The sequence below is a fragment of the Pseudomonas frederiksbergensis genome (assembly GCF_003732275.1).
GTDB lineage: Bacteria > Pseudomonadota > Gammaproteobacteria > Pseudomonadales > Pseudomonadaceae > Aquipseudomonas > Aquipseudomonas frederiksbergensis_H.
Genome location: NZ_MOBM01000008.1, coordinates 1 through 54,339 on the forward strand (window position 1 = coordinate 1; position 54,339 = coordinate 54,339).

The following is a 54,339-nucleotide window of genomic DNA, read 5'->3' on the forward strand; positions in this document are numbered from 1 at the left end:
GTGCTGATCAAAATGAAACGCCAACGCTACGTCTGGGTGACCATGCTGCCAGCAGTGTGGCTGCTGATTTGTACCACCACCGCAGGCTTCATCAAGCTGTTCGACGCCAACCCGGCAATCGGCTTCCTGTCGCTGGCGAAGAAGTACAGCGATGCGTTGGCCAGCGGGCAGATTCTGGCCCCGGCCAAGAGCATCGAGCAGATGCAGCATGTAATCTATAACGCCTACACCAACGCAACGCTGACCGCGCTGTTCCTGTTCGTGGTGTTCAGCATCCTGTTCTATGCGCTCAAGGTCGGCATTGCCGCCTGGGGTACCAAAGAACGTACGGATAAAGAATCGCCGTTCCAGGCTCAGCCGGATGCGTAATCGAGGATTGCACCATGTTCAATGACCTGAGTCGCCTCGGTAAATACCTCGGTCAGGCCGCGCGCCTGATGGTCGGCATGCCCGACTACGACAACTACGTCGAGCATATGCAAACCAAACACCCGGACAAACCGGTGATGAGCTACGAGATGTTCTTTCGCGAACGTCAGGAAGCCCGTTACGGTGGCAAGGGTGGGCCGAAGTGCTGTTGATGCAACAACCTGGCTGATGCAATCCCTGTGGGAGCGGGCTTGCTCGCGAAAGCGGTGTGTCATTCAACATTAATGTCGACTGACACGACCTCTTCGCGAGCAAGCCCGCTCCCACATTTGTTTTGTGTTGTTTCTTAACTTTGTGAAACAGGAGAACCCGTTTGTCCTCTCCCATTCCAGTAACGATCCTCAGCGGCTTTCTCGGCGCGGGAAAAACCACGCTGCTGCGCTATCTGCTCAAAGCCGAGCATGGCCTGAAAATCGCCGTGATCGAAAACGAATTCAGTGACGCCGGTATCGACACCCAACTGTTGGGCGACGAGCCGGTGCAAGTGATGACACTGTCCAACGGCTGCGTCTGTTGCACCATCCACACCGATTTGACCAAAGCGCTGTACCTGCTGCTCGAACGCCTGGACAGCGGCGAGATCGCCTTCGATCGTCTGGTCATCGAATGCACCGGGCTGGCCGATCCGGCTCCGGTGGCGCAAACCTTTTTCATCGACGAAGAACTGCGTGAGCGCTACATCCTCGACGGCATCATCACCCTGGTGGATGCGGCCCATGCCGACCTGCACCTGACCCAGACCATCGCCCAGGCACAGATCGGCTTTGCCGACCGCTTGCTGGTGAGCAAACGCGATCTGGTGGACGAGCCGACCTTCACCACCCTCAGCGAGCGTCTGACCCGCATCAACCGTCGCGCGCCGATACGCTTGGTCGAGCACGGCAAGATCGACCTGGCAGAACTGCTCGACGTGCGCGGCTTCAACCTCAATGCCGATCTCGGCGGTGGAGTGAGTTTGCGTCCTGTGAGCAAGGCTCCGTCCATCGACCGTATCTCCAGCCTGGTGTTGCGCACCGACAAGCCGCTGGATATCGACAAGCTCAGTGAGTTCATGAACGAACTGCTGGAAGACCATGGCAAGCAATTGCTGCGATACAAAGGTGTTTTGAACATCCTTGGCGAACCGCGGCGCATGGTGTTTCAGGGGGTCTTGAAGTTGTACGGATTCGACTGGGATACGGAGTGGGCGGACGATGAAGCACGCGAAAGCGTGATTGTGTTCATTGCCGATGATTTACCGGAAGAGAAGATTCGCGAAGGGTTTGCGCGAGTCGCGGCGAAGTAAGCCCCAACATTATCAGCGGGCCTGATGCCGCCATCGCGAGCAGGCTCGCTCCCACAGGGGGATGCATTTCAAATGTGGGAGCGAGCCTGCTCGCGATGGTGATCTAACCGGCAACACGATTCTGGCTGACTACCGATCCAGAGTGCAACAGCGCTTCCTCAAGATGATCCAGATGCCGGTTCATCAACATTTCGGCCCTCACAACATCCTCACGCTCCACTGCATCGACAATCTCCGCGTGCTCCTGCCACGCGCAATCACCGCCTACCTGCGCATCACACTGCGCAATCGCCAGCGAAGTCTGCGGCACCAGAGTGCCAAGAAAATGCGCCAACGGTGCGTTCCCCGCCATTTCGGCCAGTTGCAGATGAAATTCCCCTGACAATCGAATGGCCGGACCACGCGCCGTGCATTGGCGTTCGCTGTCGATCAAGGCGCGCAGGCGTTTCAGGTCCTTTGGGCGAGGTTGCTGGCAGGCCAGTCGAGCCAGTGTGATTTCGGTCAGTCGTCGGGCATGCAGCGTCTGCCGAGTCTGCTCGGCATCGGGCGCGGCGACTCGGGGGCGATGGTTGGTGCGAAGGATAATGATCTGCTGATGGGACAACTGCGTCAGCACGCCACGAATGTCACTGCGTCGAGCGCTGAACATCTGCGCCAGGCTGTCTTCAGTAAAACGGCTGGCTGCATGGAGACGCTGTTCGAGAATGGCGTCGAAGATCCGTGAATAGAGATCATTGGCTGGCGGTTTCCCGGTGTCCGTTCGGGGGAAGGGCAGGGCAGTGAATATCTGTGGTGAGGCGAAGCTGTTCATGGCCTGTCTCCAGTTCGAAGAGGGGTTTAACTGCCGAGGTGGTCGTCCGGAATATTCAATTCGATGCCCATCCGCTGGCCTTCCCGAAGAATGTGTCGACGCATTTCGGCGCTGGCCTGGGCGCTGTTCTTGCTGCGGATAGCTCGTACGACGGCTTCGTTTTCTTCAAGGCGTTCCGCCAGATGTTCCGGCGAATTGCGCAGTACGTCGGCGCTTTGCTTGAGGGCATTGCTGGTCTGCTGCACCACGCTCTGGAAAATCGGGTTCGAGGTCAGGGCGAACAGCTCCTCGTGGAACGCGATGTAGGCATTCACGCCAGCCTCGCTGTCGTTGGCCTCAAGGGCTTCGCGCATGTCCATCAGGGTCAGACGCAGTTGCCCGACTTCCTTGCTGCTGATGGATTGCGCCACCAGGCCGACGATGAACGGTTCGAGGGTGTAGCGCAGTTGCAGCACGTCTTCCAGACTGGCCCCGGCTACCGCGCTGTCGTGGCTTTGGCTGTCGCTGAGATTGGCCTCCAGCACCACCACGCCTTTGCCTGGCATGGAGCGCACCAGCCCGAGGGTTTCCAGCACGATGACCGCTTCACGCAGGCTCGGGCGGCTGATGCCCAGTTGTTCAGCCAGTTCACGCTGGCCCGGCAACATTTCGCCGGAACGCCACTGACCGCGGGCCAGAGCGGCCCGAAGTTTTTCTACGACTGAATTTACGACGGTTGATGTGGTGATCACTGTTCGCTCCATGAGCATCCATAACGATTGATGGCCGTGCGTGCCGGAGGGCAGGCACGGCGATTATTCAGAATTCCTGTTGATGCGCAGGGGCCACCGGTTTTCTCGGCTGAAAGGTATAACCCTGCTGGCCGGACAGCACCTTGTTTGCCCGTTGAATATCGATGTCTTTTTCCCAACGGGCGATGGCCACGGTGGCGACGCAGTTGCCGATCAGGTTGGTCAGCGCCCGGCCGATGCCCATGAACCAGTCCACTGCCAATACAAGCACCAGGCCGACTACCGGAATCGCCGGGATCGCCGTCAGGGTTGCCGCGAGAATCACCAGCGCCGAACCGGGAATCCCGTGGGCACCTTTGGAGGTGATCAACGACACCAGCAAAATTGTCAGCAGGTCTGTCATGGCCAGCGGTGTGCCGGTGGCATTGGCGATGAACACGATGGCCAGGGTCAGGTAGATCGAAAAACCATCAAGGTTGAACGAGTACCCGGTCGGAATCACCAGCCCGACTGTGGAGCTGCCGATGCCCAGGTGCTCAAGCTTGCGCATGATTTGTGGCAGCACGGCGTCGGAAGACGCGGTGCCCATGACGATCAGCAGTTCTTCGCGCAGGTACTTGAGCAATGGCCACATCCGCAGGCCTGAGAGGCGCATCACCAGGCCGAGAATCAGCGCCACGAATGCCGCGCAGGTCAGGTAAAACAGGCCGACCAGGCTACCCAAGTGCTGCAGCGAATCCAGGCCATATTTGCTGGTGGTGAAAGCGATGGCGCCGAACACGCCGATCGGCGCCAGACGCACGATCATGCCCATAATGCGGAAGATCACGTGGCTCAGCTCGTTGATCAGCCGGGAAATACCCGACGCCGCTTCGCCCACCAGGTTCAGCGCACTGCCGAACAGCACCGAAAACAGCAGGACTTGCAGAATGTTGTTTTCCGCGAAGGCGCCGATCACCGAAGTCGGGATCAGGTTCATCAGGAACTGGGAGGTGGTTTGCATGTGCTGACCGCGTTGGGCGATATCGCCCATGTGAGCGGCGGAGAGCTGGTCCAGATGAATGTTCGCGCCGCTGCCAATGCCGGTCGTGAAGGCAAACACCAGGCCGATCACCAAGGCGATGGTGGTCAGCACTTCGAAGTAGATCACCGATTTCAGGCCGATGCGTCCGACTTTCTTCAAGTCGCCGGCACCGCTGATGCCGCTGACCACTACGCAGAACACGATCAAGCCAATGAGCATCTTGATCAGTTTGATGAAACCGTCGCCGAGGGGTTTGAGTTGGGCGGAGTATTCGGGAAGGGTCAGCCCGCAGACGATGCCGAGCACCAGTCCGAGAACCACTTGGAGGAAGATTGAACGCGAGCACCATCTGAGCATGGGAGGAATCCTGGTCGGTGTCCTGGTTGCCGTGCGCGAGGCGCATCAGATTCAGGACTTAATTATTGTGGTCTTACCGGTATGTCCAGTGCAGGCGCAGTCTACGCTGGATTTTTTCAGGATTACAAGTGGAAATAGAAAAATTGGCATGACCGGTCTGACCGGTTGAGCTGATCCCGTTGAAAATCAAAAGATCGTAGCCTTCGGCAGCTCCTGCAGAAACCGGGTACACCCGTGATTTCGTAGCCTTTGTAGGAGCTGCCGAAGGCTGCGATCTTTTGATTTCTATGGCCTTTATTGCGGACGAAAAAAAACCGGCCATCACTGGCCGGTTTTTTCATTGCTGCGGTTTAGCGGGGCAATTAAGCGCCGTATACCGGCAGTTTCTTGCAGATGGCTTTGACTTTCTCACGAACGGCGTCGATCACCGCTTCGTTGGAAAGATCAGCCAGGATGTCGCAGATCCAGCCGGCCAGCTCTTTGCACTCAGCTTCCTTGAAGCCGCGAGTGGTCACAGCCGGAGTACCGAAACGCAGACCGGAGGTGACGAACGGGGAGCGTGGATCGTTCGGTACCGAGTTCTTGTTCACGGTGATGAACGCTTTGCCCAGTGCGGCGTCGGCGTCTTTACCGGAGATTTCCTGCTTGATCAGCGACAGCAGGAACAGGTGGTTCTGAGTACCGCCCGACACCACGTCGAAACCGCGCTCAATGAACACGCCGGCCATGGCCTGGGCGTTTTTCACCACTTGTTGCTGGTAGGTCTTGAACTCAGGCTGCAGCGCTTCCTTGAAGCAGATCGCCTTGGCAGCGATCACGTGCTCCAGCGGGCCACCTTGGGCGCCCGGGAATACCGCGGAGTTCAGCTTCTTCTCGATGTCGGCGTTGGCGCGAGCCAGGATCAGGCCGCCACGTGGACCGCGCAGGGTCTTGTGCGTGGTGGTGGTCACGACGTCAGCGAATGGAACCGGGTTCGGGTAGACGCCAGCGGCGACCAGACCGGCCACGTGAGCCATGTCGACGAACAGGTAAGCGCCAACTTTGTCAGCGATAGCGCGAAAGCGCGGGAAGTCGAGGATCTGCGAGTAGGCAGAGAAACCGGCCACGATCATTTTTGGCTTGTGCTCAACCGCCAGACGCTCGACTTCGTCGTAGTCGATCAGGCCGTTGGCGTCGATGCCGTACTGAACAGCGTTATAGAGCTTGCCGGAGGACGAAACGCTGGCACCGTGGGTCAGGTGACCGCCGTGGGCCAGGCTCATGCCCAGGATGGTGTCGCCCGCTTGCAGCAGGGCCAGGTAAACGGCGCTGTTGGCTTGGGAACCGGCGTGTGGCTGAACGTTGGCGTAATCGGCGCCGAACAGCTCTTTGGCCCGATCAATTGCAAGCTGCTCAACCACGTCGACGAACTCGCAACCACCGTAGTAGCGCTTGCCCGGGTAACCTTCGGCGTACTTGTTGGTCAGTACCGAGCCTTGAGCTTCCATCACCGCAGGGCTGGTGTAGTTTTCCGAAGCGATCAGCTCGATGTGTTCTTCCTGGCGCTGAGCTTCTTGCTCCATGGCGGCAAAAAGGTCGGCGTCGTACTTGGCAATAGTCAAATCACGGCTGAACATGGCGGTCCTCAAGGATCGGGGCAGAAAAGGGGGGCATTCTAACCCAATGGGTTTTAGATGGCATATGAAAGGACATCATGTCGCAGACAAGTGGTGTTCATGCGCAGGATTTTTGGTGTCTGGGCTGGCCTCATCGCGAGCAGGCTCGCTCCCACAGGGGAACGCATTCCAACTGTGGGAGCGAGCCTGCTCGCGATGGCGTCATCTGAGGCACCAAAAAACTCAGTCAAACATGAACAACGCATCATTGCTGAACTGCGCCTCAAACCGACTCGCCGGCATTGGCCGGCCAAACAGATACCCCTGGACCTCATCGCAACCATGCTCGCGCAGGAAGTCGAGCTGCTCGTGGGTTTCCACGCCTTCGGCGATCACCGCCAGATTGAGGCTGTGGGCCATGGCGATGATCGCCCGGGCAATTTGCGCATCCTGTTCACCCGAGGGCAGACCATCGACGAAGGTGCGGTCGATTTTCAGCACGTCGATCGGGAATTGCTTGAGGTAGTTGAGCGATGAATAGCCGGTGCCGAAGTCATCGACCGCAATGCTCAGGCCGAGGTTTTTCAACCCGGCGAGGATCTGCATCGCCTCGCTGACTTCGCGCATCAGGATACTTTCAGTCAACTCCAGCTCCAGGCACGCCGGCGGCAGGCCGGTTTCCTTGAGGATGGTGGCGATCCGCGTGCCGAGTTGCCCGTCGGAGAACTGCCGGGCCGAGATATTCACCGAGACCTTCGGCACCCGTACCTTGGCCTGATGCCAGATCTTGAGCTGACGGCAGGCTTCGCTGATGACCCAGTCGCCGACATCCACCACCAGACCGAGCTCTTCGAGCACCGGAATGAAATCCCCCGGCGGCACCAGGCCCCGTCGCGGGTGGCGCCAGCGCAGCAGGGCTTCGGCACCGGTCAGGCGTTTGCCGTCGCCGCTGAATTGCGGCTGGTAGTACAGCACGAATTCGTTTTGCTCCAGGGCATGGCGCAAGTCGCTTTCCAGCTCCAGACGCTCCAGGGCGCTGGCGTTCATGTCGGCCTGATAGAACTGGAAGTTGTTCTTGCCGCGCTCCTTGGCGTGGTACATCGCAGTGTCGGCGTTCTTCATCAGCTGACTGAGTTCGCTGCCGTCCTGAGGGCTAAGGGCAATGCCGATACTGGCGGTGACAAAGAACTCGCGGCCTTCCAGCACGAACGGTTTCACCAGGCTGGCGAGGATCTGTTCGGCCACATGAATCGCCCGGTTCAGCGCGATCTCCCGGTTGACCCGCGGTTGCAGCAGCAACGTGAACTCATCACCGCCCATGCGCGCCACGGTGTCGTCATCGTCGACACAACCGAGCAGGCGCGTGGCCATTTCCTTGAGCATGCGGTCGCCGGCGGCGTGGCCCAGGGAGTCGTTGATCGGCTTGAAACGGTCGAGGTCGAGGAACATCAGCACCACCCAGGACTTCTGCCGTTCAGCCGATTGCAGCGCGGTGTGCAGGCGATCCTGGAACAGCGTGCGGTTGGGCAGGTGGGTCAGGGCGTCGTAATAGGCGAGGCGGTGAATCCGTTGCTCACTGGCCTTGCGCTCGCTGATGTCGCTGAAGAAGCACACATAGCTGGCCAGATCGCCCTCATCGTCGAGGACCGCGGTAATACCGACCCAGGCCGGGTAGTGCTCGCCATTGCGTCGCTTGAGCCAGACTTCGCCTTCCCAGGTGCTGTGTTGATGCAATTGCTTGAGCACATAGCGCAGATGGGCTTCCTGCTGTTCGTCGACAGTGAGCATGTTCGGCAACTGGTCGAGGACCTGGGCCACCGCATATCCACTGACGCGACTGAAAGCCTCGTTGGCCTGGACGATGTAGCCGGCCGGGTCAGTGATCAGAATCGCCGAGGTCGAGTGCTCGAATACCGTGGCTGCCATGCGCAGGTCTTTCTCGGCCCGGCGTTGTTGGCTGATGTCGCGACCGACCCCGAGCACGCCTTCGAAGGCACCGTGTTCGTCCCAGACCAGCACCAGACGCAACTCGATGGGAATCTTGCGCCCGTCGGCCCGCAGGCAGTCGAACAGAAACAGCTGGGTCTGCACCTGACTGCGCAGCAGCGCCAGTTGTTCGGGTTTATCCAGCGCTTTGCTGACCCGGTCCATCAGGCTGTAAATGCCGGTCAGTTGTTGCGGGTTGGCGATGGTCGATTGCCAGCCATTCTGGAATATCCAGTCGGCGTCGAAGCCCAGCACGGCTTGCACCGAGGGGCTGACGTAATTGAGCGACATCTTGCTGTCGGTGGAGAAAATCACATCGCTGATGCTTTCGGCGAGCATCCGGTAACGCTGCTCGCTGTCGCGCAGGGACTCACTGGCTTCGATCTGCTCGGTGATGTCCTTGGCCACGCCGATGATGCGCGTGACCTGATCATGTTTGTCCCGCGCCAGGGCCTGTTCGCGAATGTCGAAACGCCGCCATTTGCCATCGCGATGGCGGAAGCGCAGCTGGCATTGCATCAGTTGAGTGTAACCCGCGTGACGTTGGGACTGGCGTGATCGGTGGTAGTAGTCGGCATCCTCGGGGTTCAACAGGATTTCCCAGAAATACTCGCCCATCTGGTGCAGTTCGGTGCGGTTGTAACCCAGCGTTTGCCCCAGGTGATGGTTGCTGAAGATCATCCGCTGGCTGATCACATCCTGCACATACAGATGATCCGGCACGGTGCGCACTACGTCGGACCAGAACCCTTCACGCTCCAGCAGCGACAGCTCGACAAGCTTGCGGCTGGTGATGTCGCTGATGCTCAAAATCACCGCTTTATAGTCGGTCTGATCTTCCGGCAGGCGCAGCACCAGCCAAAAATGCTGGTCGCGGCCATTGGCGTCCTGAAGCTTGATTTCCAGCTCAAGCTGTTTCTGCTGGTGGAGCACCGCTTCGAGCACTTGATTGCCGATGGCTGTGCAGTCCAGTGGGTAGCCGTCGATCAGCAGTTTCCAGGCTTGGTCACAGGAATTGACGTTGAGCAGTTGCAGGGCGACCTGGTTGACCTCGGTGATGCGCAGTTCCTGCAGCAGTTGCTGGCGTTGCTCTGGTGTCTCGAGCCAGGCCTTCAACTGTTCACTGCTGTTGAATTGAGCTTTGTCGAAGACACTTTTGAGCCCGGACAAGTCGAGCACGCACAGCGCAACACCGGTGCCTTCGAAAATGTCCTGATAGCGTCGGCGGCCCTCATGCAGTTGACGTTGACGGCGACGAATGTTCAGCAGAGCGATGAACGGCAACAAGGAGAGGGCCAGACCCAGCAAGCATTTGCCGATGAACGCCGGCAGCAGTTGTTCGATCACCCGTTGCCGGTCGAACAGCCCGCGCAGCTGCCAATCGCTGCTGCTCAGGGGAACTGTCAGCACACTGTTGGCCAGTTCGTCGGCTGTCAGCACGGCCGGTTTGGCCGAGGGCTGGGCATCATCGCGGCTGATGATTTGATGATTGATGCGGTTTTCCACCAGCCACTGGGGGCGGATTCCGATCTCGCCCTGTTTGGTCAGTGAGGAGAAAAACGTTGGTGTCAGGCGCAGGGCCCAATAGCCGCGGGTACTGCCGCTGGCCTGATGCAGGAGCAGGTACACCACCGAACCGTCGTCGGCATTGCTGAAGTAGTGGGCCTGGGCGCGGCTGCGCTGCACCAGTTCGCTCAGGTAATGGGCGTCCGGGTTGTCGGCGGCGCTGTCGCTGAGGATTTTCCCGGAGGGACTGAGCAGCGCCAGGCTGCGCAGGTCGGGCAGCGATTGTTGCAGTTTTCGCAGCAGCGCCTGCTGTTCGTCGGGGCTTTGCGGTTGTTCGATGATCGGTAGCAGATTAAGGGCGATCTGGGCATTGAGTGCCATGTTGAGGCTGACTTGCGCAGCCAGATCGGCGGAATAGTCGATGGTGTATTGGCGTTGGTTTTTCTGGGTTTCGCCAAGCTGATCCAGCAACTGCCAGAACAGCAGTGCGAGCAGCAACAGCACGAGGGTCGCCAGCGCGCCCTTCAAGGTTCCGCGCAGGGGCGAGCCGATCGCAGGATTGAGTGCGCTCACGGACGATGGCGGAGAGACATTAGACAAACTGTAATCCTGCGGTTTGGCTGGACTGGCCGACATGCACTATAAGCCGGACGCCCGAAGGGCGGCTAGCATGCCTTGAGTTGTGGCGAAGTGCCAGTCCCGCTCGGCTGGACTGCCTTCTATCAATAAGGTAGCTTTGCCGGTTACGCGGGAGCGTTCCAGCTCCTAGAGGTTTTTTTCAGCGCGCACGCTTTGATACCCATCAAACGAACGACGCGCATGGCCTGGCCGGGCATCGCCTGCGCTCCAATCATTCATCAGTCACTGACCCAAGGTTCTCCATGGCTCAATACGTCTTCACCATGCATCGGCTGGGCAAAGTTGTTCCGCCGAAGCGGGAAATCCTGAAAAACATTTCGCTGTCGTTCTTCCCTGGCGCCAAAATCGGCGTACTCGGTCTCAACGGTTCGGGTAAATCCACGCTGCTGAAAATCATGGCTGGCGTCGATACCGAGTTCGACGGTGAAGCCCGTCCGATGCCGGACCTGAACATTGGCTACCTGCCGCAGGAACCGATCCTGGATCCGACCAAGACCGTTCGTGAAGTCGTCGAGGAAGCAGTCAGCGTGATCAAGGACGCTCAGGCGCGCCTGGACGAGGTTTACGCGGCCTACGCTGAACCGGATGCAGACTTCGACAAACTGGCGGCAGAACAGGCCAAGCTTGAAGCCATCCTGCAGGCCAGCGACGGTCACAACCTGGATCGCCAACTGGAAGTCGCCGCCGATGCGCTGCGTCTGCCGGCATGGGATGCCAAGGTCGAATTCCTGTCCGGTGGTGAAAAGCGTCGTGTGGCCCTGTGCCGCCTGCTGCTGTCTGCACCAGACATGCTGCTGCTCGACGAACCGACCAACCACCTGGACGCCGATTCCGTCGCCTGGCTGGAGCACTTCCTGCACGATTTCCCGGGCACCGTGGTTGCGATCACGCACGACCGTTACTTCCTGGACAACGTCGCCGGCTGGATCCTCGAGCTCGACCGCGGCGCCGGTATCCCGTACGAGGGCAACTATTCGGGTTGGCTTGAAGCCAAGTCCGATCGTCTGGCGGCCGAATCCAAGCAGCAGTCGGCTCACGAAAAGGCCATGAAGGAAGAACTGGAGTGGGTGCGCAAAGGCGCCAAGGCCCGCCAGTCCAAATCCAAGGCTCGTCTGCAGCGCTTCGAAGAAATGCAATCGCAGGAATTCCAGAAGCGCAGCGAAACCAACGAGATCTACATCCCGGCCGGTCCGCGTCTGGGTGACAAGGTCATCGAGTTCAAGAACGTCAGCAAGGGCTACGGCGATCGCGTGCTGATCGACAACCTGTCGTTCTCCATGCCTAAAGGCGCCATCGTTGGCGTGATCGGCGGTAACGGTGCCGGTAAATCGACCCTGTTCCGCATGCTGATGGGCAAGGAAACACCGGATTCGGGCTCCATCGAAGTCGGCGAAACCGTGCAAATGGCGTGCGTCGATCAGAGCCGCGAAGACCTGGATGGCAGCAAGACCGTGTTCCAGCAGATCTCCGACGGTTCCGATCAGATTCGCATCGGCAACTACGAGATCCCGTCGCGCACCTACGTTGGTCGCTTCAACTTCAAGGGCGGCGATCAGCAGAAGTTCGTCAAGGACCTGTCCGGTGGTGAGCGTGGTCGCTTGCACCTGGCCCTGACCCTGAAAGAGGGTGGCAACGTCCTGTTGCTCGACGAACCGTCCAACGACCTCGACGTTGAAACCCTGCGTTCCCTGGAAGAAGCCTTGCTGGACTTCCCGGGCGCTGCCATTGTGATCTCTCACGATCGGTGGTTCCTCGACCGCGTCGCGACTCACATCCTGGCGTACGAAGACGACTCGCAAGCGGTATTCTTCGAAGGCAACTACACCGAGTACGAAGCCGATCGCAAGAAACGCCTCGGCGAAGCGGCTTCCCAGCCGCACCGCGTACGGCACAAGAAACTGGCCTGATTTCAGGTTGGTCGCATAGAAAAAACGGAGCCTTCGGGGCTCCGTTTTTTGTTCTTCTGTAGGAGCTGTCGAGTGAAACGAGGCTGCGATCTTTTGATCTTCCGCTTGGGATTGGAGCGAGCCTGAAAAGATCGCAGCCTCGTTTCACTCGACAGCTCCTACAGGCGAGATCGCGACGTCATCGAACTTACCCGGCCTCTATGGCCAACACCTCAATCACCAAATCCCCCGCCGGCCGCTTCCAGAGCACTTCATCGCCCACCTGCGCCCCGAGCAACGCCCGCCCCAGCGGCGAGCTCCAATTGATCAAGCCATGGGCGGCATCCGCCTGGTCTTCTCCGACCAATTGCACGCGCTGCTCATGATCGTGTTCGTCGGCAAAGGTCACCCAGTTGCCGATCTGCACCTTATCGGCCGAGGTAGCCTGCGCAACCACCTGAGCGCTTTGCAGGCGCTGCTTGAAGTAGCGCCAGTCGCGGTCGAGGTCGGCCTGGCGCTGCTTATCGGCCAGTTCGCCTTTGGCGCTTTCCTCATCAAGCAGTTTTTGCAGTTCGGCGACTTTCGCCTGAAGCTGCGCGAGACCGGCTGGCGTGACGTAATTGGGCTGCGCGCTGACCTGCCGTTCGACTGGCTGATCGGCTTGCGCGGCGGCGTTATCTTCATTGACGAAGGCGCGGCTCATGCTGTTCTCCCGTTATAGGGGTTGGGCCATGGTCGCAGGCTTTAAGTTTCGACGAATGTCTGTAAACGACTTATTGCGAGCGATAGGCTCGCGCGGCGTCCCTGTCTTTCTCTTGTTGCCAGGCTCGTTCGCGCTCGTCCCAATGGCGGTCCTTGTACTCATTACGATCCTCGTTTTCACGCATGGCCTGGCACTGACGGAAGCCATCGGTCCAGCCTTCGGCGTATTGCTTGTCCTTGAGGTAACGCGGGACATTCTTGCGAAACTCGCCGGTGATCGCCCCGGCGGCTTGCCGGCCACTGATGCAACCGTCATCGAAGCCATCGGCGAATGCTGGCGGATAACCCTTGGCGATCAGATCCTCGTGGGTCGACTGGCACCCCGTGATCACTACCAACAACCCCAACACACCCACACAACGCCACATCCTGGACTCCTGGGCCGTTCAACGGCCTATAAGGGAAGTCTAGAAGCGGATTTGTCGGGTGTATGTGAAAGCTTGTGATTAATCTGTGGGGTAGCGCAAATCCCTTGTGGGAGCGAGCCTGCTCGCGATGGCGGTGGAACAGGCAGCATGGATGTTGAATGTAATGGCCTCATCGCGAGCAGGCTCGCTCCCACAGGGGGCAGATCAATAGTGATACCACTTCACCTCAAGCATCACTTCGTTTTCGGGTGAAGCCAGGTGGCTGAACTCGCGTTGAGCACTCAGGCGCACACCCAGATTGCGCGACAGTTCCCACTGCTGATTCAAACTCACACTCCGGCGCACCTCGCCATTGGTGAAGTAATCGCCCTTGGCTTCCAGACTGAAGTTACCCAGCGGGATTTTCCACAGCAGGCCGCTGTTGAAACCCGCCGCCGGCGCGATGAAGCCCGCGAAGTCGTTGTTATGCTCCACACGCACGGTGCCCAAGGCGAAACCGAGCATGTCGTCACCCAGTTGCCAGGTCCCGCCGCCACCGCCGTTGACATGGCTGACCAGGGTTTCGTCATCATGCTTGCCGGGTACGCGCTCCAGGCCGCCGGTGACTTGCCATGACAGCGGCTGCAACAATTCATTGCGAGGAGTCAGCGAGCGAATGGTCGCCAGATCCAGTTGCTGCAACTGCCAGTCATTGCCTTCGTATTGACGCAGCTTCATCTGCAGAATTTCGATCTGCGCACCGAGGGGGAAGCTTTCCATGTTGTCATTGAGGTCGTGATAGGCCATCCGCAGGCCATATTCGCCGAAGGCTTTGTCGCCTCGGGTGCCGATGCCGGCCCGCCAGGTGCGGGATTCGTGACCGTCCTCGGGCAAGCCAGGTTGCGGAATTTCCAGCTCCGGGGGCGGGTTTTGATTGATTGCGCGTAGCAATTCGAAACTGCGTTGAGCCCGTTGCTGGTCGCGTTCCTGGCCGTTGGCGCGATAACGCTCCAGACGATAAGCCGCATCGATGATCAACGCCTGACGGTCGCGAGGCTGAGCCTTGAACGCCGGATCCTGCAATTGCTTCTGATCGGCGCTGACTTTCAGCACCCAATCCTGCTCTTCGGAGGTTAACGGCTCGGCACGGCTTAGCAATTCACGCTCACGGGACGGGCGATACTCGATCGATTCCACCAGCCCGGCTTCTTTCACCGCTTTGACCGTGTCGGTGGGGATGGCCGTCAACGGGAATTGCTCGGTCAAATGCAGGTTTGGCCGCGCCACTTGCAGCAACTCAAGCAGGCGGTAGGAGCAGTTTTCGTCGAAGAAGAAGTAGTCGAACTGGATCTGTTTGAGCTCCCAGACGTGCTCGACCATGCGCTCGGTTTCCTGCTGGGTCAGGTTCAGGCGGTATTCCCACAGGTCGCGGTTCTCGAGGCTGCGGTATTCCGAGAGTTTTTCCTGATAGGGCACTAGCGCAAACAGCCCGGGATAGCCGCCCATCAAACCTTTCCAGGCATACAGAATGCTGTTGTCCGAACCTTCGATGTAGGCGCCGAAGTTGATCGCGTAACTGAGCAGCGACGTCTTGTCGCTCTGCACATTGGCCTGATCGATGCGCAGCAAGGTGTGGCCAAACATCGACGATGGGCTGTTCAGGTAGGCCGCCGGGAAAATCATCACCGCGCTGTGGGGCGAAACATCCTTGAACCATTGTTTGAACTCAGCACAGTCCGGTGTCGGCAGATCGCTCAGCTCAAGTTGCGCCTTGAGCCAGCGGGTGCGGGCCGGATAGACGCATTGGGCATGCTGCTCGCCGGCACTGGCCGGGGCATACAGTGCCTGCACGGTCGCCGCCAGTTCGCGGTCGGGGTGTTCGTTGCCATCGGGGGCGAGAAAGAATTTCTTGTCGCTGACATAGCTGCGCCAGCCACCAAGCTTGGCGGTTTCGTAATGCCCCAGGGAAATCCAGAAGGGGTCGTTGGCCAGTTGCTGCAAACGTTGATTGTCGATGTGTGGCGCGGCGGACAGCGGGGCGCAGACACAGAGCGCCAGCCAGGCAAGGCGTTTGAGCATAGTGAGCAACTTAAGCCGAAAGAAACAAAGACCCAAAGGGGCAGGCCAAAAGGGCCAGGTTCAAAAAATAAAACCCGCTCCCCAAAGAGAGCGGGCCGGTCGAGCTTAAGCTTGAGTAGCGTACTTGGCCAGACGAGGGTCGCTTTTCAGCACGGCCAGGGTGTTGGTATGCACGTCATCAGCGGTCACGTCAGCTTTGCTGAAGATCTGCTGGAAGTGCTGATGAGTCACAGCGGCGAAGTGCGCACGGTCTTCCGGCGCCACGCCCAGTACCACGGCGTAAGTGGTCAGCGCTTCGCCCTGACCTTTAGCCATGTCTTCAGACAGCTCGTTCATCATGCCATTCATGGCGATCCAGGATTTGCCGCCATAGGTCAGCGACGCGTTGGTCGAGCAACCGTTGGTGCCGGACGTCATACCGAACGTTGCGTTACCGGAAGTGCCGTTGGTGGTGGATGCCAGGAAGTGTGCCGGGGTGCCACGCTGACCTTCGAACAGCATGTTGCCCCAACCGCAGTCCGGACCGCCTGGCGCCTGAGCCATGGCATTGATGGATACAGCGGTGAAAAGAGTACCAAGAAGAATCCGTTTCATAGCTATGTTCTCTTTGTGTGCATACCAATGGACAGGTGCTGGCCCCTAATGGTGCCAGTGGGCCGGTTCCGGGGGCGTTCTCAATTAGTTTCCCCGTCGCGCCGGGTCTGCTGCTGTGCAGGGCAAGGCGCGAGAAGCGTGGTTTGGTCATTCCAAATAAGCTTCGANNAAGGGAACAACCATTCCCAGCGGCCTGCGCCTTGCCTGGCCCGCTTTAAGGCGGCAACGCGACGGGGAAAACTAATTGAGAACGCCCCCTGGTTCCAGCCGCGCAGTTTGGAGTTTAGGCACGTTCCGAGGGTTCCGTTATTTTTTGCCAAACATTCCTTGAAAACATTGATTTTGAGCTGCTCGGCCCGGAGTTGGCGCTTTGTCTAAGCGCGCGCCTTGCCAGTGAGGTGCGGGCAGCGCCAGAATGCCGCTATCTGCCCCGCCTGATGTAAGGAAGCCCGATGCCTGATCCTGTTGCTGCCAGCTTGCGTCTAGCGCCTGAAGCGCTGACCCGTCCGTTTTCCGCTGAACAGTTCAGCTTCTCTACCACCAATGATCTGGAGCCCTTCCGCGGTGTGCTTGGCCAGGAACGCGCGGTCGAAGCCTTGCAGTTCGGTGTGGCCATGCCACGCCCCGGTTATAACGTATTCGTCATGGGCGAGCCCGGCACCGGCCGGTTTTCGTTCGTCAAACGCTACCTCAAGGCCGAAGGCAAGCGCCTGCAGACCCCGGCGGACTGGGTCTATGTCAATAATTTCGATGAACCGCGCGAGCCACGTGCGCTGGAACTGCCGTCGGGCACCGCCGGTGCTTTCATCGGTGACATCAACGGCTTGATCGACAACCTGCTGGCGACCTTTCCAGCCGTGTTCGAGCACCCGTCCTATCAGCAGAAGAAAAGCGCCATCGACCGCGCTTTCAACCAGCGGTATGACCGTGCACTGGATGTGATCGAGCGTCTGGCGCTGGAGAAAGAGGTCGCGCTCTACCGCGATAGCAGCAACATTGCCTTCACCCCGATGAGCGAAGGCAAGGCACTGGATGAGGCGGAATTCGCCCAATTACCGGAAGCCGAGCGCGAACGCTTTCATGACGACATTTCCGGGCTGGAAGAGCGCTTGAACGAAGAGCTCGCCAGCCTGCCGCAATGGAAGCGCGAGTCGAGCAATCAACTGCGTCAGCTCAACGAAGAAACCATCACCCTGGCCTTGCAGCCATTGCTCGCGCCGCTGTCGGAAAAATATGCGGAAAACGCAGGCGTTTGCGGTTACCTGCAAGCGATGCAGGTGTACCTGCTCAAGACGGTGGTTGAGCAACTGGTGGACGACAGCAAGACCGACGCCATCGCCCGCAAATTGCTCGAAGAGCAATACGCCCCGAGCCTGGTGGTCGGTCATCCATTCAGCGGCGGCGCGCCAGTGGTGTTCGAGCCACATCCGACCTACGACAACCTGTTCGGTCGTATCGAATACAGCACCGATCAGGGTGCGCTCTACACCACCTATCGGCAGCTGCGACCGGGTGCGCTGCACCGGGCCAACGGCGGTTTCCTGATCCTCGAAGCGGAAAAAATGCTCAGTGAGCCTTTTGTCTGGGATGCGCTCAAACGCGCCCTGCAATCGCGCAAGCTGAAAATGGAATCGCCTCTGGGTGAGTTGGGTCGACTGGCCACTGTGACGCTGACACCGCAACACATTCCGCTTCAGGTCAAAGTCGTCATCATCGGCGCCCGGCAGTTGTATTACACGCTGCAAGACCTCGATCCGGACTTCCAGGAGATGTTCCGCGTCCTGGTGGATTTCGACGAAGACATCCCGATGGTCGACGAGAGCCTGGAGCAGTTCGCCCAGTTGCTCAAAACCCGTACGTCCGAGGAAGGCATGGCGCCGCTGACCGCCGATGCGGTGGCGCGCCTGGCGACTTACAGCGCGCGTCTGGCCGAACACCAAGGGCGACTGTCGGCGCGAATCGGCGATCTGTTCCAACTGGTCAGCGAGGCGGATTTCATTCGTGACCTGGCGGGTGACGACATGACCGATGCCGGGCACATCGAGCGTGCGCTCAAGGCCAAGGCCACCCGCACCGGGCGCGTTTCGGCGCGGATTCTCGATGACATGCTGGCCGGGATCATTCTGATCGACACCGATGGCGCGGCTGTCGGCAAGTGCAACGGGTTGACGGTGCTGGAAGTCGGCGATTCGGCCTTCGGGGTGCCGGCGCGAATTTCCGCCACGGTTTATCCGGGCGGCAGCGGCATTGTCGACATCGAGCGTGAGGTCAACCTCGGCCAGCCGATTCACTCCAAAGGCGTGATGATCCTCACCGGGTATCTGGGCAGCCGTTATGCCCAGGAATTCCCGTTGGCGATTTCCGCGAGCATCGCCCTGGAGCAGTCCTACGGTTATGTCGACGGTGACAGCGCGTCTCTTGGCGAAGCATGCACGCTGATTTCGGCCTTGTCGAAAACCCCGCTCAAGCAGTGCTTTGCAATTACCGGTTCGATCAACCAGTTCGGTGAAGTGCAGGCGGTGGGTGGGGTCAACGAGAAGATCGAAGGTTTCTTCCGACTCTGCGAAGCCCGTGGTCTGACGGGGGAGCAAGGGGCGATCATTCCTCACGCCAACGTCGCCACGCTGATGCTCGACGAGAAGGTACTGGCGGCGGTGCGGGCGGGGCAGTTCCATGTCTACGCAGTGCGCCAGGCCGACGAGGCCCTGAGCCTGTTGGTCGGCGAGCCGGCCGGTGCGCCGAATGAGAATGGCGAATTCCCTGAAGGCAGCATCAATGCGCGGGTAGTGGAACGCTTGCGGGTGATCGCGGAAATGATCAGCGAGGAAGACCTCAAGGAAGCCGAAAAAGAGTTGGCGCAGGAAGCAATGCTGGAAATCAAGCCGGCCTGACGCAACCCCCCCTGTGGGAGCGGGCTTGCTCACGAAGACTGACTAACATTCAACATTAATGTCGACTGTTATGCCGCCTTCGCGAGCAAGCCCGCTCCCACGGGGTTTTGTGTTCAATGCGAAATAAAAAGCGCCGTCAAAATGGCGTCAATATTCACGCAGTGACCACTCGGCACCTTCTGGTCTTGGTTCGCGTGCGAACCAGACTTTTCTTCTATTATCTGCTCAAGGATATCGACAGTAATCACTGGATCGAGACAGTCTTCCCGTGGAGGCTGAATACCGGATCTACCGAGGGTCGCCGCCATGTCGCGCAACCTCTGCCTCACCCGTCAATGCCTGGGTCTTGTGACCCGTATCGAATGTGCCATCCGCCCGCTGGCGGGGGATACGGGCATGTGGACCTTACTCTTCGCCGCCGGAATGGCCGGCGAGCAGCCTTCTGCCATCAAGGCCCAAGGCCCGTTCCGTGGGCCTGTCGTGGCTGAATCGATCCTCGACACTATTGTTGAAAGTCTGACGTTGCATGGTTACGAGCTGGCTGACGATCCGCAAATCTGGTGTCTGCATCTGCAAGCCCAGTTGCGAGAGATCAATGGCGGTCGTTATCGCAACCTTAGCGGTCCCGAGTTTCGTCCCGAGCACTGAACAGACTATTGATCAAGGTTGCCTGACTCAGCCTTGTCGAGTTTGACCTCAAACCCATATTGCACAGTGGTGAGGTTGGTTCGCTGATAAGTTTCCAGACGTGTGGGCTGGCCATAGAAGTAATGCACTGCAAATAACGCCGGGCCTTGCGCGCTGGCGTCGTGACTGACCGAAAGAATCTCTTTCAGATAATTGCCGCTGTCGTCCTTGGCGAAGAAGCGCCAGTCCTGGGCGGGAAACAGCTTCAGATCAACCACCAATGCATTCCCTTTGAACTCCAGGCCTTTGGGCAATTGGCGGGCGTCGTACGTTTGCTGGTCGACAGTCGCCAGGTACTGCGGCATGGAGCCCACGGCGTAGGCCGGGGTTTCCGGAAACAGGTTCAGATCATAGGTGATGGCGCCGCGTATCGGATCGACCTGATACGCCTCCGGCGGCAGCTCGATCGGCCCATCGCGCTGACCATTGCGATCTTGGGTGAAGAACGTCACCGGGCTTTCGCCGGGATTGAAAGAGGTGCCGAGCAGTTCGTCGTTGAAGCTTCTGGGGTGATCGAATTCGATGCGCGCGGCACTCGGGTCATCCACTGACTGACTGATGCTGATGCTTTTTTTCAGTTGCTCCTCGCCCAGCGCTGCGCCTTTGAGCCAGGTCGCGGCCTGGTCGTCATACACCACCACCGGTAAGGTCAGTGGCTGGATGGTTTTTTCCGTGGTGTGCGGGTCGAAGCGGCGTATCGGCAGGTTCAGATTCTTGTGGGTCACCGTGACCGCCGAGAAGTCCAGCAAGCTGACTTCGACGGTGTCGATGGGCCCGTTGAAGTAGACCTTGGTGTAATGCCGGGTTTGTTGCTTTTCAAACGCACGCTGCTCGTCATCGAGCTGCTTTTCGAATGCTTCGCTCCAGGCCTTCTGCTGTTGCATCTGCGCCAGTTGTTTTTGATAAAACGCAATTTGCGCGGCGGTTTCGTTGATCGCACCTGCGCGAGAGAGGAATTGCCCGGTGGCGTCCCTGGCCTGCACGATCAGTGGGTTGAGTGATATGTCACGTATCTCGGGGGCCAGCGGCGCGCTGTTACTGAATTCGATTTCGGCGTAGTGATTGCCCAGTTTCAATAAGGTGACACTGAGATTGTCGTTAGTGCGAGTCTGGCCGACGTCCTTTTTCGTCAGGTCGAAGCTGTAGAGCCGGCGTGGGGCGATGACTTCCACCTTGCCTTGCAGGCTCACCGGTTGTGGTTGGCTTTTCTTATCCACATCCAGGCCTTCGATGAAGGGGTAGGTCACCGTCAAATCATCGGGGTTGGTCAGGTTGGAGCTCGACGGGCTCAGCTGAATGCCGGGATCGGTTTCCGACCACTCCGGCTGGAACGCGATGACGCGCTTGTTGCTCAGGGTCACCGATTGCCATTCCAGGCCATGAGGAAAAAGGAATGCGCCCGGAATGTTGAAGTTGAAGGGAAACACCGGTTGCAGATCGGTCAGGTAATCCGAGCTGGATTCCTTGTGCAGCACGAACAGACCGTTGATGTAGGTGTCGACCAACGCCTGGGGCGTGGGGTAGTGCTTGAGCACGGCGAGGGCGTCTTCGCCGTATTCGGTGACCACTGGTTTGGTGTCGAGCTTGAGTTGCGCGCGTTCGAGCAACAGCAGTGAACCACCGAGCTCGGCCACGGCATCCTTGAGTTTGGGATCCTCGATTGTCTCCAGGGACTGTTCGAACTGTGCGATCTTTTCTTCGAGGCTGACCTGACGTTTCTCATCGCTGGGTGAACAACCACCGAGCAGCAACGTGAGGCAAAGTCCGGCACTCGTTAAAGGTAATCGCACATCCATTTCCAGTTTTCCTGTCCGACGTCGCTGACCTGTCAATGATCTGGACACTAGCAGAAAAACTTTGTCACACACACGCAGGTTACGGATTTTCCGGCGGTTTCTGGGGATAACAGGTGGCTGTTATACTCGCCGCCATTTACAGCCCCTTGTGTGAGATTCAATGGAACGCTTTATCGAAAATGCAATGTACGCCTCCCGCTGGTTACTGGCGCCGATCTATTTCGGTTTGTCCCTGGGCTTGCTGGCGTTGGCACTGAAATTCTTCCAGGAAGTCTTCCACGTCATCCCTAACGTGTTCTCGATGGCCGAGTCGGATCTGATTCTGGTCCTGCTGTCGCTGATCGACATGGCGCTGGTGGGCGGCTTGCTGGTGATGGTGATGATCTCCGGCTACGAGAACTTCGTTTCTCAGCTGGATATCGACGACAGCAAGGAAAAGCTCAACTGGCTGGGCACCATGGACTCGTCTTCGCTGAAGATGAAGGTCGCGGCTTCCATCGTGGCGATTTCGTCCATCCACCTGCTGCGGATTTTCATGGACGCCAAGAACGTCGACCCCGAGCATTTGAAGTGGTACGTGGTCATTCACATGACCTTCGTGGTGTCGGCGTTTGCCATGGGCTATCTGGACAAGCTGACCAAGCACTGATCTGCACAATCCCTGTAGGAGCGGTGTGAAACAGACGGGCGGTGTCGTCTGTGACTTGTACTTTGGCGTGTCGAGGCATATCCATGTAGAGATCCTGGCTCGCCACAGCGTGAGGTGCGCTCATGACTCTGCAAGAATTGAATGCGTATGCCATCGCCGGAAAGATCGATGAGCTGAACCTGATCTCGATGGAAGGCATGATCTACGTGCTGGAGGCGCGGATGCATGGCGCGGCGTATCCATTGCGCGATGCCCACGGCCAGATGTTGCTACTGCGCTCGGTCGAACATGCGCGTGATGTACTTCATGCCTTCCCCAAGTTGTCGTTCAACGTTGTGCATACCTCGGTCCATGACGAAATGTGCGGTGCCAGCACCGAGGAAAGCCTGAAAGTACCGATCACCTTCCGTTCTGTGTGACGGCGCTGACGCAGCTCAAACGTGACGGCATCTGTGCTAGTCTGCTCGCCCTTTTGATTCCGGGCGCGTTCCGGGACGCGCTGTGCATGCACGGCAAGTTCCAGGGCCGTCCGCACAGCGGAGCAGTGTCATGTCCGAAGTAAATCTGTCCACCGACGAAACCCGCGTCAGCTACGGCATTGGCCGTCAGTTGGGCGACCAGCTGCGTGACAACCCGCCACCGGGCGTTAGCCTGGACGCAATCCTGGCTGGCCTGACCGACGCATTCGCCGGCAAGCCAAGCCGTGTGGGTCAGGAAGAAATGTCCGCCAGCTTCAAGGTGATCCGCGAAATCATGCAAGCCGAAGCTGCAGCCAAGGCTGAAGCCGCTGCTGGCGAAGGCCTGGCTTTCCTGGCTGAAAACGCCAAGCGCGAAGGCATCACCACGCTGGCTTCCGGCCTGCAATTCGAAGTGCTGACTCAAGGTGAAGGCGCCAAGCCAACCCGTGAAGATCAAGTGCGCACTCACTACCACGGCACCCTGATCGACGGCACTGTGTTCGACAGCTCCTATGATCGTGGTCAGCCTGCAGAATTCCCGGTTGGCGGCGTCATCGCTGGCTGGACCGAAGCCCTGCAACTGATGAACGCCGGCAGCAAATGGCGTCTGTACGTGCCGAGCGAACTGGCTTACGGCGCTCAAGGCGTTGGCAGCATTCCGCCGCACAGCGTACTGGTGTTCGACGTCGAACTGCTCGACGTTCTGTAATGCCCGGCCTGTCGTCATGACGGGCTAATGTGGGAGCGAGCCTGCTCGCGATGCAGTCAACTCGGTTTTTCTGTGAAACCGAGGTGATGCCATCGCGAGCAGGCTCGCTCCCACAGTTTTTTGCGTTGTCTCATAGTTCGATCTTATGGTTCAGATCGCTGGTCGGGCGCAACGCCCGGGCATAGCAGAACAGAAACAGATTGCGTACCAGTTCCTTGAGCACCACCGGCTCGCTGGAACTCAGGCCGTTGACGTCCAGATCACCCTGATCCTGTAGCTCGTTCAAGGCTTCTTCTTCAAGCACCGCACAGACTTCCCCGGTTTCCCGATGCAGGATTCTGAGGTAGGGATGTGGGCGGTCCAGCCAGGCATCGATCAAATAAGTCATGAGTCTCATCTCCACTGATGGGTTTCAATGAGAATAATTCTTATTCATCAAATAGCAAGGGCCTATTGGCGGTTTGTGTTTTTTTCTGCGGGGAAATTGCTGAGCATCAAAACGACTGGCGTTTGGCTACTGCACGGGAATGCTGGGTGATGCGGGGAAGGGGCGAAGCACCATCCCACGCCAGGCGCGGGATGGAATACAGCGGATTCAGACTTTTCTGACGAACTCGGATTTGAGTTTCATAGGGCCGATGCCATCGATCTTGCAGTCGATGTCGTGGTCACCATCGCACAGGCGGATGTTCTTGACCTTGGTACCGACCTTGACCACCAGCGACGTGCCTTTGACCTTGAGGTCCTTGATCACGGTGATGGTGTCGCCGTCCTGCAGGACATTGCCGACCGAATCCTTTTTCACGGTGTCATCGGAGGCCACTTCGGCTTCGCCGTTGGCGGACCACTCGTGGGCGCACTCCGGGCAGATCAGCTGTGCGCCGTCTTCATAGGTGTATTCGGAATTGCATTTCGGGCAGGGTGGCAACGTGCTCACTAAAGCTCCTTGGATTCAGGATGGCTAAAAAGCGCACATTATATAGGGTTTTGTTGCAGGAGGGGGCTGACAGCAAAAGATCGCAGCCTTCGGCAGCTCCTACGGGGTTTGTATACACCTGTAGGAGCTGCCGAAGGCTGCGATCTTTTGATCTTGCCGTGAATGTCAGTGCGTGCGGGCAACCGCAAACTCGCTCAATTCCACCAATGCATCGCGGTATTCGCTGGCGGGCAGGGCATCCAGGCACTTGATCGCACGGACCACGTAATCGCGGGCCAGTTGCGCGGTGTAATCCAGCGAGCCGGAAGCCTCAACGGCTTCGCGAATGCTTTCCAGATCTTCGATGCCACCTTTCTGGATCGCCTGACGAACCAGTGCGGCCTGCTCCGGAGTGCCTTCGCGCATGGTGTAGATCAGCGGCAGGGTCGGCTTACCTTCGGCCAGATCGTCGCCGACGTTCTTGCCCAGGGTTTCGGCGTCGCCACGGTAATCCAGCAGGTCGTCGACCAATTGGAAGGCCACCCCCAGGTGATCGCCAAAGGTGCGCAGTGCTTCGCTCTGTTCCGGCGAGGCACCGGCCAGGGCCGCGGCACTGTGGGTCGAGGCTTCGAAGAGCATCGCGGTTTTGCCGCGGATGACTTCCATGTAGGTTTCTTCGGTGGTGCTGGCGTCGCGGACCTTCGACAGCTGCAACACTTCGCCTTCAGCGATGATGCGAGTGGCTTGCGAAAGGATTTTCATCACCGGCATGGAGCCCAGTTCGACCATCATTTCGAAAGAACGCGAATACAGGAAGTCGCCTACCAGTACGCTCGGCGCGTTGCCCCACATGGCGTTGGCGGTCGAGCGGCCACGGCGCATGCCGGACATATCGACAACGTCGTCATGCAGCAGGGTGGCGGTGTGCAGGAACTCGATGGTCGCGGCCAACAGGCGCAGGTCATCGCCTTCGCGGCCCAGTGCCTTGCCGCACAGTAGCACGAGCAACGGGCGCAGGCGTTTACCGCCAGCCGAGGTAATGTAGTCGCCGATTTTCGATACCAGCGGCACTCGGGAAGTCAGCTGTTTCTTGATGATGCCGTCGACGGCGCTAAAATCGTCCGCCACCGCGCGGTAGAAAGCTTGGGGTTGCATCAGCGACAGTTGCTCCAGAAGGGTTGCGCGGCATGCTAGGACCCACGTCCGGGCCTGTCAAGGCACGATGGACAGCCTCTTGCATCGCCCCGGCAGCTTGCGTACAATCGCGCACCCTGAACTTCCTGGGCAGCACCTGCCTTACGCAATTGCAAACAGGCCTTCCAGCCTTATGCAGCCATGCCAGCCAATACCTCTTCTTATAAAGAGCTGGGTGAGCAGGATTATCGGAGAAATACCATGTCTTATGCAGTAATCGTTACTGGTGGCAAGCAGTACAAAGTTGCTCCAGGTGAATACCTGAAGATCGAAAAACTGGAAATCGCTACCGGCGAATCCGTTACTTTTGATCGCGTTCTGTTGGTTGCCAATGGCGACGACGTGAATATCGGCGCTCCAGTTGTTCCTGGCGCTACCGTTGTGGCTGAAGTGATCTCCCAAGGTCGTCACGATAAAGTCCGCATCATCAAGTTCCGTCGCCGTAAGCACCACATGAAGCGTATGGGCCACCGCCAGTGGTACACCGAGATCAAAATCACCGGTATTCAGGCTTAATTTCAGCCTAATTCCTCACTAGGAGAATTGAACTCATGGCACACAAAAAAGCTGGTGGTAGTACCCGTAACGGTCGCGACTCAGAAGCCAAACGCCTTGGCGTGAAGATGTATGGCGGCCAGGTTATCATTCCGGGCAACATCATCGTGCGTCAGCGCGGCACCCAATTCCACGCTGGCTACGGCGTTGGCATGGGCAAAGATCACACTCTGTTCGCTAAAATCGACGGCGTGATCAAGTTCGAAGTAAAAGGCGCCTTCGGTCGTCGTTACGTAAGCATTGTCCCGAAGACTGACGTCGTCGCGGCATAATTACGTAGTTGCTGGAAAAGCCCTGTCTTGCGACGGGGCTTTTTCGTTTGTGGGGTGAGTCTCTTGCAAAGCTGTTTGTGATGGGCTCCAGCGCTGTATTGGCGGTCGTTGATTGAGGTCGCTGCGCTCATTTTTGCAAGAGTCTTATGTCTAGGTTTTTTCGGCTCGTCCGTATGGCGAGAGGCGTTTTGTTATGAAGTTTGTTGATGAAGTATCGATTCGAGTAAAAGCTGGCGACGGTGGCAACGGTTGCATGAGTTTCCGTCGGGAAAAATTCATTGAAAACGGCGGCCCGAACGGCGGTGACGGTGGTGATGGCGGCTCGGTCTACATGGTCGCCGACGAAAACCTCAACACCCTGGTGGACTACCGTTACACCCGGCACTTCGATGCCGAGCGTGGTTCCAATGGCGGCAGCACTGACTGCACCGGCAAGAAAGGTGAAGAGTTGGTGCTGCGCGTTCCGGTCGGCACCACCGTCATCGATTCCGCGACTCAGGAAGTGATCGGCGACTTGACCAAGGCCGGCCAGCGTCTGCTGGTGGCTCACGGCGGCTGGCACGGTCTGGGTAACACTCGTTTCAAATCCAGCACCAACCGGGCTCCGCGCCAGACCACGCCGGGTAAGCCGGGTGAGCAGCGCGACCTGAAACTGGAAATGAAGGTGTTGGCGGACGTCGGTCTGCTTGGTTTGCCGAACGCCGGCAAAAGTACTTTCATTCGCTCGGTATCGGCCGCCAAGCCGAAAGTCGCCGACTACCCGTTCACCACTCTGGTGCCGAACCTGGGTGTGGTCAGTGTCGATCGCTGGAAGAGCTTCGTGGTGGCGGACATTCCGGGCCTGATCGAAGGTGCTTCCGACGGCGCGGGCCTGGGGATTCGTTTCCTCAAGCACTTGTCGCGTACCCGTCTGCTGCTGCACCTCGTCGACATGGCGCCGCTGGATGACACCAGTGCTCCGGATGCCGCTGAAGTGATCGTCAGCGAGCTGACCAAGTTCAGCCCGTCCCTGGCTGAGCGTGATCGCTGGCTGGTGCTGAACAAATGCGACCAGATCCTTGAAGAAGAGCACGACGCTCGCGTCAAGGAAATCGTTGATCGTCTGGAATGGACCGGTCCGGTCTACGTGATCTCTGCAATTGCCAAGCAAGGCACTGAGCGTCTTTGCCATGACATCATGCGTTATCTGGAAGATCGTGCCGATCGTCTGGCTAACGATCCGGCCTACAAGGAAGAGCTGGCCGAGCTCGATCAGCGCATCGAAGATGAAGCGCGCGCCCAGTTGCAGGCGCTGGACGATCAGCGTGCCCTGCGTCGCAGTGGCGTGAAGTCGGTCCATGACATCGGTGAAGACGATTGGGACGAAGAAGATGTGGATGACGAAGACGGTCCGGAAATCATTTACGTGCGTGACTGATTCGTTGCGATAAACTTAAGCGCCGCTCACTAGAGCGGCGTTTTAGTATCTGGAAATCGGTAGTCACGAATAACGTTACGGGCAGCGCTGGGTCGTGCTGTCCTCAAGCTAAGGTTGAAGATGATGCGGAGCAAGGTGACAGGTGCGCAGCGTTGGGTCGTGAAGATCGGCAGCGCTTTGCTGACGGCGGACGGCAAAGGCCTGGATCGCGCGGCAATGGGTGTCTGGGTCGAGCAGATGGTTGCCCTGCACGAGGCGGGTGTTGAGCTGGTGCTGGTGTCCTCCGGGGCGGTGGCGGCGGGCATGAGTCGTCTGGGCTGGACCGTACGACCCAGTGCAATGCACGAGTTGCAGGCCGCTGCCGCCATCGGTCAGATGGGGTTGGTGCAGGCCTGGGAATCGAGCTTTGCCGAGCATGGCCGGCATACCGCGCAGATTCTCCTGACTCACGACGATTTGTCCGACCGCAAACGCTACCTGAACGCTCGCAGTACGCTGCGCGCGCTGGTCGAGCTCAAGGTGATCCCGGTGATCAATGAGAACGACACCGTGGTCACTGACGAAATCCGTTTCGGCGACAACGACACGTTGGCGGCGCTGGTGGCGAACCTGGTCGAAGCCGATTTGCTGGTGATCCTCACCGATCGCGATGGCATGTTTGACGCCGATCCGCGCAACAATCCCGATGCCAAGCTGATTTACGAGGCGCGTGCCGATGATCCGGCGCTGGATGCGGTGGCTGGCAGTACGGGTGGTGCTCTGGGTCGTGGCGGTATGCAGACCAAGTTGCGCGCTGCGCGTCTGGCGGCGCGTTCCGGTGCGCACACCATCATTGTTGGTGGGCGCCTGGAGCGGGTGCTGGATCGTCTCAAGGCGGGCGAGCGCATCGGCACCTTGTTGTCGCCTGAGCGCGGCATGCTGGCGGCACGCAAGCAATGGCTGGCCGGGCATCTGCAAACCCGCGGCACGCTGGTACTGGATGCGGGGGCGGTGACGGCGTTGTCCCAGGGCAACAAAAGTTTGCTGCCGGTGGGTGTCAAACTGGTCCAGGGCAGTTTCCGTCGTGGCGAAATGGTGGTCTGTGTGGCGCCGGACGGTCGTGAAATCGCCCGTGGCCTGGCTAACTACAGTGCTCTGGAGGCACAAAAAATCATCGGTCAGTCGTCTGAAGCGATTGTCGGTCTATTGGGGTACATGGCGGAGCCGGAACTGGTTCACCGCGATAACCTGATTCTGGTCTGAAGGAATACCTGAATGCGTGTGGCAAAAGGATTATTGGGCTTGTTGTTGGCGATGCCGCTGCTGGCCTCGGCCGAGGAGATTGGCCAGGTATCGACGGTGTTCAAGTTCGTCGGTCCGAACGACCGTATCGTTGTCGAGGCGTTTGATGATCCAAAAGTGGATGGCGTGACCTGCTACCTGTCGCGCGCCAAGACCGGTGGCGTAAAGGGTGGGTTGGGTCTGGCCGAGGATCGCGCTGAAGCGTCTATAGCGTGTCGTCAGGTCGGGCCGATCAACTTCAAGGGTGAGCTCAAGGATGGCGAGGAGGTGTTCAAGGAGCGCACGTCCTTGGTGTTCAAGACCATGCAGGTGGTGCGATTCCTCGACAAGAAGCGCAATACGCTGGTGTATCTGGTCTACAGCGATCGTTTGATCGAGGGCAGCCCGCAGAATGCGGTGACGGCGATTCCGATCCTGCCGTGGACGCACGCTCAATAATCTGACGCAAGACGAAGTGTGGGAGCGAGCCTGCTCGCGATAGCGGACTGACATTCAGCATCTATGCTGGCTGGACGTCCGCAATCGCGAGCAGGCTCGCTCCCACATTTTTTTGCGGTGTATCTGATAAATCGCAGGCAATAAAAAACCGACCCTGAGGTCGGTTTTTTAATGAGCGTGTCGCTTAGGCAGCAGCGGCAACGTTCAGGGCCTTTACGTGGCCATTCAGGCGGCTCTTGTGGCGAGCAGCTTTGTTCTTGTGGATGATGCCTTTATCGGCCATACGGTCGATAACTGGCACAGCCAGAACGTAAGCAGCTTGAGCTTTAGCAGCGTCTTTTGCGTCGATGGCTTTAACTACATTCTTGATGTAGGTACGAACCATGGAACGCAGGCTGGCGTTGTGGCTGCGACGCTTCTCAGCCTGTTTTGCACGTTTTTTGGCGGAAGGTGTGTTGGCCACCGTCGAGCTCCTCGAAAGACTTTTTAGGAAATAGCAAACAAAATAGGCCGCGAATCATGCCGATGAGTTGATGTCTTGTCAAGGGCGGTTGAGACGATCCGCTAAGTGGCAGGTATAGAGCGCCGGGATATTTCTTTCCGGCGTGCGACCTGTAAACTCGCGAGCTTTGGCTCTGTGCTGTTGCGGCGCGGAGTATCGCATAAGTGGGCGCGTTGTTCGCCTGCTGTTTATCGACAGGCAAAAACTCTTTCAATGAATCTGCTCAAATCGTTGGCCGCTGTCAGCTCTATCACGATGCTTTCCCGGGTGTTGGGGTTTGTTCGCGACACTCTAATCGCTCGTGCATTTGGCGCAGGAATGGCGACCGACGCCTTCTTTATCGCCTTCAAACTGCCCAATCTGCTGCGGCGGATCTTCGCTGAGGGAGCATTTTCCCAGGCCTTCGTGCCGATTCTCGCCGAATACAAAAGCCAGAAGGGCGAGGAGGCGACGCGAACCTTCATTGCCTATGTCTCGGGCCTGCTGACGCTGGTGCTGGCGCTGGTCACCGCGTTGGGCATGCTCGCCGCGCCTTGGGTCATCTGGGCCACGGCGCCGGGTTTCGCCACTACCCCGGAAAAATTCGAGCTGACCTCCGATCTGCTACGGGTCACTTTTCCTTATATATTGCTGATCTCCCTGTCTTCATTGGCCGGAGCGATCCTTAACACCTGGAACCGCTTCTCGGTGCCGGCCTTCGTGCCGACCCTGCTCAATGTCAGCATGATTATTTTTGCGGTGTTCCTGACACCGTATTTCGATCCGCCGGTGATGGCGCTGGGTTGGGCTGTTCTAGTGGGCGGTCTGGCGCAATTGCTGTTTCAACTGCCGCACCTGAAAAAAATCGGCATGCTGGTGCTGCCGCGCCTGAATCTGCGCGATAGCGGTGTCTGGCGGGTCATGAAACAGATGCTGCCAGCGATCATCGGCGTTTCGGTGAGCCAGATTTCCCTGATCATCAACACCATATTTGCTTCATTTCTGGTGGCAGGTTCCGTGTCCTGGATGTATTACGCCGACCGCCTGATGGAATTGCCATCCGGCGTACTGGGTGTGGCGCTGGGCACGATTCTGCTGCCGACCCTGGCCAAGACCTATGCCAGCCAGGATCGCCACGAATACTCGCGGATCCTCGACTGGGGGCTGCGCCTGTGCTTCATGCTGGTGTTGCCGTGCGCCCTGGCGCTGGGGATTCTGGCTGAGCCGCTGACGGTTTCGCTGTTCCAGTACGGCCAGTTCAGCGCTTTCGATGCGGCCATGACCCAGCGCGCGCTGATTGCCTATTCCGTCGGCTTGCTGGGGATTATCGTGATCAAAGTGCTGGCGCCGGGCTTTTATGCGCAACAAAACATCCGCACCCCGGTAAAGATCGCGATTTTCACCCTGATCGTCACTCAGCTGTTTAACCTGGTACTGATCGGTCCGCTGGCTCATGCCGGTTTGGCGCTGGCCATCAGCGCGGGCGCCTGCATCAATGCCGGGCTGCTGTTCTATCAGCTGCGCAAGCAGCAGATGTATCAGCCGCAACCAGGCTGGGCAAAATTCGGGCTCAAACTGCTGGTGGCGGTGGCGGTGATGTCCGCGGTATTGCTGGGCGCCATGCACTTCATGCCGGCCTGGGCGGAAGGGCATATGCTGGAGCGTTTGCTGCGTCTGGGCGCATTGGTGATCGCCGGCGTGGTGGTCTATTTCGGCATGTTGTTGTTGATGGGCTTCCGTTTGCGCGACTTCAATCGCAAGGCCTTGAGCTGAGGCTTTTACCTCGATAAACACGGGCGAGCCGGCGGTTTTGTCGGCTCGATCACTTTGGGTTACGGTGTTGCCTGTCGTCGGCCGCCGGGTGTGGTTATAATCGACCACTTTATGAGCAAGAAGCGCGTTATGCAGCTGGTTCGAGGCCTCCACAACCTGCGCCCCCAGCATCGGGGCTGTGTCGCCACTATTGGCAACTTTGACGGTGTTCACCGTGGTCACCAGGCAATCCTGGCCCGACTGCGTGAGCGTGCGCTCGAGTTGGGCGTGCCCAGCTGCGTGGTGATTTTTGAGCCGCAGCCGCGAGAATTCTTCGCCCCGGATACCGCCCCGGCCCGTCTGGCCCGTCTGCGGGATAAACTGCAGCTGCTGGCCGTGGAAGGTGTCGACCGGGTGCTGTGCCTGGCGTTCAATCAGCGCCTGAGCAAACTCAGCGCCAGCGAATTCGTCGATACTATTCTGGTGGACGGTCTTGGCGTGCAGCATCTGGAAGTCGGCGACGATTTCCGTTTCGGCTGCGACCGGCTAGGGGATTTCGATTTCCTGCAACAGGCAGGCGTCCTTCAGGGGTTTACCGTCGAAGCGGCGCAGACCGTCGAACTGGACGGCATTCGTGTCAGCAGCACTCAGGTGCGTAACGCCCTGGCCGCTGCAGATTTTGCCTTGGCCGAGCGGCTACTCGGTCGTCCGTACCGGATTGCCGGGCGAGTCCTGCACGGCCAGAAGCTGGCGCGTCAGCTCGGTACGCCGACCGCCAACATACAACTCAAGCGTCGTCGTGTGCCGCTGTCCGGGGTTTATCTGGTCAACGTCGACATCGACGGCAAAACCTGGCCAGGCGTCGCCAATATCGGCGTTCGGCCAACAGTCCAAGGTGATGGCAAAGCCCACCTGGAAGTACATCTTTTAGATTTTGCCGGCGATCTGTATGACCGGCGTTTGACGGTGGTTTTCCACCACAAGCTGCGTGAAGAGCAGCGTTTCGCCTCTCTGGAGGCGCTTAAGACGGCGATCAATGCGGATGTCGCCGCCGCCCGTGCCCTGTCGCACCTAGCGCCAATCGCTAATGAAGAGCCTTAAATGACCGACTATAAAGCCACGCTAAACCTTCCGGACACCGCCTTCCCAATGAAGGCCGGCCTGCCTCAGCGCGAACCGCAGATTCTGCAGCGCTGGGACAGCATTGGCCTGTACGGTAAGTTGCGCGAGATTGGCAAGGATCGTCCGAAGTTCGTACTTCACGACGGTCCTCCGTACGCCAACGGCACGATTCACATCGGTCATGCGCTGAACAAGATTCTCAAGGACATGATCATCCGCTCGAAAACCCTGTCGGGTTTCGACGCGCCTTATGTTCCGGGCTGGGACTGCCACGGTCTGCCGATCGAGCACAAAGTCGAAGTGACCCACGGCAAGAACCTGGGCGCGGACAAGACGCGCGAACTGTGCCGTGCCTACGCCACCGAGCAGATCGAAGGCCAGAAGTCCGAATTCATCCGTCTGGGTGTGTTGGGCGACTTCGCCAACCCGTACAAGACCATGGACTTCAAAAACGAGGCCGGTGAAATCCGCGCCCTGGCGGAAATCGTCAAGGGTGGTTTCGTGTTCAAGGGCCTGAAGCCTGTGAACTGGTGTTTTGACTGCGGTTCGGCCCTGGCTGAAGCGGAAGTCGAGTATGAGAATAAAAAATCCGCGACCATCGACGTGGCTTTCCCGATCGCCGATGAAGCCAAACTGGCAGCCGCGTTCGGTCTGCCATCGCTGGGCAAACCCGCCTCGATCGTGATCTGGACCACCACCCCGTGGACCATCCCGGCCAACCAGGCGCTGAACGTTCACCCGGAGTTCAACTACGCCCTGGTCGACGTCGGCGACAAACTGCTGGTGCTGGCTGAAGAGCTGGTCGAGTCGTGCCTTGCCCGCTACAGCCTGGAAGGTTCGGTCATTGCGACAACCACCGGTAAAGAACTGGAACTGATTAACTTCCGTCACCCGTTCTACGATCGTCTGTCGCCGGTTTACCTGGCCGAATACGTCGAACTGGGCGCGGGCACCGGTGTGGTTCACTCCTCGCCAGCCTACGGCGTAGACGACTTCGTGACCTGCAAAGCCTATGGCATGGTCAACGACGACATCCTCAATCCAGTGCAAAGCAATGGCGTGTACGCGACATCGCTGGAGTTCTTCGGCGGCCAGTTCATCTGGAAGGCCAACCCGGCCATCGTCGACAAACTGTCGGAAGTCGGCGCGCTGCTGCACACCGAAACCATTGAACACAGCTACATGCATTGCTGGCGTCACAAGACTCCGCTGATCTACCGCGCTACCGCGCAGTGGTTCATCGGCATGGACAAAGAGCCTGCGACCGGCGAAACCCTGCGCAAGCGGGCGATCAAAGCCATTGAAGAGACCAGGTTCGTTCCGGCCTGGGGTCAGGCGCGTCTGCACTCGATGATCGCCAACCGTCCGGACTGGTGCATCTCCCGTCAGCGCAACTGGGGCGTGCCGATCCCGTTTTTCCTGAACAAGGAAAGCGGCGAACTGCACCCACGCAGCGTCGAGCTGATGGAAATCGTCGCCCAGCGCGTCGAAGTCGAAGGCATCGAAGCCTGGTTCAAGATGGACGCCGCCGAGTTGCTCGGTGAAGAAGCGCCGCTGTACGACAAGATCAGCGACACCCTGGACGTCTGGTTCGACTCGGGCACCACGCACTGGCACGTCCTGCGCGGTTCGCACTCGATGGGCCACGAGACCGGTCCACGTGCCGACCTGTACCTGGAAGGTTCGGACCAACACCGTGGCTGGTTCCACTCGTCGTTGCTGACCGGTTGCGCCATCGACGACCACGCTCCGTACCGCGAGCTGCTGACCCACGGTTTTACCGTTGACGAGTCCGGCCGCAAAATGTCCAAGTCGTTGGGCAACGTCATCGCGCCGCAGAAGGTCAACGACACCCTGGGCGCCGATATCATGCGTCTGTGGGTCGCTTCTACCGACTACTCGGGTGAAATGGCGGTTTCCGAGCAGATCCTGCAGCGCAGTGCGGACGCCTACCGGCGCATCCGTAACACCGCGCGCTTCCTGCTTTCCAACCTGACCGGTTTCAACCCGGCCACCGACATCCTGCCGGCCGAAGAAATGCTGGCGCTGGACCGTTGGGCGGTGGATCGCACCCTGCTGCTGCAACGCGAGTTGCAAGAGCACTACGGCGAATACCGCTTCTGGAACGTCTACTCCAAGATCCACAACTTCTGCGTGCAGGAGCTGGGCGGTTTCTACCTCGACATCATCAAGGACCGTCAGTACACCACTGGCGCCAACAGCAAGGCCCGTCGTTCGGCGCAAACCGCGCTGTACCACATCAGCGAAGCGCTGGTGCGCTGGATCGCGCCGATCCTGGCGTTCACCGCCGACGAGCTGTGGCAGTACCTGCCGGGCGAGCGTAACGAGTCTGTGATGCTCAACACCTGGTACGAAGGCCTGACCGAATTGCCGGAAGGCTTCGAGCTCGACCGCGCCTACTGGGAGCGGATCATGGCGGTGAAGGTGGCGGTCAACAAGGAAATGGAAATCCAGCGCGCGGCGAAGGCCGTCGGTGGCAACCTGCAAGCCGAAGTGACGCTGTTCGCCGAAGATGCGCTGAGCGCCGACCTGGCCAAGCTGAGCAACGAACTGCGCTTCGTTCTGATTACCTCGACCGCCACCGTTGCACCGTTCGTGCAGGCTCCGGCAGACGCGGTGGTCACCGAAGTCGGCGGCCTGAAACTCAAAGTGGTCAAGTCGAGCTTCGCCAAGTGCGCCCGTTGCTGGCACTGCCGTGAAGACGTCGGCGTGAACCCGGAGCATCCGGAAATCTGCGGTCGTTGTGTCGACAACATCAGCGGCGCTGGCGAGGTTCGTCACTATGCCTAACGCCGTTGGCCGTTTCGGACGGCTGAGCTGGCTCTGGTTGAGTTTGCTGGTCCTGGTCATCGACCAGGCCAGCAAGTTCTACTTCGAAGGCTCGCTGAGCATGTACCAGCAAATCGTGGTAATCCCCGATTACTTCAGCTGGACCCTGGCCTACAACACCGGCGCGGCGTTCAGTTTCCTGGCTGACAGCTCGGGCTGGCAGCGCTGGCTGTTCGCTCTGATCGCGGTGGTGGTCAGTGCGGTGCTGGTGATCTGGCTCAAGCGCCTGGGGCGCAACGAAACCTGGCTGGCAGTCGCCTTGGCGCTGGTGCTGGGTGGCGCGTTGGGTAACCTGTACGACCGCATTGCCCTGGGCCATGTGATCGATTTCATTCTGGTGCATTGGCAGAACCGCTGGTACTTCCCGGCGTTCAACTTTGCCGACAGCGCAATTTCTGTCGGTGCCGTGATGCTCGCACTGGATATGTTCAAAAGTAAAAAGACCGGAGAAACCGTTCATGACTGAACAGGTATTGGCTGAGCAACGCATCGGCCAGAGCACGGAAGTCACCTTGCACTTTGCATTGCGCCTGGAGAACGGCGACACCGTCGACAGCACCTTCGACAAAGCCCCGGCGACCTTCAAGGTTGGCGACGGCAACCTGTTGCCAGGTTTCGAAGCAGCGCTGTTCGGCTTCAAGGCCGGCGACAAGCGCACCCTGACCATCGAGCCGGAAAACGCCTTTGGTCAGCCCAACCCGCAAAACGTGCAGATCATCCCGCGCTCGCAGTTCAAGGATATGGAACTGTCGCCTGGCTTGCTGGTGATCTTCAATGATGCGGCCAATACTGAGCTGCCCGGTGTGGTGAAAGAATTCGATGACGCCCAGGTGACCATCGACTTCAACCACCCGCTGGCCGGTAAAACCTTGACCTTTGACGTCGAGATCATCAACGTCAAAGCGCTGTAACTGACCGGACTCGGTCCAATGTGGGAGCGGGCTTGCTCGCGAAAGCGTCATCACATGTAACATCAATGTCGACTGACACACCGCTTTCGCGAGCAAGCCCGCTCCCACATTAAGATTTTCACTGTTTTCGAGCCCGGTGTTCGAATGACAGGTGGCATTACTATTTCTTGCGCGCAAGACACGAGGCACAGCATGCAAATCAAACTCGCCAACCCCCGTGGCTTCTGCGCCGGTGTGGACCGGGCGATCGAAATCGTCAACCGCGCCCTGGAAGTCTTCGGGCCGCCGATCTACGTGCGCCACGAAGTGGTCCACAACAAATTCGTCGTCGAAGACCTGCGCGCCCGTGGGGCGATTTTCGTCGAAGAGCTCGATCAGGTGCCGGATGACGTGATCGTGATCTTCAGTGCCCATGGCGTTTCCCAGGCCGTGCGTACCGAAGCCGCAGGCCGAGGCCTGAAGGTGTTCGACGCGACCTGCCCGCTGGTGACCAAGGTACACATCGAAGTTGCGCGTTACAGCCGCGACGGCCGTGAATGCATCCTCATCGGCCACGCCGGTCACCCGGAAGTTGAAGGCACCATGGGCCAGTACGATGGCAGCAATGGTGGCGCGATCTATCTGGTCGAGGACGAGAAAGACGTCGCCGCGTTGCAGGTGAACAACCCTGAAAGACTGGCCTTCGTCACCCAGACCACCCTGTCCATGGACGATACCAGTCGCGTGATCGACGCCCTGCGTACTCGGTTCCCGGCCATCGGCGGTCCACGCAAGGACGACATCTGCTACGCCACGCAAAACCGTCAGGACGCCGTCAAGCAGCTGGCAGACGAATGCGACGTGGTGCTGGTGGTCGGCAGCCCGAACAGCTCCAACTCCAATCGCCTGCGTGAACTGGCCGAACGCATGGCCACCCCGGCCTATCTGATCGATGGCGCCGAAGACCTGCAAAAAAGCTGGTTCGACGGTGTCGAGCGTATTGGCATCACTGCCGGTGCCTCCGCTCCGGAAGTATTGGTGCGTGGTGTGATCCAGCAATTGCAGGCCTGGGGCGCCACTGGGGCCGATGAACTGGCCGGCCGCGAGGAGAACATCACCTTCTCCATGCCTAAAGAGCTGCGCGTGCGTTCACTGCTTTAACGCTTTTAGCCTTTCGACACAGCGCCTGCTCAGCCTTTTCGCTGCTCAGGCGCACTCGGCCACTTCGTGCCAGTACAACCTGGAGGTGGCTGACTGGCTCACGAGCCGCGCAAATGTGCAGTCTCCCTGCCTGAAATGTCCCCTCAGACAGCAGCGGTTCCCCCAGATTGCTGAACCGCACAAAACTTCTGACCCACCAATTACCGACAATCGGCGTCCGAGCATCACTCGCACTCTCCACCAGCAGCGGATTGCTGCTGTCCTCCGGCCCTTTGCCGCTGATGTCCAGAATGATCCGCCAGCCCTGACTCCAGTCGCCGTTGATGCCATGAATGACTACGCTCTGGTTGCGGGTGATGGCCAGGGTTCTGGCGTGCCGGATTCCGCTGATCAGCGACTCGGCTGCCTGTTGCCGATGGTTCGATTCGGTGAGCGTGGCAAACGCCGGACTGACCAGCGACAGAACAATTGCGCCAATCGCCAGTCCCATAAGCAGTTCGACCAGACTGAAACCCTGTTGCGGCATTGGCACCTCCCTCCCTGGAACGTGTGGGGCGGCGCAATCCATGCGCCTTTCGCGGCAAATCAACCGACGGGGGCCGGTCGAATGTTCTAGCGTGTACAAGCAGGTATAGCCGACGGCAACGGAGGGCACTGATGGATCATCGTACAAAAGGTTTCACACTGATCGAGCTGCTGATCACGCTCGCCGTGTTTTTGATCCTGATCAGCCTGGCTGTTCCGGCGTTTACGCGCTCGGTGCAAAGCACCAAGGCCGATACCGAGATCGGTGACCTGCAACGCGCGCTCAATTACGCGCGGCTCGAGGCGATCGACCGGGGCATCACTACCCGGGTTCGCCCGACAGCAAGCGGGAGTGTCTGGACCGGCGATTTGACCGTTTATGACGGTACCGGCAATCCGGCCAATGTATTGCGGGTTGTTCCAGCGATGAGCAGTGGTGCAACTCTGACGCTAACCTCTGGAGTGACTGCGATTGATTTCAACAATCTGGGCGGTTTGTCGGCGCCGTCCACGGCCGTCGTGATCAGTTATGTACTGGGGGCACAGAGCAGGACGCTGAATGTGTGTTTGAACGGACGAATTCTATTGGGTGGAAGTTGCGGATGAGGGGTTGGAGCAAGCATGCACAGGAAGGCATGACGCTGATCGAGGTACTGGTCGCGTTGTTGGTTCTGGCCGTGGGGTTATTGGGCGCGGCGGCGATTCAGCTCAATGCGCTGAAGTACACCGATAGCTCGCGGATGACCAGCCAGGCGAGTTTTATCGCCTACGACATGATGGACCGCATTCGTGCCAACTCCGACGACGATTACACCGTCACGCCCCCGACCTCGGGCAACCTGAGCGTGGCCCGGGATCAGGACCTTTACGACTTCACCACCAATATCGTCAATTTCGGCGGCGCCACGGCTACCGGCAGCATCGTCCGGAACCAGCGGGTGTACACCATCACCATTACCTGGGATGACTCGCGGGCCGCCAATACCGCCGACTCGCGCCGCAGTTTTGTCCTCACCAGTCGCGCTACCGTTGATCCGGCGACACCATGACCAGAACCAGCAGAGGTTTCGGCCTGATCGAGTTGCTGATCGCCCTGGCGTTGAGTCTGGTGGTGATTCTGGGTGTGGCGCAGATTTTTATCGCGGCTAAAAACACTTATGTCAGCCAGAACACTGCCGCCGGAATGCAGGAGGATGCACGGTTCGTCTTGAGCAAGATGATTCAGGAAGTTCGTATGGTCGGCATGTTCGGCTGCCTGGGGACGATCAAGGATGCAATTTCGGGCAGTGTCTTCCTTGACGGCGAATCAGCGATCAGTTGGGACAACGCCAACCAGAAATTGACCCTGGTGACGGCGGATGTCGGCGGCAGTGGTGGGACGCCGACCTGGACGGTGGAATGTGGCTCCAGCGTCACCGGCCCTGGCACCGCTTACAGGGGGGATCGGCCCACTGCCGCGGGGCAGATAGCATTTCCGATCCGACGGCTGGTTTACAGCTTTAGCAACAATCAACTGCTAATGGGTGTCGGCACTGGTACGCCGGTGCAGCAGGTGTTGGTGAACAATGTCAGTGCCTTCGATGTGAGCTTCGGTGTCGTCGGTTCGGCTGCAAACTTAAGTTACAGCAGCAACCCGCCCGATATGAAGTCGATTCGTAGTGTGCGCCTGACATTAACCCTCACGGACCCGAACAAACGGGTGCGCAATCAAACTTATAACGTGGTTGTCGCTCTGCGCAATCGGTTGCCATGAAGGGAGGGCCGATGAAGATTTCTCATGCTCAGCGTGGAATGGCGCTGTTGGTCAGCCTGGTATTTCTCCTGGTGCTGACGTTGATCGGCCTTTCGTCGATGCAGAGCGCTACGTTGCAGGAAAAAATGGCCGGTAGCGTGACCCTGCGCAACCAGTCGTTCCAGGGCGCGGAAGCGGCATTGCGCGTCGGCGAAAGCGCGGTGAAACGGGGCACCTATTCATCATTGCCGGTTTGCAGCGGCCAGTGCGCGCCGCCGGCCGAGGCGTTGGTCATCACCGTCGCGGGTTTCAATTCCACCTCGGGGGTGACCTGGTTCGCTTCCGGCAACGGCTTTTACGGGGTGCAGAACATCAGCGCCGTGAACGTGTCGAGCGACGTCTCGAGCGACGTTTCGGCAACGTTGTACCGGGTGACCGCCGTGGGCATCGCGGGTAACTCGCGCAGTGTGGTGGAGAGTATTTATGCGAAGTGAGTGGCGTGGCGGGTTGTGTCGGTTGTTTTGCGGCACGGTGTTGGGGCTTTACCTGTCGGCACCGGCCTATGCGTTCACGCCCTCGGATTCGCCGCTGTTGAACGCCGCCGCCGTGTCACCCAATGTGATGCTGTTACTCGATGACTCGAAGGGTATGAACAGTATTATCTGGGCAGCAGGTTTTGACCCGACAGTCGCACGTACCCCGGTGGCTATTTGTCTCTCGAATGGTTCGTGCCTGAAAGGCCGCGACCTTGACATGACTGATACCAATATTGCGTTGTCGAGTTTGAATCACGGAACATGCGACAAGAACGGATGGTACGGTTTCTATAAGAACAGCGTTTCCGGTCTGGATTCGCTTTGTCTGAAGCTTCCTGATCCGGTGGGGAGAGAGGACACCCTATATACGGCGAATTACCTGTCCTATCTGATAAGCCTGGCGAACAATGCTGACCGGGATTTCACTGATGGTTCGATCCCCAATGATTACCGGATGAATGTGGCGCGCAACGTCTCCAAGACGTTAGTGACCAGCAACCGCTCGCTGCGCATCGGTCTGTCGACGTTCAACCTGGCGGTCGGCAACCATAAGAATGACGGCGGTTATATCGTTCGTTCGGTCAGTGATTTGTCGGCTGTCAGCGGCACCGTGACCCAGGCTCAGGCCGATGCCAACTACAACGATTTGATCGCCGGAATCGACGAACTGAGCGCGCAGGCGGATACGCCGCTGGCTGAAGCCTATTACGAGATCACCCGCTATTTCCGTGGGATGACGCCTTACAACAACTCGACGCCCACCACCTACACCAGCCCGATTCAGTATCGCTGCCAGAGAAATTACGGGGTGGTAATCACCGGTGGTCTGCCGACCTTCGATCACACCTTTCCGACTGACGATCCGCTGGGTGGCAGCCGGTTACCGAACTGGGACGGTATCAGTAACGATGGCGCCAACCCCGTCGGCGACAAAGAGGGTGACACCTTTTATCTGGATGACATCGCCAAGTTCGCCGTCGATATTGACATGCGATCCACGGGTACCGACATCACAGGAAAAGGCTGGAACGCCCTGGATTTTCCCAAGCAGAACCTCAATACCTATACCGTGGGTTTCACCACGGCAAACCAGATGTTGTCGGATGCCGCCAGCTATGGACAGGGTAAGTACTACCAGGCGACCGACGGTGCGGGGCTCAACAGCGCATTGTCTTCAGCCTTGAGCGACATCACCGCCAAGGCCGGCTCGGGTGGTAGCGGCGTGACCAGCGGCACGACCCTGACCAGCAATTCGAGCTACTTCCAGACCACCTACGATACTAAGGACTGGCGCGGCACCATCAAATCCTTTGGCTTCACATCGACGGGGGTGGTTAACACAGCCACGGTGCTGTGGACGACCGATACCACCATCGTACCCGGTGCCACGGCGCCGACCTACCAGTCCTGGAATACTGAGACCAACGCCGCCGTCACTCTGGCCTATGGCAATTTTTCCCCGGCCCAGCAGATATCCCTCAACCAGAGCTTGCCCACCGGTATCACCGGCAGCGATCTGGTGGAGTGGAGCAAAGGCATCAATAGAACCGGTTTGAAAACACGCAGTGTGTTGCTCGGCGATATCATCAATTCACCTCTCGTGCTGGCCGGTCCCACGGACAAAACCGCGTCCGATCTGGTGGGGGATACTACCTACAGCACTTACCTCGCCACCAAAGCCGCCAACATGAATTCCAGTCTGGTGGTGAACGCCAATGACGGTTTCGTAAATGTCATCAACTCGGCCAACGGTGTCAGGCGTTATGCCTACATGCCCTCCAGCGTGCTGCCATTGTTGAGAAACATCGCTGACCCCACTTACATCAACGGTGTAAGCCACAAGTTTTTGGTCGACGGCCAGGTCGGTGTGTTCGATGCGCAACTCGATAGCGCCTGGAAAACCGTGGCGATTGGCGGAACAGGGGCGGGCGGCAAAACGTTTTATGCGCTGCAATTGTTCGACGCCTCGGCCGGTAACGTGACCAAGGCGTTGTGGGAAATCAGTGCGCCGGCCACGGCCAGTGCGGCGAACGATTTCAATGATCTGGGTTATGCCTATGCGCGCCCGGAAGTGGCACGCTTGCCCGGTGCCGATGGTCGCTGGGCCGCGTTCATCTCCAACGGCTATGGCAGCAACTCCGGGGTGGCAGCGCTGTATGTGGTGGATATACGAGACGGCTCGTTGATCAAGAAAATCGTGGTCGACAGTACGGAAACCAACAACGGCCTGTCATCGGTGAAGCTCAGGGTCAACTCGCAGAACGTGGTGCAGGCCGCCTATGGGGGCGACTTGAAAGGGCGGTTGTGGAAGTTCGATTTGAGTGGCGCCACCCCATCCACCTGGGGTGTAGCGTTTTCCGGCAAGCCGTTGTTCACTACGGCGGGCGGCGCAACCCAGCCGATCACCGTTCAACCATTGCTCGCCGATCATGCATCGGGCGGCAAGGAAGTGTTTTTCGGTACCGGCAAATTCAATGAGGCCGCCGACAAGACCAACAAGGATCTGCAGGCGTTCTATGCGGTATGGGATGCGGAGGGGGGAGCGGGGCAAATCACCGCTTCCAGCTTACAGGCGCAGGCGGTGACCGGCGTGTTTTCCGGCAGCACCGGGCAATTCATCACCACCAGCCAGAACGAAGTGACCTACCCGGCAAAGAAAGGCTGGTACTTGCCGCTGGTGTACAACAATGTGCTGACGGGAGAGCGGGTGATCAATCAGGCCAGTCTGGTGTCGGGGCGAATTGTATTTACCACAGCCAGTATGGATACCACGGATCCCTGTGCCAGCTTCGGCACTGGCAAACTGATCGAACTTGCTGCGTTCAGCGGTAAGATGCTCAATTACGCGGTACTCGACACCAATGCTGACGGGAAGGTCGACAGCACTGACACGATTTCCAGCGGGGTGATCTTCACCGGTGGTATTCCGACCCTGAACGCGATCGTCAACGACGCAACCCGCAAGATTGTGAATGACTCCGGTGGTGGCGTGACCACTCTGGTGGAAAAAGACGGTAGCGACAGGGGCCGCATCATGTGGCGACAAATACAGTAAGTGAGAGTGATGCATGCGCAGATCCAACCAAGGTTTTACCCTCATCGAAATCATGATCGTGATAGCGATCATCGGGATCGTCATCACTATTGGCTATCCGAGCCTCACCGAGTATGTAAAAAAGGGCCGCCGTACTGAAGTGGCCGGGCTGCTTTCCGAACAGGCACAGATCCTTGAGCGCTTTTATTCGAAGAATAATGTCTACACCAATGCCACCGGTCTGAGCGCCGGCAATGATTTTTATACCATCACCCCGACCCTGACCGATCAGACCTTCCTGCTGACGGCAACACGCAAGGCCGGTTCGACCATGGCGAGCGACAAGTGTGGTGATTTCACGCTCACCAACACGGGCGTCAGAAGCATGGTCAATGCGACGGCCGGCCAGACCACCAAGAGTTGCTGGGGTCGCTGAGTTTATTTTTCGGGCGCCCTTTACGCCCTCTGTCTATTGAACGGTTGGATCAGAACATGAGCAGGCAACAGCAAGTAGTGATTGTCGGCGGCGGGGTGATTGGCCTGCTGACGGCGTTCAATCTCGCGTCCGAAGTACAGAGCGTCGTGCTGCTGGACCGCTCGAATGTAGGTCAGGAATCCTCCTGGGCCGGTGGCGGGATCGTCTCGCCCCTCTACCCGTGGCGCTACAGCCCGGCAGTTACTGCGCTGGCTCATTGGTCACAGGATTTTTATCCACAGCTGGCGGAACGTTTGTTCGCCACCACTGGTATCGATCCTGAAGTGCATACCACCGGGTTGTACTGGCTGGACCTGGATGACGAAGCCGAAGCGCTCGCCTGGGCCAAACGGGAAAATCGTCCGCTGCGGGCTGTGGATATCTCTGCGGCACACGATGCGGTGCCGGTATTGGGCGCCGGTTTTTCGCGGGCGATCTACATGTCCGATGTGGCCAATGTGCGTAATCCACGGCTGGTGAAGTCCCTCAAGGCGGCTTTGTCGGCACTGCCGAACGTGACAATTCATGAGCAGTGCGAGGTCAGCGGGTTTATCCGTGAAGGCGCTGCGGTGGTCGGGGTACAGACTTCGATGGGGGCCATTGCGGGTGATCAGGTGGTTTTGACGGCCGGGGCCTGGAGCGGTGATTTGCTGAAAAGCCTGGGCCTGGAACTGCCGGTCGAGCCGGTCAAAGGCCAGATGATTCTCTACAAGTGCGCGGCGGACTTCCTTCCAAGCATGGTCCTGGCCAAGGGGCGTTATGCCATTCCTCGGCGTGACGGGCACATTCTGATCGGCAGTACGCTGGAACATGAAGGCTTCGACAAGACGCCGACTGACACCGCGCTGGAAAGCCTGAAGGCTTCGGCGGTGGAGTTGATTCCGGCACTGGCGGATGCCGAGGTGGTGGGGCATTGGGCCGGGTTGCGGCCGGGGTCACCGGAGGGCATTCCCTACATCGGTCGGGTGCCTGGGTTTGACGGGCTCTGGCTCAACTGCGGGCATTACCGCAATGGGTTGGTGTTGGCGCCTGCGTCGTGTCAATTGTTTGCGGATGTGATACTGGGGCGGGCGCCGATTATCGACCCTGCGCCGTATGCGCCAGTCGGACGAATCTGACAGAAGATCAAAAGATCGCAGCCTTTCGGCAGCTCCTACATTGAATTGTGTTTCACCGCACTGTAGAAGCGCTGCGATCTTCTAACAGTTCAATCCAGTCCCAATTTCTTGAGCCTGTAACGCATCGACCGAAACGACAGATTCAACCGCTGAGCCGCCGCCGTGCGATTCCAGCGGGTTTCTTCCAGGGCCTGGAGGATGAGTTTGCGTTCGACGTTTTCCAGATAGGCTTCCAGGTTGTCGATCTGCGTCAGGTCCGGCACACCGCCGTCCGGGTTGCAGTTGCCTTCAGCCAGGCGCAGGTCGCAGGCTTCGATCTGTTTGTTCTCGCACAAGGTATGGGCTCGCTCGAGCATATTCTCCAATTCCCGCACGTTCCCTGGAAACCGATAATTTTTCAGTGCATCGAGGGCTTGCGGGTGGAGTTTTGCAGCGGGCTGGCCAGTGCCAGTCGCCAGTCGCTTGAGCATATTGTTGGCCAGAAGCTCAATGTCGTCGCGGCGTTCGCGCAAGGGCGGCACCCGCAACTCGATCACATTGAGGCGGTAGTACAAATCCTGGCGAAAGCGTTCGGCGGCGACTTCGGCGTTGAGGTCCTTGTGCGTGGCGCAGAGAATGCGCACATCAACCACGATTTCCTGCTGACCGCCAATGCTGCGAACAGCTTTCTCCTGAATCGCCCGTAGCAGTTTGACCTGCATCGCCAGCGGCAGGTCTGCGACTTCATCAAGGAACAAAGTACCGCCCTGAGCGGCCTGGAACAGCCCGGGTTTGTCTTCGATCGCGCCGCTGAAACTGCCTTTGCGATGGCCGAAAAATTCGCTTTCCATCAATTCCGACGGAATAGCCCCACAGTTCACCGGCACGAACGGTCGGCTGGCGCGTGGACCTTGGTCGTGGATCAGTCGGGCGACCAGTTCCTTGCCGCTGCCGGACTCGCCGCTGATGTACACCGGGGCCTGGCTGCGGGCCAGTTTGTCGATTTGTTTGCGCAGGCTGCGCATTGGCAGTGAGTCGCCCAGTAGCCGACGGTCGATGGCGCTGTTGGCGCCGCCTGGCGCAGGCAAGCTCAGCGCGCTGGTGACCAATTCGCGCAAGCGGCTCAGGTCGACCGGTTTGGTCAGGAAATCGAAGGCGCCAGCCTTGAGCGCGTTGATTGCCGTCTCCAGGCTGCCGTAGGCGGTGATCATCGCCACCGGCACTTGCGCATAGCGCTGCTGGATGTGCTGCACCAGCGCCAGACCGGTGCCGTCGGGCAGGCGCATGTCGGTCAGGCACAGGTCGAACGTCTCCCGTGCCAGCAGTGCTTGCGCTTCTGCGAGGTTGCGGGCGCTGAAGGTGTCGAGTTTCATCCGTCCCAGGGTAATTTCCAGGAGTTCGCGGATATCCGGTTCGTCGTCGACTATCAGGATTTTTTGCCGTGGGCTCATGTTCAACTTTGTTTCCGTCCGTGAGCAAAAGTGATGCGAAAGCAGCCGCCGCCTTGGCGTGGTTTGAAGTCTAGGCGGGCCTGATTGCTTTCGCACAGCTCACGGGACAGATAAAGCCCCAGGCCAGTACCCTGGCTGCTGGTGGTAAAGAATGGTTCGAACAAGTGCGAGCGCTGGTCCGGCGATACGCCGGGGCCATCGTCCAGGACTTCAAGGGTCGGCAACTGGCTGTCTGGGTCAATAAACAACTCGAGCCAGGCCTGCGCCCGATCATGGTTCAGGACGCTATGGCGCCAGGCATTGCGTAACAGATTGTCGAGAATCTGGGTCAGTTGATTCGGATCCATCAGGGTTTTGAAGTCTCCGGAACTGATGTGCAGGTGAATTTGCTGACGTTCGGTCGCCCCTTCGCGGGTTTCAGCGACGAAGTGCTCCAGCCACGGCCGCAGATCCAGCCGTTGCGGCACGGTTTGCTGGCGACGGGACAGTTGCAGGACGTTCTCGATTACCCGATTCATTCGCTGAGAGTGATCTTGAATAATCTGCGTCAGACGCCGATCCGCGCCGTTCAGTTCCTCGGATTCCTGCAGTAACTGCGCGGCATGACTAATGGCGCCCAGTGGATTGCGGATTTCATGGGCAATACCGGCAGTCAGGCGGCCCAAGGCTGCGAGTTTAAGTTGCTGTGCCTGTTGGGCGATTTGGGCGAGGTCTTCGAGAAAAACCAGCGTCTGGTGGTGCGGGCTCTGGTCCAGGGCAATGAAACTCGGTTGCAGCTCAAGACCATTGCTGGCGATTTTCAGGCTTTGCGGGCGCAAAGTCGGATTGTTGAACCACAGTTGGAGCCGCTCGACCAACGGCATCAAATGATCGTCGATCAACTGGCCGTCCAGGTTTTCCTGCCCCAGCAAGGTCAAGGCGCTGTGATTGGCCAGTTGCACGCGCCGTTGGTCGTCGAGCACCAGAATGCCCGTGCGCATGCGTTGCAGGATCAGTGCGTTGAGGGCTTCGAGGCCGAGCACTTCACTGGCCCGCTGCTCGGCCAGGGTTTCGCTGACTTCCAGTCTTCGGATCAAGCCTTGCACCAGCAATGCAGCGGCAAAACACAGGGCGCCGAGAGTGCCGATTTGCAGGTAATCGTTGGGGCTGGTGGGATGGCTGAAGCTCAGAAGGAAGCTCAAACCCACGATGCCGAGGGCGCCAACTGCCGCAATCAGCAGGCCGATGCGCCCGCGCAGCAGGGTATTGCTGATGACCACCGACACGATCAACAGGTTGCCGATGGCGCTGGGCATACCGCCAGCGGCATAGAACAGGCCGCATAGCAGCAGGACATCGACCAGCGCCAGGCTGAACAACTGCGCCGGGTGCCGGGTGTTCTCCAGAAAGACCACCAGCAGGATATTCAGCACCAGGTACAACCAGCTGCCATTGCGCAGCAAATCGTCATTGGCGAACTTCAGCAACTGGTTGTCCATGTTGCTGGAGATCAACAGCACCAAGGTGACGCCGATACTTAAACGGTAGAGGTGATAGAGGCGCAGCAATCGCTGGGCCTGTTTGTGACCGGGACTGGGCGTCTCAGCGATCACTGGAGCCCGGGCCTTGCTCAAGGTGAGCCTGGCTGCAATACCACTGTTGTTGAAGGCTCAGCGCGCGGTCGCGGGGCAGGTGTACGCCGCAATGAGCACAGCGGACCATGGGCGGAGCATCTTGCTCTCGTGGCGTGTTGGCACCCGCAGTCGGGCCCTTGAACTTGCGCCAGAACCATACCGCAGCGGCAATCAGGGCGATCCAGAACAATAAACGAAGCATGGTGAGCTGCTTTTTGAATAATGAATGGGCAGTTTAGCCAAGGACAGGTCAGGCGCACAGCGCAATACGCTCACCCCTGAAATCCGGCAATAAAAAAGGCGCCTCGAAAGGCGCCTTCTCGGCACAATCCCCAGCGTCAGTCGAACACGCCGAAGGTCATGTGGCTGAACCACGAGCGGTCGGCGTTGTTGGCTTCGGAATCGTGTTCCTCTTCTTCGATCACATCGCCATTTTCGTCTTTAGGCTTGAGATCGTTCGGAATCGCGTCCTTGGCGTCCTGGAACTGCTTTTGCACGTCCTGGTTGGCGCGGGTTTCGCCCGGCGGCAGCGGCGGACGGGATTCGATCAGGCCCAGGGTGGCCTTGCTCAGCCACGAACGGTTGTCGGCTTCGGCCACCGATGGCACGAACTGACCGTCCACCAGGCTTGGGTGGTTCGGGTAGTTGAGCTTCAGGGTTTGGAGACTGGTTGCGGCCAATTCGTCCAGGTGCAGACGCTGGTAGGCTTCAGTCATCACCGCCAGGCCATCACCGACCGACGGGGTTTCCTGGAAGTTTTCCACCACGTAACGACCACGGTTCGCGGCGGCGACATAGGCCTGACGGGTCAGGTAATAGTCGGCAACGTGAATCTCGTAGGAAGCCAACAGGTTGCGCAGGTAGATCATGCGCTGCTTGGCATCCGGCGAGTAGCGGCTGTTCGGGAAGCGACTGGTCAGCTGGGCGAACTCGTTGTAGGAGTCGCGAGCGGCGCCCGGGTCACGCTTGGTCATGTCCAGCGGCAGGAAGCGCGCCAGCAGGCCGACGTCCTGGTCGAAAGAGGTCAGCCCCTTGAGGTAGTAGGCGTAATCGACGTTAGGGTGCTGCGGGTGCAGACGAATGAAACGCTCGGCGGCGGACTTGGCAGCCTCAGGCTCGGTGTTCTTGTAGTTGGCGTAGATGAGCTCGAGTTGAGCCTGATCGGCGTAGCGACCGAACGGATAACGCGACTCCAGGGCCTTCAGCTTGGCTGTGGCACTGGTGTAGCTATTATTGTCCAAGTCGGTCTGCGCCTGCTGGTACAGCTCGACTTCGCTCAGGTTTTCGTCTACGACTTCCTTCGATGAGCAAGCAGCGGTCAATGCGAGGATGGCGATCAGCAGCAGGTGTTTCACTTGCATGGCGGCTTGCGTCCCTATGACGGCCGCTGTCTTGGGCGGGGCCGTCCTGTTATGATGAGCGCCCCGATGAAAAGCCTCGGGGCAAAAGACGCCGTATTTAACCACAAGCGCGCAGCCGAAACCAAAGGCTGTGCCGACGCCTAGTCTGAGCATGTCCGATAAAATTGAACTTCGCGCAGAGGTGCCGTCCGAATTGGGCGGCCAACGCCTCGATCAAGTCGCCGCACAATTATTCGCTGAGCACTCGCGCTCGCGCCTTTCCGCCTGGATCAAAGACGGCCGCCTGACTGTGGATGGGGCGGTTATCCGCCCGCGAGACATCGTTCACGGTGGCGCCATTCTTGAGCTGACTGCCGAGCAGGAAGCTCAGGGCGAATGGATCGCTCAAGACATCGAGCTGGACATCGTCTATGAAGACGACGACATCCTGGTGATCAACAAGCCTGCGGGCCTGGTGGTGCATCCGGCCGCCGGTCATGCCGATGGCACCTTGCTCAACGCCTTGCTGCATCACGTGCCGGACATCATCAATGTGCCCCGCGCCGGTATCGTGCATCGCCTGGACAAGGACACCACCGGTCTGATGGTGGTGGCCAAGACCATTCAGGCGCAGACACAGCTTGTCACGCAATTGCAGAGCCGCAGCGTAAGCCGGATCTACGAGTGCATCGTGATCGGTGTGGTGACGGCCGGGGGCAAGATCAATGCGCCAATCGGTCGCCATGGCCAGCAACGTCAGCGCATGGCTGTGATGGAAGGTGGCAAGCAAGCCGTCAGCCATTACCGCGTGCTCGAGCGTTTCCGCTCCCACACTCACGTGCGAGTGAAGCTGGAAACCGGTCGTACGCACCAGATTCGTGTGCATATGGCGCACATCAACTATCCGTTGGTCGGAGACCCTGCCTATGGCGGTCGCTTCCGTATTCCGCCGGCCGCCAGTGTGACCATGGTCGAATCCCTGAAGAATTTCCCGCGTCAGGCGCTGCATGCGCGTTTCCTGGAGCTGGATCATCCGACCACTGGTAAACGCATGAGCTGGGAATCGCCATTGCCGGACGACTTCGTCTGGTTGCTGTCGCTGCTCAAGCAAGACCGCGAGGCGTTCATCGGATGAGTGACTGGCTGATTCCCGACTGGCCTGCGCCTGCCGGGGTGAAAGCCTGCGTTACCACCCGTGCGGGCGGCGTCAGTCTGGCGCCGTTCGACAGCCTCAACCTGGGCGATCATGTCGACGACAGCCCCGAAGCTGTCGCCGAAAACCGCCGTCGCCTCACCGATCATTTCTCTATTCAACCGGCCTGGTTAAAGCAGGTTCACGGCATTGTCGTGGCCCATGCTGACCCAAGCATTACGGCCACCGCTGATGCCAGCTGGACGACAACACCCGGTATTGCTTGCTCGGCGATGACCGCCGACTGCCTGCCGGCGCTTTTCTGCGACCGCGCCGGCACCCGGGTTGCTGCCGCCCATGCCGGTTGGCGCGGATTGGCGGCGGGTGTGCTGGAAGCGACCCTCGACAGCCTGGCTGTACCGCCCGAAGACGTGCTGGTCTGGCTTGGCCCGGCCATTGGCCCTCAAGCCTTTGAAGTCGGCCCGGAAGTGCGCGAAACCTTCGTCCAGCAATTGCCTGAAGCCGCCAAAGCCTTTGTGCCGAGCCAGAATGCCGGCAAGTTCATGGCCGACATCTATGCGCTGGCGCGTTTGCGTCTGGCCGCTCGCGGTGTAACGGCTGTCTACGGTGGCGGGTTCTGCACCGTGACCGATCCACGTTTCTTTTCCTACCGCCGTAGTCCACGTACCGGCAGGTTTGCCTCTCTGATCTGGCTCGAACGCTAGACTTCTCTGATCTACATCAACTGTACGACGCTTGAATCTCCCAGAATCGACCACATCTAGTGAGGTATCTGGCAGGCTTCTTCATTCAGGATGTTTATAGGTCCGGCCTGCTCAAAAGGAAGGTGACCCATGCGTATAGACCGTTTAACCAGCAAGTTGCAGTTAGCCTTGTCCGACGCCCAATCCCTGGCCGTCGGCCTCGATCATCCGGCCATAGAGCCAGCGCATTTGATGCAGGCCATGCTTGAACAGCAGGGTGGTTCGATCAAGCCCCTGCTGATGCAGGTGGGTTTTGACGTCAACAGCTTGCGTAAAGAGCTGACCAAAGCCCTCGATCAGCTGCCGAAAATCCAGAATCCCACCGGCGATGTGAACATGTCGCAGGATCTGGCGCGCCTGCTCAACCAGGCTGACCGCCTGGCCCAGCAGAAGGGTGATCAATTCATCTCCAGCGAACTGGTGCTGCTCGCCGCCATGGACGAGAACAGCAAGCTCGGCAAATTGTTGCTGGGCCAGGGCGTGAGCAAAAAAGCCCTGGAAAATGCGATCAATAACCTGCGTGGCGGTGAGGCGGTCAATGATGCCAATCACGAAGAGTCACGCCAGGCACTGGACAAGTACACCATCGACCTGACCAAGCGCGCCGAAGAGGGCAAGCTCGATCCGGTAATCGGCCGTGACGACGAAATTCGTCGCACCATTCAGGTCCTGCAACGCCGCACCAAGAACAACCCGGTGCTGATCGGTGAGCCTGGCGTGGGTAAAACCGCCATCGCCGAAGGCCTGGCCCAGCGCATCATCAACGGCGAAGTACCGGATGGCCTGAGAGGCAAGCGTCTGTTGTCCCTGGACATGGGGGCGCTGATTGCCGGTGCCAAATACCGCGGCGAGTTCGAAGAACGCCTCAAATCCTTGCTTAACGAACTGTCGAAGCAGGAAGGGCAGATCATTTTGTTCATCGACGAACTGCACACCATGGTCGGCGCCGGTAAAGGCGAAGGCTCGATGGATGCGGGCAACATGCTCAAGCCTGCGTTGGCTCGTGGTGAACTGCACTGCGTCGGCGCGACCACGCTCAACGAGTACCGCCAATATATAGAGAAGGACGCGGCTCTCGAGCGGCGCTTCCAGAAAGTCCTGGTGGATGAGCCGAGCGAAGAAGACACCATCGCCATCCTGCGTGGCCTGAAAGAGCGTTACGAGGTTCACCACAAGGTGGCGATCACCGACGGCGCGATCATCGCCGCGGCCAAGCTCAGTCATCGCTACATCACCGACCGTCAGTTGCCGGACAAAGCCATCGACCTGATCGACGAAGCCGCCAGCCGCATCCGCATGGAGATCGACTCCAAGCCGGAAGTGCTGGACCGTCTGGAGCGTCGTCTGATTCAGCTGAAGGTGGAATCCCAGGCGCTGAAGAAAGAAAGCGACGATGCGGCGAAGAAACGTCTGGAAAAACTGCAGGAAGAAATCGTTCGTCACGAGCGTGAGTATTCGGACCTCGAAGAAATCTGGAATTCGGAAAAAGCCGAAGTCCAGGGTTCGGCACAGATCCAGCAGAGGATCGAACAGTCCCGTCAGGAACTGGAAGCTGCACGCCGTAAAGGCGACTTGAATCGCATGGCCGAGTTGCAATACGGGGTGATCCCGGACCTGGAGCGCAGCCTGCAAATGGTCGATCAGCACGGCAAAAGCGAAAACCAATTGCTGCGCAGCAAGGTGACTGAAGAAGAGATCGCCGAAGTCGTGTCGAAGTGGACCGGCATTCCTGTGTCGAAAATGCTCGAGGGCGAGCGCGAAAAACTGATGAAGATGGAAAGCCTGTTGCACCAACGTGTGATCGGTCAGGACGAAGCGGTGATCGCGGTCTCCAACGCGGTGCGGCGTTCTCGTGCCGGGTTGTCCGACCCGAATCGTCCGAGCGGCTCGTTCATGTTCCTCGGCCCGACCGGTGTCGGTAAAACCGAGCTGTGCAAGGCACTGGCCGAGTTCCTGTTCGATACCGAAGAGGCGATGGTGCGGATCGATATGTCCGAGTTCATGGAGAAACATTCCGTAGCTCGCTTGATCGGCGCGCCACCAGGCTATGTAGGGTATGAAGAGGGCGGTTACCTGACCGAGGCGGTGCGTCGCAAGCCTTATTCGGTGATCCTCCTGGACGAGGTCGAGAAGGCTCACCCGGACGTGTTCAACATCTTGCTGCAAGTGCTTGAAGATGGCCGTTTGACCGACAGCCATGGCCGCACGGTGGATTTCAAAAATACTGTGATTGTCATGACCTCCAACCTTGGCTCGGTGCAGATTCAGGAACTGGTAGGGGATCGCGAGGCGCAGCGCGCGGCGGTGATGGATGCGATTTCCACGCACTTCCGGCCGGAGTTCATCAACCGCGTCGACGAAGTGGTGATTTTCGAACCGCTGGCTCGGGATCAGATCGCCGGCATTACCGAGATCCAGTTGGGTCGCCTGCGTAGCCGCCTGACCGAGCGCGAGCTGAAGCTTGAGCTGAGTCCGGAAGCGATGGATAAGCTGATCGCTGTCGGTTACGACCCGGTGTACGGCGCACGACCGCTCAAACGGGCGATCCAGCGCTGGATCGAGAACCCGCTGGCACAGTTGATTCTGTCGGGTCGATTCATGCCCGGTGATACCGCCAAGGGTGTCGTGGAAAACGATGAAATCGTTTTCGTCTGACGCTCGGCGGCAGTGCAATAAAAGAAGGCCTCGCATTGCGAGGCCTTTTTTTCGCCAGGCTGTTGAACTCAAAGGAAAAGGCTTGTAAAGTGCGCCCCGCAGTAAGTCGCCCTGAAGGGTTTCTGCTCCCCAAGCAGGAATCTGAAATAAGTTGCAAATCATTAACTTGAAAGCAATTTAGGGGGTTGACAGAGGTGCTTAAGATTGTAGAATAGCGCGCCTCAGACACACGAACGCAGCGATGCGAACGGGTCGAAGAGGTTAAGCAAGCTTCACAGTTGTAAATTGAAATATGTAGTTCCGTGATAGCTCAGTCGGTAGAGCAAATGACTGTTAATCATTGGGTCCCAGGTTCGAGTCCTGGTCACGGAGCCAATTTCAAACCGGGGTATAGCGCAGTCCGGTAGCGCGCCTGCTTTGGGAGCAGGATGTCAG

48 protein-coding genes, 1 tRNA gene and 1 pseudogene are annotated in these 54,339 nt (G+C 58.7%); 31 read left to right on the top strand and 19 right to left on the bottom strand.

Features of this window, described 5'->3' with window-relative positions; translation table 11 throughout:
* The 3 genes and pseudogenes from BK662_RS06055 to yjiA all read left to right on the top strand — a co-directional run.
* Nucleotides 1-369 (top strand): annotated as a pseudogene (locus BK662_RS06055) (carbon starvation protein A); the annotation flags it as partial.
* A 14-nt stretch (nucleotides 370-383) separates the two neighbouring features.
* Entirely contained in the window at nucleotides 384-581 is a 198-nt protein-coding gene (locus BK662_RS06060) for a YbdD/YjiX family protein (RefSeq protein WP_007895266.1), read from the top strand.
* A 161-nt stretch (nucleotides 582-742) separates the two neighbouring features.
* Nucleotides 743-1,714 (top strand): GTPase, encoded by a 972-nt coding sequence (gene yjiA / locus BK662_RS06070; RefSeq protein ID WP_123357332.1) that lies wholly within the window; start codon nucleotides 743-745, stop codon nucleotides 1,712-1,714.
* A 103-nt stretch (nucleotides 1,715-1,817) separates the two neighbouring features.
* On the opposite strand, the gene BK662_RS06075 is transcribed toward yjiA, so the two are convergent.
* The 5 genes from BK662_RS06075 to BK662_RS06095 form a co-directional block, all read right to left on the bottom strand.
* Complete coding sequence (locus BK662_RS06075) at nucleotides 1,818-2,525, bottom strand: GntR family transcriptional regulator (protein WP_123357333.1); 708 nt, start codon at nucleotides 2,523-2,525, stop codon at nucleotides 1,818-1,820.
* 26 nt (nucleotides 2,526-2,551) lie between these two features.
* Entirely contained in the window at nucleotides 2,552-3,256 is a 705-nt protein-coding gene (locus tag BK662_RS06080) for a FadR/GntR family transcriptional regulator (RefSeq protein ID WP_123357334.1), read from the bottom strand.
* A 67-nt stretch (nucleotides 3,257-3,323) separates the two neighbouring features.
* Entirely contained in the window at nucleotides 3,324-4,637 is a 1,314-nt protein-coding gene (locus BK662_RS06085; protein ID WP_123357335.1) for a C4-dicarboxylate transporter DctA, read from the bottom strand.
* Nucleotides 4,638-4,999: 362 nt separating this feature from the next.
* Nucleotides 5,000-6,253 carry a serine hydroxymethyltransferase gene (glyA, locus tag BK662_RS06090; RefSeq protein WP_123357336.1) on the bottom strand — a complete coding sequence of 418 codons (1,254 nt, stop codon included), beginning with the start codon at nucleotides 6,251-6,253 and terminating at the stop codon, nucleotides 5,000-5,002.
* 222 nt (nucleotides 6,254-6,475) lie between these two features.
* Nucleotides 6,476-10,324 carry a bifunctional diguanylate cyclase/phosphodiesterase gene (locus BK662_RS06095; protein ID WP_123357391.1) on the bottom strand — a complete coding sequence of 1,283 codons (3,849 nt, stop codon included), beginning with the start codon at nucleotides 10,322-10,324 and terminating at the stop codon, nucleotides 6,476-6,478.
* 281 nt (nucleotides 10,325-10,605) lie between these two features.
* Between BK662_RS06095 and ettA the strand changes: the two genes are divergently transcribed.
* Entirely contained in the window at nucleotides 10,606-12,270 is a 1,665-nt protein-coding gene (ettA, locus tag BK662_RS06100; RefSeq protein WP_123357337.1) for an energy-dependent translational throttle protein EttA, read from the top strand.
* 187 nt (nucleotides 12,271-12,457) lie between these two features.
* Here ettA and BK662_RS06105 read toward each other — a convergent pair whose 3' ends face one another.
* The 4 genes from BK662_RS06105 to BK662_RS06120 form a co-directional block, all read right to left on the bottom strand.
* Nucleotides 12,458-12,952, bottom strand: coding sequence for a GreA/GreB family elongation factor (locus tag BK662_RS06105; RefSeq protein ID WP_123357338.1), 495 nt, complete (start codon nucleotides 12,950-12,952; stop codon nucleotides 12,458-12,460).
* A gap of 70 nt (nucleotides 12,953-13,022) precedes the next feature.
* On the bottom strand, nucleotides 13,023-13,379 hold the full coding sequence (locus BK662_RS06110; protein ID WP_008008678.1) for a hypothetical protein: 357 nt from the start codon (nucleotides 13,377-13,379) through the stop codon (nucleotides 13,023-13,025).
* 204 nt (nucleotides 13,380-13,583) lie between these two features.
* Nucleotides 13,584-15,437 (bottom strand): Lnb N-terminal periplasmic domain-containing protein, encoded by a 1,854-nt coding sequence (locus BK662_RS06115; protein ID WP_123357339.1) that lies wholly within the window; start codon nucleotides 15,435-15,437, stop codon nucleotides 13,584-13,586.
* A gap of 105 nt (nucleotides 15,438-15,542) precedes the next feature.
* Entirely contained in the window at nucleotides 15,543-16,031 is a 489-nt protein-coding gene (locus tag BK662_RS06120) for a DUF3015 domain-containing protein (RefSeq protein ID WP_007901840.1), read from the bottom strand.
* Nucleotides 16,032-16,483: 452 nt separating this feature from the next.
* Here BK662_RS06120 and BK662_RS06125 point away from each other — a divergent pair, with 452 nt between their 5' ends.
* Together BK662_RS06125 and BK662_RS06135 are read left to right on the top strand one after the other, a co-directional pair.
* Entirely contained in the window at nucleotides 16,484-18,922 is a 2,439-nt protein-coding gene (locus BK662_RS06125; RefSeq protein ID WP_123357340.1) for a Lon protease family protein, read from the top strand.
* Between the two features lie 306 nt (nucleotides 18,923-19,228).
* Nucleotides 19,229-19,570: a PA4575 family protein gene (locus BK662_RS06135; RefSeq protein WP_007901845.1), complete on the top strand. Its 342-nt coding sequence runs from the start codon at nucleotides 19,229-19,231 to the stop codon at nucleotides 19,568-19,570.
* A gap of 5 nt (nucleotides 19,571-19,575) precedes the next feature.
* On the opposite strand, the gene BK662_RS06140 is transcribed toward BK662_RS06135, so the two are convergent.
* On the bottom strand, nucleotides 19,576-21,405 hold the full coding sequence (locus BK662_RS06140; protein ID WP_123357342.1) for a hypothetical protein: 1,830 nt from the start codon (nucleotides 21,403-21,405) through the stop codon (nucleotides 19,576-19,578).
* 160 nt (nucleotides 21,406-21,565) lie between these two features.
* On the opposite strand from BK662_RS06140, the gene BK662_RS06145 reads away from it, so the two are divergent.
* From BK662_RS06145 to bamJ, 3 genes are all read left to right on the top strand, one after another.
* Nucleotides 21,566-22,054 carry a TIGR00645 family protein gene (locus BK662_RS06145; protein WP_007901849.1) on the top strand — a complete coding sequence of 163 codons (489 nt, stop codon included), beginning with the start codon at nucleotides 21,566-21,568 and terminating at the stop codon, nucleotides 22,052-22,054.
* 122 nt (nucleotides 22,055-22,176) lie between these two features.
* Nucleotides 22,177-22,473, top strand: coding sequence for a DUF6482 family protein (locus BK662_RS06150; protein ID WP_123357343.1), 297 nt, complete (start codon nucleotides 22,177-22,179; stop codon nucleotides 22,471-22,473).
* A 130-nt stretch (nucleotides 22,474-22,603) separates the two neighbouring features.
* Nucleotides 22,604-23,221 carry a BamJ family beta-barrel-assembly machinery protein gene (bamJ, locus tag BK662_RS06155; RefSeq protein ID WP_007901858.1) on the top strand — a complete coding sequence of 206 codons (618 nt, stop codon included), beginning with the start codon at nucleotides 22,604-22,606 and terminating at the stop codon, nucleotides 23,219-23,221.
* A 130-nt stretch (nucleotides 23,222-23,351) separates the two neighbouring features.
* Here bamJ and BK662_RS06160 read toward each other — a convergent pair whose 3' ends face one another.
* From BK662_RS06160 to BK662_RS06170, 3 genes are all read right to left on the bottom strand, one after another.
* Nucleotides 23,352-23,609, bottom strand: a complete 258-nt coding sequence (locus BK662_RS06160; protein ID WP_095632313.1) for a PA4570 family protein — start codon at nucleotides 23,607-23,609, stop codon at nucleotides 23,352-23,354.
* Between the two features lie 207 nt (nucleotides 23,610-23,816).
* Nucleotides 23,817-24,158: a zinc ribbon domain-containing protein YjdM gene (locus BK662_RS06165; protein WP_007938431.1), complete on the bottom strand. Its 342-nt coding sequence runs from the start codon at nucleotides 24,156-24,158 to the stop codon at nucleotides 23,817-23,819.
* A gap of 165 nt (nucleotides 24,159-24,323) precedes the next feature.
* Complete coding sequence (locus tag BK662_RS06170; protein WP_123357344.1) at nucleotides 24,324-25,292, bottom strand: polyprenyl synthetase family protein; 969 nt, start codon at nucleotides 25,290-25,292, stop codon at nucleotides 24,324-24,326.
* Nucleotides 25,293-25,532: 240 nt separating this feature from the next.
* Here BK662_RS06170 and rplU point away from each other — a divergent pair, with 240 nt between their 5' ends.
* The 5 genes from rplU to BK662_RS06195 all read left to right on the top strand — a co-directional run bounded on the left by rplU (nucleotide 25,533) and on the right by BK662_RS06195 (nucleotide 29,294).
* Entirely contained in the window at nucleotides 25,533-25,847 is a 315-nt protein-coding gene (gene rplU, locus BK662_RS06175; RefSeq protein ID WP_007901869.1) for a 50S ribosomal protein L21, read from the top strand.
* 35 nt (nucleotides 25,848-25,882) lie between these two features.
* Complete coding sequence (gene rpmA, locus BK662_RS06180; protein WP_007901871.1) at nucleotides 25,883-26,158, top strand: 50S ribosomal protein L27; 276 nt, start codon at nucleotides 25,883-25,885, stop codon at nucleotides 26,156-26,158.
* Between the two features lie 193 nt (nucleotides 26,159-26,351).
* Nucleotides 26,352-27,575: an Obg family GTPase CgtA gene (gene cgtA / locus BK662_RS06185; RefSeq protein WP_123357345.1), complete on the top strand. Its 1,224-nt coding sequence runs from the start codon at nucleotides 26,352-26,354 to the stop codon at nucleotides 27,573-27,575.
* Between the two features lie 123 nt (nucleotides 27,576-27,698).
* The gene (gene proB / locus BK662_RS06190) at nucleotides 27,699-28,817 is read left to right on the top strand and encodes a glutamate 5-kinase (RefSeq protein WP_123357346.1); all 1,119 of its coding nucleotides are present in this window, start codon (nucleotides 27,699-27,701) and stop codon (nucleotides 28,815-28,817) included.
* A gap of 12 nt (nucleotides 28,818-28,829) precedes the next feature.
* A complete protein-coding gene (locus tag BK662_RS06195; RefSeq protein ID WP_123357347.1) occupies nucleotides 28,830-29,294 on the top strand; it encodes a CreA family protein in 465 nt (154 codons plus the stop codon).
* Nucleotides 29,295-29,478: 184 nt separating this feature from the next.
* Here BK662_RS06195 and rpsT read toward each other — a convergent pair whose 3' ends face one another.
* Complete coding sequence (gene rpsT, locus BK662_RS06200) at nucleotides 29,479-29,757, bottom strand: 30S ribosomal protein S20 (RefSeq protein WP_007901883.1); 279 nt, start codon at nucleotides 29,755-29,757, stop codon at nucleotides 29,479-29,481.
* Nucleotides 29,758-30,009: 252 nt separating this feature from the next.
* Between rpsT and murJ the strand changes: the two genes are divergently transcribed.
* The 6 genes from murJ (at nucleotide 30,010) to ispH (ending at nucleotide 37,550) form a co-directional block, all read left to right on the top strand.
* Nucleotides 30,010-31,548, top strand: a complete 1,539-nt coding sequence (gene murJ, locus BK662_RS06210; RefSeq protein ID WP_123357348.1) for a murein biosynthesis integral membrane protein MurJ — start codon at nucleotides 30,010-30,012, stop codon at nucleotides 31,546-31,548.
* Between the two features lie 129 nt (nucleotides 31,549-31,677).
* Complete coding sequence (gene ribF / locus BK662_RS06215) at nucleotides 31,678-32,628, top strand: bifunctional riboflavin kinase/FAD synthetase (RefSeq protein ID WP_185047083.1); 951 nt, start codon at nucleotides 31,678-31,680, stop codon at nucleotides 32,626-32,628.
* Entirely contained in the window at nucleotides 32,629-35,460 is a 2,832-nt protein-coding gene (ileS, locus tag BK662_RS06220; RefSeq protein ID WP_123357350.1) for an isoleucine--tRNA ligase, read from the top strand.
* A complete protein-coding gene (gene lspA / locus BK662_RS06225) occupies nucleotides 35,453-35,965 on the top strand; it encodes a signal peptidase II (RefSeq protein WP_038981489.1) in 513 nt (170 codons plus the stop codon). The genes ileS and lspA overlap by 8 nt, the downstream gene beginning before the upstream one ends.
* Nucleotides 35,966-35,972: 7 nt before the next feature.
* Entirely contained in the window at nucleotides 35,973-36,410 is a 438-nt protein-coding gene (gene fkpB / locus BK662_RS06230; RefSeq protein WP_185047085.1) for an FKBP-type peptidyl-prolyl cis-trans isomerase, read from the top strand.
* Between the two features lie 192 nt (nucleotides 36,411-36,602).
* The gene (gene ispH, locus BK662_RS06240) at nucleotides 36,603-37,550 is read left to right on the top strand and encodes a 4-hydroxy-3-methylbut-2-enyl diphosphate reductase (protein ID WP_008008700.1); all 948 of its coding nucleotides are present in this window, start codon (nucleotides 36,603-36,605) and stop codon (nucleotides 37,548-37,550) included.
* On the opposite strand, the gene BK662_RS06245 is transcribed toward ispH, so the two are convergent.
* Nucleotides 37,519-38,076 (bottom strand): GspH/FimT family pseudopilin, encoded by a 558-nt coding sequence (locus BK662_RS06245; protein WP_123357352.1) that lies wholly within the window; start codon nucleotides 38,074-38,076, stop codon nucleotides 37,519-37,521. The two genes, ispH and BK662_RS06245, sit on opposite strands and share 32 nt — an antisense overlap.
* Nucleotides 38,077-38,207: 131 nt before the next feature.
* Between BK662_RS06245 and BK662_RS06250 the strand changes: the two genes are divergently transcribed.
* From BK662_RS06250 to thiO, 7 genes are read left to right on the top strand one after another with little or no spacing between them, the layout of a single operon-like run.
* Nucleotides 38,208-38,681 (top strand): GspH/FimT family pseudopilin, encoded by a 474-nt coding sequence (locus BK662_RS06250; protein WP_123357353.1) that lies wholly within the window; start codon nucleotides 38,208-38,210, stop codon nucleotides 38,679-38,681.
* Nucleotides 38,678-39,124, top strand: coding sequence for a type IV pilus modification protein PilV (gene pilV / locus BK662_RS06255; protein WP_123357354.1), 447 nt, complete (start codon nucleotides 38,678-38,680; stop codon nucleotides 39,122-39,124). The genes BK662_RS06250 and pilV overlap by 4 nt, the downstream gene beginning before the upstream one ends.
* A complete protein-coding gene (locus tag BK662_RS06260) occupies nucleotides 39,121-39,828 on the top strand; it encodes a PilW family protein (RefSeq protein ID WP_123357355.1) in 708 nt (235 codons plus the stop codon). The genes pilV and BK662_RS06260 overlap by 4 nt, the downstream gene beginning before the upstream one ends.
* Before the next feature lie 11 nt (nucleotides 39,829-39,839).
* On the top strand, nucleotides 39,840-40,301 hold the full coding sequence (locus tag BK662_RS06265; protein ID WP_123357356.1) for a pilus assembly PilX family protein: 462 nt from the start codon (nucleotides 39,840-39,842) through the stop codon (nucleotides 40,299-40,301).
* Nucleotides 40,291-43,398: a pilus assembly protein gene (locus tag BK662_RS06270; protein WP_123357357.1), complete on the top strand. Its 3,108-nt coding sequence runs from the start codon at nucleotides 40,291-40,293 to the stop codon at nucleotides 43,396-43,398. The genes BK662_RS06265 and BK662_RS06270 overlap by 11 nt, the downstream gene beginning before the upstream one ends.
* Before the next feature lie 13 nt (nucleotides 43,399-43,411).
* On the top strand, nucleotides 43,412-43,813 hold the full coding sequence (locus tag BK662_RS06275; RefSeq protein WP_123357358.1) for a type IV pilin protein: 402 nt from the start codon (nucleotides 43,412-43,414) through the stop codon (nucleotides 43,811-43,813).
* A gap of 56 nt (nucleotides 43,814-43,869) precedes the next feature.
* Nucleotides 43,870-44,970 (top strand): glycine oxidase ThiO, encoded by a 1,101-nt coding sequence (gene thiO, locus BK662_RS06280; protein ID WP_123357359.1) that lies wholly within the window; start codon nucleotides 43,870-43,872, stop codon nucleotides 44,968-44,970.
* A gap of 89 nt (nucleotides 44,971-45,059) precedes the next feature.
* Here the strand turns inward: thiO and BK662_RS06285 are convergent, their stop codons facing one another.
* From BK662_RS06285 to BK662_RS06300, 4 genes are all read right to left on the bottom strand, one after another.
* Nucleotides 45,060-46,400 (bottom strand): sigma-54-dependent transcriptional regulator, encoded by a 1,341-nt coding sequence (locus BK662_RS06285; protein ID WP_123357360.1) that lies wholly within the window; start codon nucleotides 46,398-46,400, stop codon nucleotides 45,060-45,062.
* A gap of 2 nt (nucleotides 46,401-46,402) precedes the next feature.
* Nucleotides 46,403-47,992, bottom strand: a complete 1,590-nt coding sequence (locus BK662_RS06290) for a sensor histidine kinase (protein WP_123357361.1) — start codon at nucleotides 47,990-47,992, stop codon at nucleotides 46,403-46,405.
* Complete coding sequence (locus tag BK662_RS06295; RefSeq protein ID WP_123357362.1) at nucleotides 47,982-48,215, bottom strand: PP0621 family protein; 234 nt, start codon at nucleotides 48,213-48,215, stop codon at nucleotides 47,982-47,984. The genes BK662_RS06290 and BK662_RS06295 overlap by 11 nt, the downstream gene beginning before the upstream one ends.
* Before the next feature lie 136 nt (nucleotides 48,216-48,351).
* Nucleotides 48,352-49,374 (bottom strand): outer membrane protein assembly factor BamD, encoded by a 1,023-nt coding sequence (locus BK662_RS06300; RefSeq protein ID WP_123357363.1) that lies wholly within the window; start codon nucleotides 49,372-49,374, stop codon nucleotides 48,352-48,354.
* Nucleotides 49,375-49,525: 151 nt separating this feature from the next.
* Here BK662_RS06300 and rluD point away from each other — a divergent pair, with 151 nt between their 5' ends.
* The 4 genes from rluD to BK662_RS06320 all read left to right on the top strand — a co-directional run bounded on the left by rluD (nucleotide 49,526) and on the right by BK662_RS06320 (nucleotide 54,279).
* Nucleotides 49,526-50,488 carry a 23S rRNA pseudouridine(1911/1915/1917) synthase RluD gene (gene rluD / locus BK662_RS06305; protein ID WP_007901932.1) on the top strand — a complete coding sequence of 321 codons (963 nt, stop codon included), beginning with the start codon at nucleotides 49,526-49,528 and terminating at the stop codon, nucleotides 50,486-50,488.
* On the top strand, nucleotides 50,485-51,210 hold the full coding sequence (gene pgeF, locus BK662_RS06310) for a peptidoglycan editing factor PgeF (RefSeq protein WP_123357364.1): 726 nt from the start codon (nucleotides 50,485-50,487) through the stop codon (nucleotides 51,208-51,210). Before rluD ends, pgeF begins: the two co-directional genes overlap by 4 nt.
* Nucleotides 51,211-51,339: 129 nt before the next feature.
* Nucleotides 51,340-53,904 (top strand): ATP-dependent chaperone ClpB, encoded by a 2,565-nt coding sequence (clpB, locus tag BK662_RS06315; RefSeq protein ID WP_123357365.1) that lies wholly within the window; start codon nucleotides 51,340-51,342, stop codon nucleotides 53,902-53,904.
* A 299-nt stretch (nucleotides 53,905-54,203) separates the two neighbouring features.
* Nucleotides 54,204-54,279 (top strand) — tRNA-Asn (locus BK662_RS06320).
* The last annotated feature ends 60 nt before the right edge of the window (nucleotides 54,280-54,339 follow it).

Coding starts and splice junctions, on each gene's coding strand:
- BK662_RS06160 (WP_095632313.1), bottom strand. CDS start 23,609: ATGACTTATTTGATCGATGCCTGGCTGGACCGCCCACATCCCTACCTC.
- BK662_RS06265 (WP_123357356.1), top strand. CDS start 39,840: ATGAAGATTTCTCATGCTCAGCGTGGAATGGCGCTGTTGGTCAGCCTG.
- proB (WP_123357346.1), top strand. CDS start 27,699: ATGCGGAGCAAGGTGACAGGTGCGCAGCGTTGGGTCGTGAAGATCGGC.
- BK662_RS06110 (WP_008008678.1), bottom strand. CDS start 13,379: ATGTGGCGTTGTGTGGGTGTGTTGGGGTTGTTGGTAGTGATCACGGGG.
- BK662_RS06195 (WP_123357347.1), top strand. CDS start 28,830: ATGCGTGTGGCAAAAGGATTATTGGGCTTGTTGTTGGCGATGCCGCTG.
- BK662_RS06145 (WP_007901849.1), top strand. CDS start 21,566: ATGGAACGCTTTATCGAAAATGCAATGTACGCCTCCCGCTGGTTACTG.
- rpmA (WP_007901871.1), top strand. CDS start 25,883: ATGGCACACAAAAAAGCTGGTGGTAGTACCCGTAACGGTCGCGACTCA.
- BK662_RS06300 (WP_123357363.1), bottom strand. CDS start 49,374: ATGCAAGTGAAACACCTGCTGCTGATCGCCATCCTCGCATTGACCGCT.
- BK662_RS06115 (WP_123357339.1), bottom strand. CDS start 15,437: ATGCTCAAACGCCTTGCCTGGCTGGCGCTCTGTGTCTGCGCCCCGCTG.
- pilV (WP_123357354.1), top strand. CDS start 38,678: ATGAGGGGTTGGAGCAAGCATGCACAGGAAGGCATGACGCTGATCGAG.
- thiO (WP_123357359.1), top strand. CDS start 43,870: ATGAGCAGGCAACAGCAAGTAGTGATTGTCGGCGGCGGGGTGATTGGC.
- ettA (WP_123357337.1), top strand. CDS start 10,606: ATGGCTCAATACGTCTTCACCATGCATCGGCTGGGCAAAGTTGTTCCG.
- BK662_RS06105 (WP_123357338.1), bottom strand. CDS start 12,952: ATGAGCCGCGCCTTCGTCAATGAAGATAACGCCGCCGCGCAAGCCGAT.
- BK662_RS06285 (WP_123357360.1), bottom strand. CDS start 46,400: ATGAGCCCACGGCAAAAAATCCTGATAGTCGACGACGAACCGGATATC.
- BK662_RS06125 (WP_123357340.1), top strand. CDS start 16,484: ATGCCTGATCCTGTTGCTGCCAGCTTGCGTCTAGCGCCTGAAGCGCTG.
- BK662_RS06140 (WP_123357342.1), bottom strand. CDS start 21,405: ATGGATGTGCGATTACCTTTAACGAGTGCCGGACTTTGCCTCACGTTG.
- BK662_RS06295 (WP_123357362.1), bottom strand. CDS start 48,215: ATGCTTCGTTTATTGTTCTGGATCGCCCTGATTGCCGCTGCGGTATGG.
- BK662_RS06085 (WP_123357335.1), bottom strand. CDS start 4,637: ATGCTCAGATGGTGCTCGCGTTCAATCTTCCTCCAAGTGGTTCTCGGA.
- bamJ (WP_007901858.1), top strand. CDS start 22,604: ATGTCCGAAGTAAATCTGTCCACCGACGAAACCCGCGTCAGCTACGGC.
- BK662_RS06250 (WP_123357353.1), top strand. CDS start 38,208: ATGGATCATCGTACAAAAGGTTTCACACTGATCGAGCTGCTGATCACG.
- BK662_RS06275 (WP_123357358.1), top strand. CDS start 43,412: ATGCGCAGATCCAACCAAGGTTTTACCCTCATCGAAATCATGATCGTG.
- rluD (WP_007901932.1), top strand. CDS start 49,526: ATGTCCGATAAAATTGAACTTCGCGCAGAGGTGCCGTCCGAATTGGGC.
- BK662_RS06270 (WP_123357357.1), top strand. CDS start 40,291: ATGCGAAGTGAGTGGCGTGGCGGGTTGTGTCGGTTGTTTTGCGGCACG.
- BK662_RS06260 (WP_123357355.1), top strand. CDS start 39,121: ATGACCAGAACCAGCAGAGGTTTCGGCCTGATCGAGTTGCTGATCGCC.
- BK662_RS06150 (WP_123357343.1), top strand. CDS start 22,177: ATGACTCTGCAAGAATTGAATGCGTATGCCATCGCCGGAAAGATCGAT.
- BK662_RS06170 (WP_123357344.1), bottom strand. CDS start 25,292: ATGCAACCCCAAGCTTTCTACCGCGCGGTGGCGGACGATTTTAGCGCC.
- BK662_RS06060 (WP_007895266.1), top strand. CDS start 384: ATGTTCAATGACCTGAGTCGCCTCGGTAAATACCTCGGTCAGGCCGCG.
- ispH (WP_008008700.1), top strand. CDS start 36,603: ATGCAAATCAAACTCGCCAACCCCCGTGGCTTCTGCGCCGGTGTGGAC.
- rplU (WP_007901869.1), top strand. CDS start 25,533: ATGTCTTATGCAGTAATCGTTACTGGTGGCAAGCAGTACAAAGTTGCT.
- BK662_RS06245 (WP_123357352.1), bottom strand. CDS start 38,076: ATGCCGCAACAGGGTTTCAGTCTGGTCGAACTGCTTATGGGACTGGCG.
- lspA (WP_038981489.1), top strand. CDS start 35,453: ATGCCTAACGCCGTTGGCCGTTTCGGACGGCTGAGCTGGCTCTGGTTG.
- BK662_RS06120 (WP_007901840.1), bottom strand. CDS start 16,031: ATGAAACGGATTCTTCTTGGTACTCTTTTCACCGCTGTATCCATCAAT.
- BK662_RS06135 (WP_007901845.1), top strand. CDS start 19,229: ATGTCGCGCAACCTCTGCCTCACCCGTCAATGCCTGGGTCTTGTGACC.
- BK662_RS06075 (WP_123357333.1), bottom strand. CDS start 2,525: ATGAACAGCTTCGCCTCACCACAGATATTCACTGCCCTGCCCTTCCCC.
- ileS (WP_123357350.1), top strand. CDS start 32,629: ATGACCGACTATAAAGCCACGCTAAACCTTCCGGACACCGCCTTCCCA.
- pgeF (WP_123357364.1), top strand. CDS start 50,485: ATGAGTGACTGGCTGATTCCCGACTGGCCTGCGCCTGCCGGGGTGAAA.
- glyA (WP_123357336.1), bottom strand. CDS start 6,253: ATGTTCAGCCGTGATTTGACTATTGCCAAGTACGACGCCGACCTTTTT.
- murJ (WP_123357348.1), top strand. CDS start 30,010: ATGAATCTGCTCAAATCGTTGGCCGCTGTCAGCTCTATCACGATGCTT.
- ribF (WP_185047083.1), top strand. CDS start 31,678: ATGCAGCTGGTTCGAGGCCTCCACAACCTGCGCCCCCAGCATCGGGGC.
- clpB (WP_123357365.1), top strand. CDS start 51,340: ATGCGTATAGACCGTTTAACCAGCAAGTTGCAGTTAGCCTTGTCCGAC.
- cgtA (WP_123357345.1), top strand. CDS start 26,352: ATGAAGTTTGTTGATGAAGTATCGATTCGAGTAAAAGCTGGCGACGGT.